The 55,498-nt window shown below is 70.0% G+C and carries 53 protein-coding genes and 2 pseudogenes (1 of these 55 cut by a window edge); 21 read left to right on the top strand and 34 right to left on the bottom strand.

Features of this window, described 5'->3' with window-relative positions:
- The first annotated feature begins 188 nt into the window (after window positions 1-188).
- The gene (locus ACZ4EG_RS42735) at window positions 189-797 is read left to right on the top strand and encodes a TetR/AcrR family transcriptional regulator (protein ID WP_467794473.1); all 609 of its coding nucleotides are present in this window, start codon (window positions 189-191) and stop codon (window positions 795-797) included.
- Between the two features lie 145 nt (window positions 798-942).
- Window positions 943-2,823, top strand: a complete 1,881-nt coding sequence (locus ACZ4EG_RS42740) for a propionyl-CoA synthetase (protein ID WP_467794474.1) — start codon at window positions 943-945, stop codon at window positions 2,821-2,823.
- Window positions 2,824-2,838: 15 nt separating this feature from the next.
- Here ACZ4EG_RS42740 and ACZ4EG_RS42745 read toward each other — a convergent pair whose 3' ends face one another.
- Together ACZ4EG_RS42745 and ACZ4EG_RS42750 are read right to left on the bottom strand one after the other, a co-directional pair.
- Entirely contained in the window at window positions 2,839-3,738 is a 900-nt protein-coding gene (locus ACZ4EG_RS42745; protein ID WP_467794475.1) for an LLM class flavin-dependent oxidoreductase, read from the bottom strand.
- A 37-nt stretch (window positions 3,739-3,775) separates the two neighbouring features.
- A complete protein-coding gene (locus tag ACZ4EG_RS42750; RefSeq protein ID WP_467794476.1) occupies window positions 3,776-4,795 on the bottom strand; it encodes an aldo/keto reductase in 1,020 nt (339 codons plus the stop codon).
- 158 nt (window positions 4,796-4,953) lie between these two features.
- On the opposite strand from ACZ4EG_RS42750, the gene ACZ4EG_RS42755 reads away from it, so the two are divergent.
- Together ACZ4EG_RS42755 and ACZ4EG_RS42760 are read left to right on the top strand one after the other, a co-directional pair.
- Window positions 4,954-5,544, top strand: a complete 591-nt coding sequence (locus ACZ4EG_RS42755; protein WP_453557778.1) for a TetR/AcrR family transcriptional regulator — start codon at window positions 4,954-4,956, stop codon at window positions 5,542-5,544.
- A gap of 148 nt (window positions 5,545-5,692) precedes the next feature.
- Window positions 5,693-6,076, top strand: coding sequence for a hypothetical protein (locus tag ACZ4EG_RS42760; protein WP_467794477.1), 384 nt, complete (start codon window positions 5,693-5,695; stop codon window positions 6,074-6,076).
- Window positions 6,077-6,104: 28 nt separating this feature from the next.
- Here ACZ4EG_RS42760 and ACZ4EG_RS42765 read toward each other — a convergent pair whose 3' ends face one another.
- Both ACZ4EG_RS42765 and ACZ4EG_RS42770 read right to left on the bottom strand, forming a co-directional pair.
- Window positions 6,105-8,228: a SpoIIE family protein phosphatase gene (locus ACZ4EG_RS42765; protein WP_467794478.1), complete on the bottom strand. Its 2,124-nt coding sequence runs from the start codon at window positions 8,226-8,228 to the stop codon at window positions 6,105-6,107.
- 307 nt (window positions 8,229-8,535) lie between these two features.
- Window positions 8,536-8,928, bottom strand: a pseudogene (locus tag ACZ4EG_RS42770) (peptidoglycan-binding domain-containing protein); the annotation flags it as partial.
- A 225-nt stretch (window positions 8,929-9,153) separates the two neighbouring features.
- Here ACZ4EG_RS42770 and ACZ4EG_RS42775 point away from each other — a divergent pair.
- Complete coding sequence (locus tag ACZ4EG_RS42775; protein ID WP_467794479.1) at window positions 9,154-10,329, top strand: WD40 repeat domain-containing protein; 1,176 nt, start codon at window positions 9,154-9,156, stop codon at window positions 10,327-10,329.
- A gap of 32 nt (window positions 10,330-10,361) precedes the next feature.
- On the opposite strand, the gene ACZ4EG_RS42780 is transcribed toward ACZ4EG_RS42775, so the two are convergent.
- Window positions 10,362-10,997 (bottom strand): TetR family transcriptional regulator, encoded by a 636-nt coding sequence (locus ACZ4EG_RS42780; protein WP_467794480.1) that lies wholly within the window; start codon window positions 10,995-10,997, stop codon window positions 10,362-10,364.
- Window positions 10,998-11,141: 144 nt separating this feature from the next.
- Between ACZ4EG_RS42780 and ACZ4EG_RS42785 the strand changes: the two genes are divergently transcribed.
- Both ACZ4EG_RS42785 and ACZ4EG_RS42790 read left to right on the top strand, forming a co-directional pair.
- Window positions 11,142-11,798 carry a class I SAM-dependent methyltransferase gene (locus ACZ4EG_RS42785; protein ID WP_467794481.1) on the top strand — a complete coding sequence of 219 codons (657 nt, stop codon included), beginning with the start codon at window positions 11,142-11,144 and terminating at the stop codon, window positions 11,796-11,798.
- A gap of 175 nt (window positions 11,799-11,973) precedes the next feature.
- Window positions 11,974-12,423 carry an SRPBCC family protein gene (locus ACZ4EG_RS42790; protein WP_467794482.1) on the top strand — a complete coding sequence of 150 codons (450 nt, stop codon included), beginning with the start codon at window positions 11,974-11,976 and terminating at the stop codon, window positions 12,421-12,423.
- A 57-nt stretch (window positions 12,424-12,480) separates the two neighbouring features.
- Here the strand turns inward: ACZ4EG_RS42790 and ACZ4EG_RS42795 are convergent, their stop codons facing one another.
- Both ACZ4EG_RS42795 and ACZ4EG_RS42800 read right to left on the bottom strand, forming a co-directional pair.
- Window positions 12,481-15,186: an NACHT domain-containing protein gene (locus ACZ4EG_RS42795; protein ID WP_467794483.1), complete on the bottom strand. Its 2,706-nt coding sequence runs from the start codon at window positions 15,184-15,186 to the stop codon at window positions 12,481-12,483.
- 164 nt (window positions 15,187-15,350) lie between these two features.
- Window positions 15,351-16,006 (bottom strand): annotated as a pseudogene (locus ACZ4EG_RS42800) (maleylpyruvate isomerase mycothiol-dependent enzyme family protein); the annotation flags it as partial.
- Between the two features lie 123 nt (window positions 16,007-16,129).
- Here ACZ4EG_RS42800 and ACZ4EG_RS42805 point away from each other — a divergent pair.
- Together ACZ4EG_RS42805 and ACZ4EG_RS42810 are read left to right on the top strand one after the other, a co-directional pair.
- The gene (locus tag ACZ4EG_RS42805; protein WP_467794484.1) at window positions 16,130-16,564 is read left to right on the top strand and encodes a VOC family protein; all 435 of its coding nucleotides are present in this window, start codon (window positions 16,130-16,132) and stop codon (window positions 16,562-16,564) included.
- 60 nt (window positions 16,565-16,624) lie between these two features.
- Window positions 16,625-17,317 (top strand): maltokinase N-terminal cap-like domain-containing protein, encoded by a 693-nt coding sequence (locus ACZ4EG_RS42810; protein WP_467794485.1) that lies wholly within the window; start codon window positions 16,625-16,627, stop codon window positions 17,315-17,317.
- Between the two features lie 21 nt (window positions 17,318-17,338).
- Here ACZ4EG_RS42810 and helR read toward each other — a convergent pair whose 3' ends face one another.
- Window positions 17,339-19,516 (bottom strand): RNA polymerase recycling motor ATPase HelR, encoded by a 2,178-nt coding sequence (helR, locus tag ACZ4EG_RS42815; protein WP_467794486.1) that lies wholly within the window; start codon window positions 19,514-19,516, stop codon window positions 17,339-17,341.
- A gap of 113 nt (window positions 19,517-19,629) precedes the next feature.
- A complete protein-coding gene (locus tag ACZ4EG_RS42820) occupies window positions 19,630-20,868 on the bottom strand; it encodes a glycosyltransferase (protein WP_467794487.1) in 1,239 nt (412 codons plus the stop codon).
- 248 nt (window positions 20,869-21,116) lie between these two features.
- Here ACZ4EG_RS42820 and ACZ4EG_RS42825 point away from each other — a divergent pair, with 248 nt between their 5' ends.
- Together ACZ4EG_RS42825 and ACZ4EG_RS42830 are read left to right on the top strand one after the other, a co-directional pair.
- Window positions 21,117-21,737 carry an outer membrane protein assembly factor BamB family protein gene (locus ACZ4EG_RS42825; protein ID WP_467794488.1) on the top strand — a complete coding sequence of 207 codons (621 nt, stop codon included), beginning with the start codon at window positions 21,117-21,119 and terminating at the stop codon, window positions 21,735-21,737.
- Window positions 21,700-22,338, top strand: coding sequence for a PQQ-binding-like beta-propeller repeat protein (locus tag ACZ4EG_RS42830; protein ID WP_467794489.1), 639 nt, complete (start codon window positions 21,700-21,702; stop codon window positions 22,336-22,338). The genes ACZ4EG_RS42825 and ACZ4EG_RS42830 overlap by 38 nt, the downstream gene beginning before the upstream one ends.
- Here the strand turns inward: ACZ4EG_RS42830 and ACZ4EG_RS42835 are convergent.
- Genes ACZ4EG_RS42835 through ACZ4EG_RS42860 form a run of 6 tightly spaced genes read right to left on the bottom strand, consistent with a single transcriptional unit; the run spans window position 22,228 to window position 29,088 of the window.
- Window positions 22,228-23,472 carry a vWA domain-containing protein gene (locus tag ACZ4EG_RS42835; RefSeq protein ID WP_467794490.1) on the bottom strand — a complete coding sequence of 415 codons (1,245 nt, stop codon included), beginning with the start codon at window positions 23,470-23,472 and terminating at the stop codon, window positions 22,228-22,230. The genes ACZ4EG_RS42830 and ACZ4EG_RS42835 overlap by 111 nt on opposite strands.
- A complete protein-coding gene (locus ACZ4EG_RS42840) occupies window positions 23,465-24,373 on the bottom strand; it encodes an AAA family ATPase (protein ID WP_453557751.1) in 909 nt (302 codons plus the stop codon). The genes ACZ4EG_RS42835 and ACZ4EG_RS42840 overlap by 8 nt, the downstream gene beginning before the upstream one ends.
- On the bottom strand, window positions 24,366-25,292 hold the full coding sequence (locus ACZ4EG_RS42845; protein WP_467794491.1) for an XdhC family protein: 927 nt from the start codon (window positions 25,290-25,292) through the stop codon (window positions 24,366-24,368). Before ACZ4EG_RS42845 ends, ACZ4EG_RS42840 begins: the two co-directional genes overlap by 8 nt.
- Before the next feature lie 10 nt (window positions 25,293-25,302).
- Entirely contained in the window at window positions 25,303-27,675 is a 2,373-nt protein-coding gene (locus ACZ4EG_RS42850) for an aerobic carbon-monoxide dehydrogenase large subunit (protein ID WP_467794492.1), read from the bottom strand.
- Window positions 27,672-28,214, bottom strand: a complete 543-nt coding sequence (locus tag ACZ4EG_RS42855) for a (2Fe-2S)-binding protein (protein ID WP_453557745.1) — start codon at window positions 28,212-28,214, stop codon at window positions 27,672-27,674. The genes ACZ4EG_RS42850 and ACZ4EG_RS42855 overlap by 4 nt, the downstream gene beginning before the upstream one ends.
- A 1-nt stretch (window position 28,215) precedes the next feature.
- The gene (locus ACZ4EG_RS42860; RefSeq protein WP_453557743.1) at window positions 28,216-29,088 is read right to left on the bottom strand and encodes an FAD binding domain-containing protein; all 873 of its coding nucleotides are present in this window, start codon (window positions 29,086-29,088) and stop codon (window positions 28,216-28,218) included.
- Between the two features lie 115 nt (window positions 29,089-29,203).
- On the opposite strand from ACZ4EG_RS42860, the gene ACZ4EG_RS42865 reads away from it, so the two are divergent.
- Complete coding sequence (locus ACZ4EG_RS42865) at window positions 29,204-30,160, top strand: LysR family transcriptional regulator (protein WP_467794493.1); 957 nt, start codon at window positions 29,204-29,206, stop codon at window positions 30,158-30,160.
- Window positions 30,161-30,454: 294 nt separating this feature from the next.
- Here ACZ4EG_RS42865 and ACZ4EG_RS42870 read toward each other — a convergent pair whose 3' ends face one another.
- From ACZ4EG_RS42870 to ACZ4EG_RS42900, 7 genes are all read right to left on the bottom strand, one after another.
- Window positions 30,455-30,685, bottom strand: a complete 231-nt coding sequence (locus tag ACZ4EG_RS42870; protein WP_467794494.1) for a hypothetical protein — start codon at window positions 30,683-30,685, stop codon at window positions 30,455-30,457.
- A 44-nt stretch (window positions 30,686-30,729) separates the two neighbouring features.
- Window positions 30,730-31,869, bottom strand: coding sequence for an inorganic phosphate transporter (locus ACZ4EG_RS42875; RefSeq protein WP_453557737.1), 1,140 nt, complete (start codon window positions 31,867-31,869; stop codon window positions 30,730-30,732).
- Window positions 31,870-32,087: 218 nt separating this feature from the next.
- Window positions 32,088-33,329 carry a cytochrome P450 family protein gene (locus tag ACZ4EG_RS42880; RefSeq protein ID WP_453557735.1) on the bottom strand — a complete coding sequence of 414 codons (1,242 nt, stop codon included), beginning with the start codon at window positions 33,327-33,329 and terminating at the stop codon, window positions 32,088-32,090.
- On the bottom strand, window positions 33,326-34,309 hold the full coding sequence (locus ACZ4EG_RS42885; protein ID WP_453557733.1) for an amidohydrolase family protein: 984 nt from the start codon (window positions 34,307-34,309) through the stop codon (window positions 33,326-33,328). The genes ACZ4EG_RS42880 and ACZ4EG_RS42885 overlap by 4 nt, the downstream gene beginning before the upstream one ends.
- The gene (locus tag ACZ4EG_RS42890; RefSeq protein ID WP_467794495.1) at window positions 34,306-35,193 is read right to left on the bottom strand and encodes an NAD(P)-dependent oxidoreductase; all 888 of its coding nucleotides are present in this window, start codon (window positions 35,191-35,193) and stop codon (window positions 34,306-34,308) included. The genes ACZ4EG_RS42885 and ACZ4EG_RS42890 overlap by 4 nt, the downstream gene beginning before the upstream one ends.
- Window positions 35,190-35,528, bottom strand: coding sequence for an antibiotic biosynthesis monooxygenase family protein (locus ACZ4EG_RS42895; RefSeq protein ID WP_453557729.1), 339 nt, complete (start codon window positions 35,526-35,528; stop codon window positions 35,190-35,192). Before ACZ4EG_RS42895 ends, ACZ4EG_RS42890 begins: the two co-directional genes overlap by 4 nt.
- A gap of 255 nt (window positions 35,529-35,783) precedes the next feature.
- On the bottom strand, window positions 35,784-36,389 hold the full coding sequence (locus tag ACZ4EG_RS42900; protein WP_467794496.1) for a TetR/AcrR family transcriptional regulator: 606 nt from the start codon (window positions 36,387-36,389) through the stop codon (window positions 35,784-35,786).
- 88 nt (window positions 36,390-36,477) lie between these two features.
- Between ACZ4EG_RS42900 and ACZ4EG_RS42905 the strand changes: the two genes are divergently transcribed.
- The gene (locus tag ACZ4EG_RS42905) at window positions 36,478-36,906 is read left to right on the top strand and encodes a nuclear transport factor 2 family protein (protein WP_467794497.1); all 429 of its coding nucleotides are present in this window, start codon (window positions 36,478-36,480) and stop codon (window positions 36,904-36,906) included.
- A complete protein-coding gene (locus ACZ4EG_RS42910) occupies window positions 36,903-37,751 on the top strand; it encodes an NmrA family NAD(P)-binding protein (protein WP_467794498.1) in 849 nt (282 codons plus the stop codon). Before ACZ4EG_RS42905 ends, ACZ4EG_RS42910 begins: the two co-directional genes overlap by 4 nt.
- A gap of 16 nt (window positions 37,752-37,767) precedes the next feature.
- On the opposite strand, the gene ACZ4EG_RS42915 is transcribed toward ACZ4EG_RS42910, so the two are convergent.
- Window positions 37,768-38,100, bottom strand: coding sequence for a hypothetical protein (locus ACZ4EG_RS42915; protein WP_467794499.1), 333 nt, complete (start codon window positions 38,098-38,100; stop codon window positions 37,768-37,770).
- Window positions 38,101-38,197: 97 nt separating this feature from the next.
- Here ACZ4EG_RS42915 and ACZ4EG_RS42920 point away from each other — a divergent pair, with 97 nt between their 5' ends.
- Together ACZ4EG_RS42920 and sph are read left to right on the top strand one after the other, a co-directional pair.
- Window positions 38,198-38,944 carry a hypothetical protein gene (locus ACZ4EG_RS42920; RefSeq protein ID WP_467794500.1) on the top strand — a complete coding sequence of 249 codons (747 nt, stop codon included), beginning with the start codon at window positions 38,198-38,200 and terminating at the stop codon, window positions 38,942-38,944.
- A 1,075-nt stretch (window positions 38,945-40,019) separates the two neighbouring features.
- A complete protein-coding gene (sph, locus tag ACZ4EG_RS42925) occupies window positions 40,020-41,003 on the top strand; it encodes a sphingomyelin phosphodiesterase (RefSeq protein WP_467794501.1) in 984 nt (327 codons plus the stop codon).
- A gap of 94 nt (window positions 41,004-41,097) precedes the next feature.
- On the opposite strand, the gene ACZ4EG_RS42930 is transcribed toward sph, so the two are convergent.
- Entirely contained in the window at window positions 41,098-41,550 is a 453-nt protein-coding gene (locus tag ACZ4EG_RS42930) for a YbhB/YbcL family Raf kinase inhibitor-like protein (protein ID WP_467794502.1), read from the bottom strand.
- Window positions 41,551-41,620: 70 nt separating this feature from the next.
- Here ACZ4EG_RS42930 and ACZ4EG_RS42935 point away from each other — a divergent pair, with 70 nt between their 5' ends.
- Both ACZ4EG_RS42935 and ACZ4EG_RS42940 read left to right on the top strand, forming a co-directional pair.
- Window positions 41,621-42,154, top strand: a complete 534-nt coding sequence (locus ACZ4EG_RS42935; RefSeq protein WP_453557716.1) for a nucleoside-triphosphatase — start codon at window positions 41,621-41,623, stop codon at window positions 42,152-42,154.
- Between the two features lie 92 nt (window positions 42,155-42,246).
- Entirely contained in the window at window positions 42,247-42,441 is a 195-nt protein-coding gene (locus ACZ4EG_RS42940) for a hypothetical protein (RefSeq protein WP_453557714.1), read from the top strand.
- Between the two features lie 131 nt (window positions 42,442-42,572).
- Here ACZ4EG_RS42940 and ACZ4EG_RS42945 read toward each other — a convergent pair whose 3' ends face one another.
- Both ACZ4EG_RS42945 and ACZ4EG_RS42950 read right to left on the bottom strand, forming a co-directional pair.
- A complete protein-coding gene (locus ACZ4EG_RS42945; protein WP_453557712.1) occupies window positions 42,573-43,088 on the bottom strand; it encodes a hypothetical protein in 516 nt (171 codons plus the stop codon).
- 76 nt (window positions 43,089-43,164) lie between these two features.
- Window positions 43,165-44,469: a cytochrome P450 family protein gene (locus tag ACZ4EG_RS42950; protein WP_467794503.1), complete on the bottom strand. Its 1,305-nt coding sequence runs from the start codon at window positions 44,467-44,469 to the stop codon at window positions 43,165-43,167.
- A gap of 225 nt (window positions 44,470-44,694) precedes the next feature.
- Between ACZ4EG_RS42950 and ACZ4EG_RS42955 the strand changes: the two genes are divergently transcribed.
- Complete coding sequence (locus ACZ4EG_RS42955) at window positions 44,695-46,425, top strand: Ig-like domain repeat protein (protein WP_467794504.1); 1,731 nt, start codon at window positions 44,695-44,697, stop codon at window positions 46,423-46,425.
- Here ACZ4EG_RS42955 and ACZ4EG_RS42960 read toward each other — a convergent pair.
- The 5 genes from ACZ4EG_RS42960 to ACZ4EG_RS42980 form a co-directional block, all read right to left on the bottom strand.
- Window positions 46,415-47,041: a hypothetical protein gene (locus ACZ4EG_RS42960; protein WP_467794505.1), complete on the bottom strand. Its 627-nt coding sequence runs from the start codon at window positions 47,039-47,041 to the stop codon at window positions 46,415-46,417. The two genes, ACZ4EG_RS42955 and ACZ4EG_RS42960, sit on opposite strands and share 11 nt — an antisense overlap.
- On the bottom strand, window positions 47,028-48,575 hold the full coding sequence (locus ACZ4EG_RS42965) for a vWA domain-containing protein (RefSeq protein WP_467794506.1): 1,548 nt from the start codon (window positions 48,573-48,575) through the stop codon (window positions 47,028-47,030). Before ACZ4EG_RS42965 ends, ACZ4EG_RS42960 begins: the two co-directional genes overlap by 14 nt.
- Window positions 48,572-49,795, bottom strand: a complete 1,224-nt coding sequence (locus ACZ4EG_RS42970) for a toxic anion resistance protein (RefSeq protein ID WP_467794507.1) — start codon at window positions 49,793-49,795, stop codon at window positions 48,572-48,574. The genes ACZ4EG_RS42965 and ACZ4EG_RS42970 overlap by 4 nt, the downstream gene beginning before the upstream one ends.
- The gene (locus ACZ4EG_RS42975; RefSeq protein ID WP_467794508.1) at window positions 49,792-50,877 is read right to left on the bottom strand and encodes a hypothetical protein; all 1,086 of its coding nucleotides are present in this window, start codon (window positions 50,875-50,877) and stop codon (window positions 49,792-49,794) included. The genes ACZ4EG_RS42970 and ACZ4EG_RS42975 overlap by 4 nt, the downstream gene beginning before the upstream one ends.
- Before the next feature lie 164 nt (window positions 50,878-51,041).
- Entirely contained in the window at window positions 51,042-51,767 is a 726-nt protein-coding gene (locus ACZ4EG_RS42980; protein ID WP_453557698.1) for an SDR family NAD(P)-dependent oxidoreductase, read from the bottom strand.
- A gap of 105 nt (window positions 51,768-51,872) precedes the next feature.
- On the opposite strand from ACZ4EG_RS42980, the gene ACZ4EG_RS42985 reads away from it, so the two are divergent.
- Window positions 51,873-52,721 carry a LysR family transcriptional regulator gene (locus tag ACZ4EG_RS42985; protein WP_467794509.1) on the top strand — a complete coding sequence of 283 codons (849 nt, stop codon included), beginning with the start codon at window positions 51,873-51,875 and terminating at the stop codon, window positions 52,719-52,721.
- A 66-nt stretch (window positions 52,722-52,787) separates the two neighbouring features.
- A complete protein-coding gene (locus tag ACZ4EG_RS42990; protein ID WP_467794510.1) occupies window positions 52,788-53,420 on the top strand; it encodes a TetR/AcrR family transcriptional regulator in 633 nt (210 codons plus the stop codon).
- A 19-nt stretch (window positions 53,421-53,439) separates the two neighbouring features.
- Here the strand turns inward: ACZ4EG_RS42990 and ACZ4EG_RS42995 are convergent, their stop codons facing one another.
- The 3 genes from ACZ4EG_RS42995 to rox form a co-directional block, all read right to left on the bottom strand.
- Complete coding sequence (locus ACZ4EG_RS42995) at window positions 53,440-54,177, bottom strand: zinc-binding dehydrogenase (RefSeq protein WP_467794511.1); 738 nt, start codon at window positions 54,175-54,177, stop codon at window positions 53,440-53,442.
- Window positions 54,174-54,686, bottom strand: coding sequence for an alcohol dehydrogenase catalytic domain-containing protein (locus tag ACZ4EG_RS43000; protein ID WP_467794512.1), 513 nt, complete (start codon window positions 54,684-54,686; stop codon window positions 54,174-54,176). The genes ACZ4EG_RS42995 and ACZ4EG_RS43000 overlap by 4 nt, the downstream gene beginning before the upstream one ends.
- A 167-nt stretch (window positions 54,687-54,853) precedes the next feature.
- Window positions 54,854-55,498, bottom strand: the final stretch of a protein-coding gene (rox, locus tag ACZ4EG_RS43005; protein WP_467794513.1) for a rifampin monooxygenase. 783 nt of this gene lie beyond the right edge of the window; only the last 645 of its 1,428 coding nucleotides appear in the window; its start codon lies beyond the right edge, outside the window; it ends in the stop codon at window positions 54,854-54,856.

Consider the following 55,498-nt stretch of genomic DNA (forward strand, 5'->3'; position numbering starts at 1 on the left):
ACTTCGCGGTCGCCATGCCGACGCCGGCCCCCACCCTGAGGCCGCGACGGCGCCTCCGGCACCACCCGCTGGAACAGCTCCCACAACTCGTCCGGCACCAGCCGCTCAACAATCCTCGCCACGACTGGCAGCTTACCCAGCCAAATGAGATGACGTCTTAGTAGACATGTGTCAAGTAAGATGCGGTCGTGCCTCCCCGTCAGCGGCTCAGCCCCGCCGAACGCCGTGCGCAACTCCTCACGGTCGCCGCGGGCCTCTTCGCCGCGCAGCCGTACGACGAGGTGCTGATGGAGGACGTCGCCGAGCGCGCCGGTGTCTCCCGCGCGCTGCTCTACCGGCACTTCCCGAGCAAGCGGGACCTGTTCGCCGCGCTCTACCAGCAGGTCGCCGACGAACTGCTCGCCCAGACCCGGCTCGACCCCACCGCCACCCTGGTCGAACAGCTCACCCAGGGCCTGGACGCGCACATCGAGTACTTCGCGGAGAACCGCAACACCGTCCTGGCGGCCAATCGCGTGCTGGCCGGTGACCGCCTGATCCAGACGATCATGACGAATGAACTCGATGCCCTGCGGGAGCGCCTGCTCGGCGTGCTCCCGCTCGCCGACGACAGCACCCGGGATGCCGTGTCGGGCGTCCTGAAGAGCTGGCTGGTGTTCGTCCAGGTGCTGTGCGTGGACTGGCTCACCGAGGAGACCTGCACCCGTACCGAACTGCGCGACGTGTGCGTCGGCGCCGCGGTGGGCGCCGTCCGGCCCCTCCTGGACGAGGACCCCGCGCCGGACTGGCCCCGCTGACATCGACTTGTCGATGCTCTGCCGGTGCGGGACACCCGCGGAGTGGCATGCTGATCAGGCAGGACGGAAACGTTCCGACGAGGTGACCGTGCGGCCGGACGCGGAGCAGACGTGGTGCCGAGGCGATTCGACGAGGAGCTGCCTGATGGGGAAGTACACGGATGTCCACCGCCGAAGCCTGGCCGACCCGGAGGGGTTCTGGCTGGAGGCGGCCGAGGCCATCGAATGGTCCCGCAAACCGACCAGAGCCCTGGACGCCTCGCGGGCGCCCTTGTACGGCTGGTTCCCCGACGGCGAGCTGAACACGGCCCACAACGCCCTGGACCGGCATGTGACTTCCGGGCGCGGCGGCCAGCCGGCACTCGTCCACGACTCCCCGGTGACCGGCACGAAGACCTCGTACACCTACGCCGAACTGCGCGATGCCGTGGCCGTCTTCGCCGGGGCGCTGTCCGCGCTCGGCGTCACCAAGGGCGACAGGGTGATCATCTATATGCCGATGGTGCCGGAAGCCATCATCGCCATGCTCGCCTGCGCGCGCATCGGCGCCGTTCACTCGGTCGTGTTCGGCGGATTCGCCCCCAAGGAACTCGCCGCCCGCATCGAGGACGCCCAGCCCAAGCTGGTCGTGGCGGCGTCCTGCGGAATCGAACCGACCCGCGTCATCGACTACAAGGCGATCATCGACCAGGCGCTGCAGACCACCCGGCACCAGCCGGAACACATCGTGATACTGCAACGCGACGCCGCACGCGCCGAGTTGAACCACCGGGACCTCGACTGGCACGAGCTGGTCGCCACCGCGAAGCCGGTCGATCCCGTGCCGGTTGCGGCAACCGACCCCCTCTACATCCTCTACACGTCCGGAACCACCGGCAGGCCCAAGGGCGTACTGCGCGACAACGGCGGTCACGCCGTCGCGCTGGCCTGGTCGATGAGCAACATCTACGGCATCGGTCCCGGTGACACCTGGTGGGCGGCCTCGGACGTCGGCTGGGTCGTCGGCCACTCCTACATCGTCTACGCGCCGCTGCTGATCGGTGCCACCACGGTGCTCTACGAAGGCAAACCCATCGGGACACCGGACGCCGGCGCCTTCTGGCGAGTGATCTCCGAGTACGGAGTGAAAGCGCTGTTCACCGCACCGACCGCGCTGCGGGCCATCCGCAAGGCGGACCCGGATGCCACCGAGCTGTCGCGATACGACCTCTCCGCCTTCGACGCCCTCTTCCTCGCCGGAGAGCGCCTCGACCCGGACACCTACCGCTGGGCCCACGACACCCTGGGCGTGCCCGTCATCGACCACTGGTGGCAGACCGAGACGGGCTGGCCCATCGCGGCCAATCTGCGCGGACTGGAACTGATGCCCGCCAAGCCCGGGTCGGCCACCGTGCCCGTACCCGGGTTCGACGTCCAGGTCCTGGACCCGGCCACGAGCGAGCGGATGCCCAGGGGCCAGGAGGGAGCGATCGCCGTCCGGCTTCCCCTGCCACCCGGCTCGCTGCCCACGCTCTGGGGCGACGACCAGCGGTACATCGACGCCTACCTGGCCGAGCACGACGGCTACTACACCACAGGGGACTCCGGTTTCTTCGACGAGGACGGCTATCTCTTCGTGATGGGCCGCACCGACGACGTCATCAATGTCGCCGGGCACCGCTTGTCCACCGGCGCGATCGAAGCCGTACTCGCGGCGCATCCCGCAGTCGCCGAATGCGCGGTGATCGGTGTCCACGACGAGGTGAAGGGGCAACTGCCGCGCGGACTGGTCGTGCTCAAGTCCGGTGTGCATCCGGACGAGGCCACTCTCCGCGAAGAGCTTGTCGCCGCGGTACGCAGAGACATCGGACCGGTGGCGGCCTTCCGTGACGTGACCGTGGTCGACGCCCTGCCCAAGACCCGCTCCGGCAAGATCCTCCGCAAAGCGATGCGCGGTATCGCCGACGGCCGGGACGTGCCGATGCCCTCCACCATCGAGGACCCCGGGGCGCTGGACGACCTCCGGCCGATTCTGCGGCCGCGGTAGGCGCAAGAAGGGTGTTCAGGCCGACGGGCTGATCAGCTCGTCGGCAACCCACCGTGCGACGTCGGCGGGGTAGGGTGCCGGCAGCCCGAGGACGATGTGCCGGAAGCCGACGCCCATCGCCTCGGCGATCGCGTCCCGGGTGACGCCGGGCCGGTCGTAGGAGACGGGCAGGTGGATCGAGCGGGTGACCGAGGCGGGATCGCGGCCGATCTCGGCGCAGTAGCGGTCCAGCAGCGCGCCGCGGCGGACGGCGTCGTCGATGTCGCCGCCCGGGATGTTCCACAGGTCGGCGTGCTCGGCGACCACGCGCAGCGTCGCGGACGAGCGTCCGCCGATCAGGATCGGCGGGTGCGGGCGCTGGACGGGTTTGGGATTGCCGAACGCTCCGGTGAGGCGGTGATGGGTGCCGTGGAAGTCGAACGGCTCCTCCTCGGTCCACAGGCGCCGGATCACCATGCAGGCTTCGGCGAGGCTCCCCACGGCATGCGCGGAATCGTGGAACGGCAGGCCGTGGGCTTCGTACTCACGCCGGGCCAGGGGATGGCCGGGGCGTGAGCCGACGCCGATGCCGAAGTCGAGCCGTCCGCCGGAGACGATGTCGACTGTCGTGGCGATCTTGGCCAGCATCGCGGGCGGCCGGAACCGGTTACTGGTCACCAGCACGCCGAGCCGCAGTCTTCGAGTGTGGGCGGCGAGGGCCGAGAGCAGGGTCCAGCCCTCGTAGGTCGGTCCGTCCGGATCTCCCCCGATCGGCATGAGGTGATCGAACAGCCAGGCGTGCTCGATCTCCGGGATCGTGTCCGCCTCGCGCCAGACGCGCAGGACGTCGTGGTAGTCGACCTGTGAGGGGGCGGTCATGATCCCGAAACGGGTTCGGAGTGAGCTTCGGGATGGGTTTCGGGGTGTGTGAGGCATGGAGTCGCTGGTCGTCCTCTCGAAGCTCATGGGCCGGTCAGCGGCGGCGCAGTGACGGGTCGAGCAGCGCGGGCGGGGTGTCGTGCTTCTCGTGCGGGGCCAGGTCGGTGCCGGGGGCGACGATGGCGTCGATCGCGTCGAGTACGTCGGCGGAGAGCACGGTGTCTGCGGCGGCGAGTTGGGAGTGCAGGTGGTCCGGCGTGCGGGGACCGATGAGCGCGCTGGTCACGGCGGGGTGCGCGGTCACGAATCCGAGCGCGAGCTGGATCATCGTGAGACCGGCCTCGTCGGCGACTTCGGCCAGCCGCTCGACCGCGTCGAGCCTGACCCGGTTGGCGGGGCTGGTGATGTCGAAGCGTTCGGGCATGAACGTCGAGCGGTTGGTGGTGACTGCCTGTCCCGCGCGGATCGCGCCCGACAGCCAGCCCGAGGCCAGCGGGCTCCACACCAGCACACCCAGGCCGTACTCCTCGGTCACGGGCAGCACATGGGTCTCGATGCCGCGCTGCAGGATCGAGTAGCCGGGCTGTTCTGTGACGTAACGGCTCAGGTGATGTTCGCGGGCCGCCCACTGGGCCTGCACGATGCGGTACGCCGGGAAGGTCGAGGAGCCGAAGTAGCGGATCTTTCCCGCGCGTTGCAGGTCGGTCAGGGCCGACAGCGTCTCCTCGTCGCTGGTGCTCGGGTCCCACCGGTGGATCTGGTAGAGGTCGACGTGGTCGACACCGAGACGGCGCAGGCTGTTGTCCAGCTCGGTGATCAGCCAACGGCGCGAGCTGCCCCGGTGGTTGCGCTCGTCGCCCATGGGCATGGAAGCCTTCGTGGCCAGCACGAGGTCGTCGCGGCGGCCTGCGATGGCCTTGCCGACCATCTCTTCGGACTCGCCCTGGCCGTACATGTCGGCGGTGTCGATGACGTTGATGCCGGCTTCCAGGGCGGCATCGACGATCGCGGTGGCCTCGTCCTGCGTGGTGCGTCCGATCCTGCCGAAGTTCATCGCGCCGAGCGCGAGGGAGCTGACCTGCACACCGGTGCGGCCCAAGGTGCGGTACTGCATGACCGTGTTCCTCCATTGCGGGTGAAACGTGGCGACAATGCGTGAAGTGGGTTCCGGGCCCGACGCTCTGGCATCATGAGGAATCGGAACCTTGTTCCGCTTTAACGATACGGAACCCTGTTCCGTTTTTGCAAGCTCGGCTACGGAGGCGCGGCGCGATGAACGACGGCGACGAGGGCGCGGGGCACGCGGCCCCGGCCAAGCGGAAGGACGCTCGGCGCAACAAGGAGACCCTGCTCGACGCGGCGGCCGCGGTCTTCGTCGCGTCAGGCGTGGAAGCGCCGGTACGAGACATCGCGGCCGAGGCGGGCGTCGGGCTGGGCACGATCTACCGGCACTTCCCGACGCGAGCGGATCTCATCATCGCCGTCTACCGGCACCAGGTCGACGCCTGCGCCGAGGCGGGCCCCGCTCTGTTGGCGACCAGCGCAACTCCGTACGCCGCACTGGGGCAATGGATCAACCGCTTCGTCGACTTCCTGGTCACCAAGCACGGACTCGCCGCCGTGCTGCAGTCCGACAACGCCGGCTTCGACGCGCTGCACGCCTACTTCCTAGACCGCCTCCTGCCCGTGTGCACCCGACTGCTCGAAGCAGCGGCCGCCGCCGGTGAGATCCGCTCCGACCTGGAGGCCTATGAACTCATGCGCGGCGTCGGAAACCTCTGCATCGGCGCGGAGAACGACCCCCGCTACGACGCCCGCCGACTGGTCGCCCTCCTCATCGCGGGGCTGCGCCAGTCCCACTGACCCTAGGCAAGGCGGCTGATGCAGGAGCGCAACTGCCGCGCCGGCAAAGCTGGTCGACGCATGGCGGCCAGACTCATAGGCTCCGCCTGTGACTGATCCCAGCGAGTCAGAAGGCGCATTCAGGAATCGGTGCGCGAACACCGCGCGGATGCTCGCGCCGCTCGTCGGCTACTTCATCAGCCGGATCTCGTTCGAGGCATTCAACGAGGACGACTCGCTGGAGATCACGCTCAGGGAAGGGCCGTCGAAGCCCGATGTCGTGATCTCCCTCTCCGGCCTCCATTACGCCGCGGTCTCGGGGCCCCCGGAGATCTCCGGCTGCTTCATCGACGAGATCTCCCTGACGCACCTGCCGAGGACGCCACACCCCTGGCCCGAGGGAGCAGTCGGCCGAGTCGGCCGATTCGACGGAATGAGTGAGTTGGCGTGGCTGCAGATCATCGGCCCGGCCGAGGTGGACGTCATCGCATCGATCGCGACCGTCTACACGGCAATGAGCGATGATGAAGCCTCGGCGGACGAGCGGGTGTGAGAAGAGAAGGCCGGTACCGGACCCCGACTCACCGGCCGGCTTGCCCGGGGTCATCCGGCCCGAGAGGGCGTGCGCAGGCGATGAGGAGCGCTACGTCGTCGGGGGCGCCGGGGTGGCGGAGGCGGTGGAGGAGGCGGTCGCAGGTGTCCTCCAGTGGGCCGAGTTCCTCAAGGAGGTGCAGGAGGGTGTCGAGGCGCTCGTCGATGGGGAAGTCGCGGGTCTCGACCAGTCCATCGGTGTACAGCACCAGTTGATCGTGGGGGGCGAGTTCGATGGCGGTGCTCTCGAACGGGACGCCGCCCACGCCCAGGGGAGCGCCGGTGGGCAGGTCGAGGAGCACGGGGCGTCGACCGCCGCGTACGAGGACGGGGGGCAGATGGCCGGCGCTGGCGATGCGGCACTCGCCGCGGTGGGGGTCGTAGACGGCGTAGAGGCACGTGGCGATGTACTGCTCCAGCCGGCCGGTGATCGCGTCGAGGTGCTGCAGAACCTGGGCGGGTTCGAGGTCCAGGTCGGCGTAGGCCGCGGTGGCGGTGCGCAGGCGGCCCATCGTGGCGGCGGCGTCGATGCCGCTGCCCATGACGTCGCCCACGACGAGCGCCGTCCTGGCATTCTGCAGCGGCAGCACGTCGTACCAGTCACCGCCGATCTCGTAGGCGGCCTGCGCGGGCCGGTAGCGCGCGGCGACCTGCAGACCGGGAAGATCCGTCGGCAGGTCGGGGAGCAGACTGCGCTGCAGGGTCTCGGCGGCGCTGCGCACACTCTGGTGCGTGCGCGCGTTGTCGATGCACATCCCCGTGCGGGAGGCGAGTTCGCAGGCGATGGCGAGGTCGTCCTCGTCGAAGGGACGTGGGTCGCGGGCGCGGGTGAGCCCCAGGAAGCCAAGGGTGCTGCCGCGAGCGGCGAGCGGAACGGCGAGGTACGAGTGCACCCCGGCGCGGGCCAGCAGGGTGGCCGCGTGATCGTCACGGGCCATGCGCCTGAGGTCACTGCCCTCGGCATGACTGACCAGTATGGGGCGGCCCGTGCGCACACACTGCGTGGCCAGCCGGTCGGCACCGTACACCGCGAGCTCGCCGGGTGGGTCGGCGGCCCGCTCGGCATCGGTGGGATAGGCCGCCTTCACCGCCAGGGCACGGAAGACCTCCGGGCCGGTGAAGGACCGGGGGCGGTGCTCGTCCAGGACCGAGTCGAGTACGTCGACGGCCACCAGGTCGGCGAAGTCGGGCACGGTGACGTCAGCCAGCTCTCGGGCTGTCTGGTCGACCTCCAAACTCGTGCCGATACGAATGGAACCGGCGGCGATGAGAGCCAGACGCCGTCGTGTCTCGGTGGCCGCCAGCGCGGACTCGTAGCGCTCGGTGACGTCGACCACCCACTCGGCCACCCCGAGAACCTGGCCCCGGGCGTCCTCCAGCCGGTACACCGAGATCGACCACGCATGCATGCGCCCGGGGTCGGATGGCGCGCGGCCGACGACGGTCGACTCCTCCACCAGGGGGATCCCGGTCTCCAGGACCTGCCGCATCGCCGCCTCGGCCGCCTCGAACTCCGAGGACTTCATGACCTCGCGGTAGCTGCGCCCGAGATGGTACTTCTCGGCAAGTCCGTGCATGCGCTCCAGAGCGGGATTGACGGTCACGTACCGCAGGTCGGTGTCCAGGATCGCCACGCCGATGGGGGACTGGGAGACCAGTCGCGTGGACAGGGCGACGTTCTTTTCGAGCTCGCGCAGCGTGGGGGAGTCGGCCCCCAGGCCAAGGGCGTAGAAGTCGCCGTGGTCGTTGAGCAGGCGCATGTTGCGCAGCTCCACCAGGCGTGTGCTGCCGTCCGCGCAACGGATGGGGAACGTGCCCGCCCAGGGCCGGCCCGTCTCCATGACCTCGGCGAATGTCTTGATCACCCAGTCCCAGTTGTCTTCGTGGACGAGCAGCTGTGCCGCGAACTGGCCGAGCGCTTGCTCGGCGCTATAGCCGTAGAGCGCCTCGGCCTGCGGACTCCACAGGACGATGCGGCCCTCGGCGTCCAGCAGTACGGCCGCGACACCGAGCAGGTCCATCAGCCCCCGCGGCGTCGACGCCCGGTCCTCCGGCCGGCCGCTGTTCTCCAGTCCGAGGTCGGCAGGAGGCTGCCCGGTTGAGCCTGCGCTCATCGCCGGCCCTCCTTCCAGCCGCTGGTGTCGTACGACCCGCTCGCGGGACCGGGCCGAAATCCGGCCGCAACCGCACGTACCCCCGCCTCCAGGTACCCCGCGCCTCCATGGTCTCTCTCGGCAGCGGGCCGGGGCACCTCGGTAGCAGCTCCACGGCTCCTCGACCGGCCATGTGCCGTGGCAGCGGCCGGCAACGGCCCCCGAACGGGCCACCGCCGCCCGCTGCCGCGCCCCTCGGTTCAGCCGCAGTAGGCGGAGCTGTTGCGCAGCTTCTTCCAGGTCTTGCTGCCGACCAGTCGTCGTCCAGACCGTTCTTGCGCTGGTACGCGACGATGGCCGCCTTGGTGTTCCGGCCGTAGAACCCCTCGACCGTGCCCGGGTTGCACCGGTAGCCCTTCAGCAGGCACTGAGCCTCCGCCACCGCGTTGCCGGAGCTGCCGGCGCCGACGATCGCCGTCATGGTCCTGCTGAAACCGGCCGTCCAGCCCATGCTTCCGTGAGCCATCCTCTCCCATGAGTACTGCGACGCCGTACCCGTGCAGGTGTAGGCCGCGGCCGTGGCGTGGCGGCGGTACCGGCCACGGCCGCGGGTGCCGCCAGGAGTCCTGTCCCCAGCGCCGGCGCCGCGGCCGTCAGCGTGATCCTCGTCCTCGGTGTGCTCATGGTGATAGTCCTTCCAGCGTGTTGGTCGGGTGTGCATGCGTCCGTGGGTCGGAGCCGGGCGCGCGGGCCCAAGGCCGGGGCGCCCGGCTCCGAGAGGTCGGCCCCTTCTGCGGCGCCCCCCGTCTGATGCGCCGCAGAAGGAGAGCCGTGCGCAGCCACCACGACGTGCGGCCAACGGCGGCTCACCGGAGGCGGACTCCCGGCAGAGCCGAGGCGCCGCCCGGCACCGACCACGCACCAAGGCTCTGGGCCGGCTGCCTTGTTGCGCACGCCCGTACCGCCACACGCAACAGACTCCGCGGCGGCCGAGCCCAGCGGTATTCGGCCGAAACACGCTGCTCAGAGCTTTGCGACCCGGTCTACGGCGGTGCCAGGGTTGAAATCAGTGGCCACCGGCAGTGATGACGAGACCGCGCGTCTGTGGGACGCGGCCACCGGTAGGAGCCGGGCCGTTTTCACCGGTCACACCGACCGTGTGACGTCATTGTCGTTCAGCCCCGACGGGCGCGTGCTGGCCACCGGCAGCCGTGATCGGACGGTGCGTCTGTGGGATGCCTCCCAGGGAGCGGTGCATGTTGCTCGGGTGGAGGCGGACACCGTGTCCGCCATGGCGTTCACCGCTGACGGGCATGCTGTGCAAGTAGGCGACGTCGGTGGCGCGGTGCGGGTTTGGGACGTGGTGGGCGAACAGGTCCACGATCCACGCATCGTCGGGCCGGGCATGGTGACATCGCTGAGTGTCCGCTCGGACCGCCATGTGATGGCCGCCTTGACCAGCGGTGACGGTTCTGTTGTGCGCGTGTGGGACGTCACCGGCCGTAGGCTGCGAACAGTGGTGGACTGCCGACCACGGTCCGACACTTGCGTGACGGCGGCTCTCAGCCCCGACGGCCGTGTCCTTGCCACGGGTGGCACCGGTACGACCGTGCGGCTCTGGGACGTGGCCACCGGCAGGAGCCGGGCCTTCCTCACCGGTCACACGGACGTCGTCACCGCGCTTGCGTTCAGCCATGACGGGCACACGCTCGTCTCCGCCGACGCCGATGGAACACTGCGGCTGTGGGCTGTGGCCACCGGGCGGAGTCACGCCGTCCTCGACGACATGGCCATATCGATGGCGCTGAGCCCGGACGGCCGTACCCTCGCCGCGGGCCACGACAACGGCACGATCCGACTCTGGGACCTCCACACGCGAACTGTCTGCGCCACCTTGATCGGAAGGCAGGCACCGGTGTACGCACTGGCCTTCAGCCCCGACCGACGCACCCTGACTGCCGGCAGCGAAGACGGTGCGATACAGCCATGGAAGCTGAGCCTGCCCGGGCCGACCGGAGTGATCGACATGATCTGCCGCGCCCTGCACCGGGGGTTCACGCAGCAGGAACGCGTTCAATATCTGCGGGGCCGGCCGCAGGGGCCGGTGTGCGGACTTGTGTAGCCGGAAGTACGGCATCCCTCGCAATCGCCGGGTCAGGGGCTGTCCGGCTCCTGCTGTCTCTCCGGCAGCAATGACCGCAGTGCCATGGCCGTCACCTCGGCCTCCACAGTCTCCCGGTCGGAGACCACTGCCGCGCGGAAGGAACGGCCCGCCAAGAGCGAGATGAGCCACCAGGCTGCGGTGTGCGGGTCGATGTCGTGGCGGATGTCGCCGGCGTCCTGGCCGCGGCGGAGCAGGTCGGCGAGCATGTCGGCGAAGTGCTGGTGGACCTGGCGGAGGGCGTCGCCGAGTTCCGGGTCGTGGGAGAGGGCCGTGGCGTCGGCGAAGAGGAACCCATGGGATCCGGGCTGGTGGAAGCGGTCCATGTGGGCCGGATCGAGGAAGGCCGCCAGCACCTCGGGGACCGGGCGGCCGGCGTCGGCGGCCCGGTTGAGCAGCTCGGACACGGCGGAGGCGGCGTGGTCGAGGGCCGCCCGGTACAGCGCGGCCTTGGACCCGAAGTTCTGGAACACCACCGGCTCGGTGACGCCGACGCGCCTGGCGATGTCGGAGACCTTGCCCCGCTGGTAGCCGGTCTCGGAGAAGACCTCCGTGGCGGCCATGAGGATGGACGCGCGCCGCTGCGCCGCGGGCAGGCGCGTGCGGGTACGGGCTCGGGGCTCGGTCACGCCCGTCATCCTATGCCGCCCCTTGCCGTTTTACTTAGTCGGGACTAAGTTAGGAGCGGTACTTAGTCATGACTAAGTTATGGAGGAGGGTCCATGTCCCTCGGTCACCTCATGCAAGGCAAGCCGCGCCCGGACACACCTGGCGTGACGATCGCAACCCCGCGCGCGTACGAAGTCTTCGGCGCCGTCTGTTTCGCCGGTCGCCGCCACCGTGCCTTCACCCGCCTCGCCGAGCTCAGCGGAGCCGAGCCCGGTGACCGCGTCCTGGACGTGGGCTGCGGCACCGGCTACCTCACCCGGCACATGGCCACGCGTGTCGGCCCCGAGGGCGCGGTGACCGGTGTCGACGCGTCACCGCCGGTCCTCGACTACGCCCGTCGGCGCAAGCCACGGCCGGGCAGCGCCGCCTGCACCTATCGGGAGGGCATCGCCGAGTCCCTCGACCTGCCCGACGCGGCCTTCGACACGGTCGTCACCAGCCTGATGCTGCACCACCTGCCGGAGGAGCTCCGGCCTGCGGCACTTCATGAGATGTACCGGGTTCTGCGGCCCGGCGGGCGTCTGCTGGTCGTCGAGTTCCGCCCGCCGAAGTCCAGGCTCGGCCGCCACCTCGTACATGGCGGGGCGGGCCACGCCATGGCACACCACCGCGTGGACCTGCTGGACGGGCTGATCGCGGACGCGGGCTTCGAGGTGCGTGGCAGCGGTGACATACGGCCGTGGCTGCGCCATGTGCAGGCGGTGCGGCCGACGCGATCCGAGTCCGCGGAGGCAGGCATGGGCTGTGACATGGGGGCGTGACATGAGGGCGTGGCGTGGGGGAGTAACTGCCTCACCCGGCCGGACGACGAACCGCGTTTCGCGGCTGCCCGCGTGGTCGTGGGCGTCTTCCGGGTGCGGGCATCCCCCGGACGGCCGATGGTGGGAGGTGGGGACTGGTCCGTTACCTGTGCGAATGATCACGGAGGTGTCGCACATGTCCACGATCGAGAACCAGATCGACGTTGCTGTACCCGCCGAGGTGGCCTGGGACTGCCTGCACAGCGTGGAGAGCCTTCCGCAGTTCGTGGACGGCGTCCGGGAAGCGCGACCAGAGGGCAAGCGCCGAGCACATCTGGCCCTGGAATCGGCGGCAGGACCGCGAGAACTCGATGCCGAGTTCACCGACCGTGCCAAGGGCGGTGCGCAGGGCAGCGTGATGATGTGGCACACCGCAAAGGGTGAGGGCGCCGACCTCAAGGGCGCGTTCACCGTACGGGCGATCGACGACGAGCACACACAGATACAGCTCCGCGTCGAGTACGACCCGGAGAAGACCCGCGAGACCTTCGGCGGCCCCAAAGGGTTCGCCCAGTCCGACAGGATCCAGCATCTGATCCAGCAGGATCTCGAACAGTTCAAGGACTTTGTCGAAGGCAAACGCTGAGCAGCAGAATTTCGCTGGTGCGCCGGGCTGGGGGCTGCGACTGTCGGCACGTCGAGCTCACACGCTGGGGCCCGTCCCCGGATCCGGTAGGTACGACGCGAGTTGCACCTTGCCCTGGAGCGACTCCTGGCCCGTGACCGGCTGGTGCGACGGAACGCGTAGTTGGCGCAGGCTGGGATGGGCGGCCAGCGAGGAGACGTCCACGGCCTTGGCGGCCGCGTCCAGGGTGAGGGTGTCGAGGCGCGGGAAGGCCGCCAGCCAGTACCAGGTGACGGATTGCTCGGCCGGGAGCCACAGATGGGTGACCCGGTCGGGGTGCAGGGCGTGGATGAGATGGATCGCGTCGAAGCCCTCCGACACACGCACATGCGAGCGGCCCCCCAAGGTGCTGAAGACCGCCAGCTCCTCCGGCGTGGTGACCTCGAAATAGACGTCGTCCTCGGGCAGGTCGGCCAGCACACCCTCGGCGTAGGACGCGGTGTCGAAGCGATGCCAGGCACTGCACAGCAGCTGTCGTACCGGCGGGTCCGGATGGTCCTGATAGCGGCTGAGCAGGGGGATGGCGGCGTCCCCGCCGATGAGGACGGCCGTGTGTGCCGTCAAGAGCGCCTCCTCGTCCGACAGCCGGTCGGGCCCCGGCAGGAGTTCCAGCGCGACGGAGCCGATGCCGGCGAGTTCGTAGGCTTCGGAGGCACTGCGGGGCGGAATGAGGGCGCTCGCGCGATCGCTGATCGCGGCCCGCACACGGGGCTCCAGCTCGGTGGCATGTTCGACGGCCGCGGTGGCGAGCAGGTGCAACTGGGCTCTGCGGTAGCCGGACGTCGAGCCGTCTCCGCGTCTGAGCAGGTCCATCAGGAGCTCCGCGCCCTCCCTGGGACGGGCATGCGCCACGGCCATGCGGATGACGTCCTCCCACTGGGATTCGACCGCGCGCAGGACGAGCAGGGCCATGTCGCCCTCCTCGACCGCGGCTTTCGCACCCAGGTAGTCCTGGAACGTCCGGTGGATGAAGTCGATGGTGCCGACGGCCGGCTCGCGCAGCAGACCGCTGCGGAGCAGAAGGTGTTGGAAGATCGCCGCGGCGTCTCCCTGGGCCGCCGCGACCGGCACGCTGGGCAGAGTGTCCGCGATGATGCGCTCGGCGTGGCTGCGGTCGAGTTCGGACTTGCCGTTGAGGATGAATTTGTAGGCCAGGCGTTGCAGCAGCCGGACCTTCGGCTCCTCGGTGAGTTCGATCCCGTCCGGCGCGTCCATGTCGCGTTCCCGGTCGCGCCGCGCCAGCAGCATCGACAGCGCCGCGTCGTACAACTCCTTGCGGCCGCTGGGCAGATAGCCGCGCCGGTCGCAGTGCAGCGCGCAAATCAGGCCGCACATCAGCGGGTTGGTGGCGAGCCGGGCGAGATCCTGTTTGGTGCGGACCGCGGTGACCAGGGAGGCCTCGTACGCGTCGAGGAGGTTGCGCTCCTCCTGCTCGCTGACGCTGCGGGCGGCGTTGTGCCATCGATGGATGAACGAGGTGACGTCGTGCCGGCTCATCGGGGCGAGCGACAACTCGGTGAACTTCTCCGTCGCGAGCCATCGGTCGCGCACCGCCGAGGGGCGAGAGGTGACGAGCCAGACGTTCCTGTGGTAGGTCGCGAGCAGATCCTGAAGCCAACGGCGAGTGCGCTCGCGAATCTGCTTCGGCACCTCGTCGATTCCGTCGATCAGAAGCAGCCCCCGGCCCGCGGCCAGCACTCGGTCCGCCCATCCGGCCGGCTGCGCCCCGGCCAGTGGAGAACGGGTGCGATGCAGAAACTCGTCCGGGGCCGGGAGGTCGTCATGCTGACGCGTCAGCGTACGCATGGGCAGCACGAACGGCACCCGCCCGATAAGTGCCCCCAACGGGGCCTCGCTGTCCAGGACGGTCAGATCCTGCTGGGCCGTGGTCACCGCCAGCCACTGCACCAGCGTCGTCTTGCCGGAGCCCGCGACTCCACGGAGCAGCACGCGATCACGTCCGTTGAACGCATGCTCCGCCCGGATCATGGCATGGCGGGTGTCCCGGTCGAGGTCCGCCTCCAGACTCAAGTACGCGGTCCCGAGCGGCCATTGTTCGGGCGACCGTGAAAGATCGATCCCGTAGATGGTGAGCATCCCGTGCTTCTGGGCGATGTGTGCGGCGTACCGCTCCTCGAAGAGGGTGTCCTTCGTGACGGGGGAGGGGTTTCGCGCCAGCAGCAGGTCCGTCTTGGCGATCACTTCCGCGAGCCGGCTGCTGTGCTCGACGAGCGTACGTGCGACAAATGTCGAGCGCTGGGTGAAGAAGTGGAGAATGTGCACGCACGCCGTTGCCAGGAGGGCGTCGTGGAGTTGGGCGGCGTCGGTGGACAGGTCGCGCGTGGCGTCAGGTCCCGCGGCCTTCAATGCCTGGAGCAGCGCCTGCGGGCCCATCTGAACGGCCTGTACATCGTCCATCTCCAGCTCGCCGAGATGCGTCAGGGTCCGGGCCAGGGCCAGCGCGACCGCCTCCTCCTCGCCCGGCGCGACGGGCCGCTCACCGACGGGGGCGGACCCTACCGCACTGCGGAGCAGGGCCCGGGTGAGCTTGTGCAGGTCCGCGTCCGTCAGCCGACGCTTCTCACCGGTGAACGACACCAGCGAGGAGATCCGCACAGGCCGGTCGACGAGGCCGGCCCCCGGACCTTCACTGACGAACAGCTTCTTGACCAAGGGGGTGACGACACCAGAGGCGAGGCGAGTCGCGATCGCACCAGCATCCATCGTCCCCCCAGACAGCCGCACATTCCCCGGTGCACTCAGCTGATTCTTGCCCCAACGGGGGCCGTCCATCCGGGACTTCGCTCCAGATGTGCGGTCCCGGATCGGCAGGCTGCCGTCGGCGCAGTTGGTGCCAGGCACGGTGGAGGCCGGTGAGGCCGGCGTCGTCAGTGGATGATGGACACGATCTGGCACGCGGCTTCGGCGAGCCGACGATCTCCCCGCACATGGGCGCGGGCCAGGGCATCCGCAGGATCGATGGTCCGCGTGGACAATCGCCAGAGGGTCTCTGTATCCAGCAGAACAGCCGCGGTTGGTCGACCGGTCGGCGCTTCGGCCAAAGACCATCGTTCCGCAGTGGCAGTCGCCGTCCAGCTGCCGCCGGCGGGGCCCTCGACGATCACCGGACCTGCGCGCCGATGGGTGCTGACGTGCGTCGGAGTGTGTGGGGCAGGGCCCGCATGAAGGTATCGAGGACCATGGCCAGGGCACGCGGCTCCGGGTCGGTGCTGCGGCCGACGGCGTGGCGGATCTGCTGCCGGTGAGTCCAGTGCTCGGTGAACTCCCGGGCGATGTCCAGCCACGCCGGCGCGGGGTCGACGCCTGCCCACGACACGCCCAGAGAGGCCGCGTCGAGGTTGGCCGTGGCGAATCGCTGGGCGAGCCGGCTGCCTGCCGCTGCCAGGGCGTCGATGAGCGAAGCAGGGCTGTCATCGGCGTGCAGCTCGACCCATTCCTGATTCGTGCGGTGGATGAACGCCTCAAGCGTCTCGCCATCGGCGAAGCCGTTCCGGTAGCCGTGGCCGAGGCGGCTGCAGTAGTCGGTTACCCGGCCAAGAAATGCAGGACACGCCGTTGGACTCGGCACTCATGGCCACGGCCTGTCAGCCAGGAGCCGTGGCAGATCGGGGCTTGAGCAACGCAGGCCCCCTGCTATGGTGCGCCGATGTCATCGATCAAGAAGTTCCAAGTCACCTTCGACTGCGCGGAACCTGAGCGCGTCGCTCGCTTTTGGTGCGAGGTGTTGGGGTACGTCGTACCGCCGCCACCGGAGGGGTTTGCTACGTGGGACGATTTCGATCGCTCGCTGCCGCCTGAGCGGCAGGGTTCAGCGTTCGCCTGCAGTGATCCCTCAGGCGTGGGCCCGCGTATGTACTTTCAGCGCGTTCCCGAAGGCAAGGTCGTCAAGAACCGGGTGCATCTTGACGTGCGGGTCGGCACCGGGCTCGTGGGTGAAGAGCGCCTCGCCACGCTTGAGGCCGAGTGCGCACGGCTGATCGCGCTCGGCGCGGTACGCGTGCGACTGCTGCTTGCCGATGACGACAACGAGTCGTGCATCGTGATGCAGGACGTCGAGGGCAACGAGTTCTGTCTCGACTGAGCATCCTCCGACCAGGCCGGTGCCCGCCGTCCGCCATGACTGGGAAAGGCAACCTTCGGCATGGCTGTCATCCACCACACCGAGCTCAAGCCCACCAAGCTGGAGCTGCTCACCTCCTGGCTGCCCTCCCGTCCGTGGTACCGCGGTGGCCCGGCCGAACCGAAGTTGGCCAAGGCCGGCGGCTTCCGGCTGGACGATCCGCAGGGCGAGGTCGGGATCGAGTTCATCGTGGTCGCCGATGTCTCCGGCCCTCACCCGACCACCTACCTGGTGCCGCTCACCTATCGCGGTGCTCCACTGGACGGGGCAGAGCACGCCCTGGTCGGCACCATGGAGCATGGCGTGCTGGGCCGGCGTTGGGCCTATGACGGCTGCCACGACGCAGTGCTGGTGGCCCAGTTGCTGGCTCTCATCGAGGGCAGGGTCCAGGCCCAGGACCAAAACATCAGCGACGTCCCCGACCTTGAGGTGATCAGCTCTTTCACCGGTGAAGGCTCCCTCTCCACAGACTTCACCAGCACCAGCACCAGCACCCGCACCACCGCCACTGACGATCAAGACGGCACCGAACTCAGACTGTCTGCGCCGCAGAGCATGAACCTCCGCCTGCAGCGGGTCCTGCGGCCTGCCCCTGAAAGCCCGTCTCTCCCTCCGCTTCGAGCGACCGGCCACGTCGCCGGCTCCTGGCGCCTGCCGGACGGCACCCGCGCCCGGGGGCTGTTCGCCGTCCTGCACACCGGCCACCAGGCTTAGCCACCACGCCCGCGGCCGGCGTCAGGCCCTCGTGAGGATGACGAGTTGTCGGGTCGCCCGGGTCATCGCGACATAGCGGTCGACCGCTCCTTCGATGCCCTCGCCGAACCCCTGCGGGGCGACGAGGACGACCAAGTCGAACTCGAGTCCCTTCGACAGCTCCGGGGTCAGCGACCGGACACGGGACGTCGCGCGGAATGCGGGATCGCCGATGACGCAGGCGATCCCGTCGGCATGAGAGGCGAGCCAGGTGTCGAGGATCGAGTCCAGGTCCGAAGCGGATCCGTGTACGACGGGGATGCCGTTGCTGCGGATCGAGGTCGGCACGTTGGCGTCCGGGAGTACGGCCCGGATGACCGGCTCCGCTTCCGCCATGATCTCTTCCGGCGTCCGGTAGTTGATGCTCAGCGAGGCCAGGTTGATCCGGTCGAGCCCGATCCGCGCGAGCCGTTCCTGCCACGACTCAGTGAAGCCGTGCCTGGCCTGCGCACGGTCCCCGACGATGGTGAAGCTCCGGGACGGGCAGCGCAGCAGCAGCATCTGCCACTCCGCGTCGGTCAGTTCCTGGGCCTCGTCCACGACGATGTGCGCGAACGGCCCGGCTGGGGGTCCCCCCACGCCATAGGGCAGTGGGGGAAGGTCCGGGTCGGTGCCGGGCAGTGCGGTCTCGTCGACCAGGCTGTCCCGCAGGTCCTGTCCGCGCAGCATCGTCACCACGCCCTCACCGTCGTCGTCGGCGGCGAGTACGTTGTCGATGACGGCCGCCATGCGCTCACGTTCCGCGGCGACGGAGGCCTCGTGCCGACGCTTGCGTCGCGAGGCGTCCGGGTCGCCGAGCCGCTGCCGTGCCGCGTCCAGGAGCGGCAGGTCGGACACCGTCCAGGCCTGGGCCTTTGCGCGCTGCAGCCGCTGAACCTCGTCGCGGCTGAGCCAGGGAGCGCACATCCGCAGGTAGGCCGGTACCGACCACAGGTCGCCGACCAGGTCGGCCGCTTCGAGCAGTGGCCAGGCGCGGTTGAAGGCGGTCAGCAGTTCCCTGTCCCGCAGCAGTGACCTCCGGAGCAGGTCGGGCGAGACGTCGCCGTCGTGCTTGTCGACCAGGATCGTGAGCAGTTCCTCCCAGACCTGGTCGCGCGCCTCGTTGTGCGGAGTGCCGGGTTCCGCCGCTTCGAACGCCACGGCCCAGTCGTCGGCGCTGAGCCGGATGTCGGACCAGTGGGTGGTGACCGTCATCCCCTTGGCAGGCGGCTCCTCGTAGAACCTGACGGCCGTTTCGATCGCCTTCACCATGGTCGCGGACGACTTCAGGAGGGCCACGCTCGGGTCGGCCTCGACCGCCGCTCCGGCTCCCTCGGCGACGAGGTCGCGCAGGGTGCAGGTCTGCACGCCCTCCTCTCCGAGGCTGGGCAGGACGTCGGCGACGTAGCCCAGGTAGGGCTGGTGGGGACCGACGAACAGTACGCCGCCCCGGCGGTGACCGAGGCGCGGGTCGGAGTAGAGGAGGTACGCGGAGCGGTGCAGAGCGACGACGGTCTTTCCCGTACCCGGACCGCCGTCGACGACGAGGGCGCCGCGGGATCCCGCCCGGATGATGGCGTCCTGGTCGGCCTGGATGGTGCCGAGCACGTCTCGCATCCGTGGCGACCGGTCGCTGCCCAGGCTGGCGATGAAGGCGGACTGGTCGTCGAGCGCGGCGTGCCCGGCAATCCCGTCCGGTGTGAATACCTCGTCCCAGTAGTCGCTGATCCGGCCTTGGGCCCAGCGATACCTGCGGCGGCTCGCCAGCCCCATCGGGTTGGCATGGGTGGCTCCGAAGAACGGCTCGGCCGCGGGGGAGCGCCAGTCGAGCAGCAGCCGACGACCCGTACTGTCCGTGAGGCCGAGTCGTCCGACGTACACGGGCTCGGGATGGTCCGCGCCGACCATGTGTCCGAGGCACAGGTCAAGACCGAAGCGACGCAGTACGCGCAGGCGGGCGGTCAGCCGATGGATCTCCGCGTCCCGGTCCATCGCCTGCCGTCCTGCGCCGCCGGGCGCCTTGAGCTCTGCTTCGAGGCGGTCGGACAACTCGGCGATCGACTGCGCGAGGCATTCCGCGATGGCCGCGAAGTGCTGTTCATCGGCGGCGATCAGCGCCGGTTCAGCCTTGGGGGAGAGGCGGTCGGGAAGGTCGAATGCGCTGGTGGTCAGGGGGTTCACGTTATTGGCTCCGTTATGAGGTCGCCGGCGACCATGACGCGCCAAGGCGTCCAGTGCGCGCAGATTCTCGTGCTCTGAGTTCTGGGTTTTGCTGTACGGCGATCCCGCCTGGTTCACGCAGGCACGGGCGGCCTCTCGCGGCTGATCTCATCCAGCAGCAGCTTCGCGGCCACCGTCGCTCCGTCGGTGCGGATCCTGTCGGCCACGGCGCCCGCTCGTGCACGCGTCTCGGGGGTCAGGGCCGCCTTGAGCGTGGCCGACAGGGACTCGAAGGTCGGGGTCGGGCCGTCGTGTGCCGTGCCGATGCCCAAGTCGGCCACTCGGCCGGCCCAGTACGGCTGGTCCGCCAGCTGCGGCACCACCACCTGCGGCGCGCCGGCCCGCGCGGCCGCCGTAGTCGTGCCCGCGCCGCCGTGGTGGATGACGGCGGCCGTCCGGGCGAAGAGTGCCTGCTGGTTGACCTCGCCGATGACGAAGCAGTCGTCCTGGTCGTCGATCAGGGCCAGGTCGGCCCAGCCCCGGGCCAGGACAGCACGGCGGCCGTGCGCACGGATCGCCTCGATGGACACCCGGGCGACATCCGTCGATGCGCGCATGGGCATGCTGCCGAAGCCCACGTACACCGGTTGTGTTCCGGCGTCCAGGAACGCCATCAACTCGGGCCGGAGCGGGCGTTCGTCGGGCAGGATCCACGCGCCGGTGTGCACGACGTCGAGCTGCGCCCCTTCCTGCCAGGGGTCCAGGGCCGGGTCCGTGGCCAGCCACGGCCGGTCGCCGATGACGTAGTCGCGGACGTTGTCCACCGGCGGCAGGCCGATCGACGCCCGTTGGATGTTGAGCGCCTCACCGAACAGCGCGTTGATGTGCTGAGCGTCCAAGTCCCACAGCATCCGGTTGTCGGTGACCTCCGGCGGGAACGGCCGCCCCGGATACGCCAATGGGGCGTGGTGCGGCGACGGCAAGGTGAGTTGCTGGAAGGTCGCGTACACACAGCGGATGCCAAGTTTCTCGGCAACCGACCGCGCGCCGGCCGCCGCAGGCATCACACCGGTCGCCACCAGTACGTCACATCCTTCGGCCGCCGCGGTGACCGCGCCGAGCTGATCGGCGATCAACTCGGAGGCGCGCCGCGGCAGATCCGCCGGTGACGGCGGCGCCCCGGTCGTCAGTGCGCGCGCCGACCGGCCGAACGGCACCATCGGCACGCCGACACCGGCCAGCCGCCGCGCGAAGTCCTCGTCCGGAGGCGCGCAGACCCGTACCTCCGCGCCGAGTTCCCGCAACCGCACCGCGAGTCCCACCAACGGTTCGACGTCTCCGCGCGACCCATACGTCACCAACAACACACGCACTCAGCGACTCCGATTTCCGCAGCTTCTGGCCTCGGCCGGCGATTCTGCGCCACGACCCGGGTCTTGCCGCAAGCCCCCCAGTGCGCTATAAGTTGAACATGGCAAGGAGTGGGCAACCTCCCTTGCCCTTCCTTTTGCCATCCGCAAGGACGGTCCCACGGGCCCACGGATGCAGCCACAAAAGGGATGCAGCCACAAAGGCGAGTTAGGCTCTGGCTTCCCCGTTCCCTCGCCCGAAAGAGCCTGCTGTGGTCTCCGATGACAGAGCGCCGTTGAGGATCAAGACGGATGCGGGGGGAGGCCTGTGGACGCTGAGTGCGCCAACCGGAGTGCTGGGGCGGCCAGTTGTCGTGGACGGCACCGTATACGTACGGGTGTCGGGAGACCGTATCGCTGCCGTCGACGCGGACGCCGGCCGGATCCTCTGGTACAGCGAGGCGCTCGCCGAACCTGAGCCGGCCGGGCTGGCACGTGCGGACGAGGTGGTTGTGGTCCCCGTACGACGGGAGTCCGACCGCAGCGGATTCACCGCCCTGGACGCGGCGACCGGCAAGGTGCGGTGGACCCGCCGCAAGTCCGGGCTGCACCGGGTTGCCGCCGTCGGGGCGACCGTGCTGCTCTGGAACGACACCAGCGACGACCGAGGGAAGATCGCCGGTTTCGACGCGCTCACCGGCGAGCCCCTGTGGGAAGACGAATACGAGCGGATCCGGGGCCTGCTGGTGCGCGGGGACCGGGTGATCCTGGACGCCGGGGGGCCACCGTGCTCTGGACGCCCGCACCGGCGAGGAACTCTGGCACCAGGGGTACGGCACCCTGCTCGGCCAGGGCGTGACGGGCGACGCGGAGTTCTTCCAGAGCTGGAATGACGGCTCCTACCCCGAACTGTCCCTGCGCTCCTCCGACACCGGCAAACAACTGACCACGACCCGCTTCCCGAAGCGGGCGCTGAAGCATTTCTTCGGGTCGCCCGCACCGGCCGACGGTGGCCGGGTGGTGTTCGGCAGGGCTTTCGAGCGTCGCGTCCAGGTCTTCGCCCATGGCGGGCGGGAACGGGCCGAATCACTGGCCGGTCGGCGGCTCGGACGATGGCGCTTCACCTCCTTCAGGGACCGGCCGGTTTGCGTCGGCGACTGGGTGTACGCGGTCACTTGGCGCAACCGGCTCCACGCGGCCGAGATCGGGGGGCGGCGCGGCCTGCGGCGGCTGCCGGTGACCGCCCCGGACGGCCGGGCGGTGCAGAGGCCGACGGAGATCGCCGCCGGACCGGAACACCTGTTCGTTGCCGACGGTGACACCATCGCGGCGGTCCGCGACGGCCGAGTGCTCTGGGCGGCGGCGACGCTCCCGTACGACGGGTCACCGGTGCCGCTCGGCACCGACCGCGTACTGTTCCGCTCCCGAAGCCGGGACCGGAAGGAAGTCCGGCTGCACTGTGCTGACGCGGAGACGGGTCGTCGCCTTCTTTGACGGGGCGGACAGTGCGGCGGCGAAGTCGTCCAGGGCCGCCAGGTTGTGGGCGCTGACGACGGCGTCGCAGTAGGGCAGAGCCGCGGCCATGCCGGCCACGAGCGGACGGTAACGAGGGCTTGCGGTGCGCGGGTTGACCCATACGACGCGGTAGGCGACCCGGGACAGCCGCGCCATGTGGGTGGCGAGGTCGGCGGGTGTGCCGGTGTCCCAGCCGTCGGAGATGATGGCGACCACGGCGCCGTGCGCCATGCCGCGCCGGCCGAACCGTTCGTTGAACTCCGCCAGGCACTCCGCGATCCGGGTGCCCCCGGACCAGTCCGGTGCCGCCCGTCCGGCCCGTGCGAGGGCGTCGTCCGGCCCGGCCCGCCGCAGGACGGGCGTCAGGCGGGTGAGCCGGGTGGCGAAGGTGAAGACCTCGGCGTGGGTGGCGTGGGCGGCACAGTAGAGCAGTTGCAGCATCGCGCGGGCATACGGCTCCATCGATCCGGAGATGTCGCAGAGCACGACGAGGTCGCGGGGGCGGGTGCGGGGCACGAAGCGGCGCAGCCGCAGCGGGTACCCGCCGGTGCGCCGGCTGTCGGACAGGGTGCGGCGCACGTCGATGCGCGCACCGTGGTGTGCGGTCCGGCGTCGGCGGGAGGGCCGGGTCGGGGTGCGGAGCACCATGGTGCGCATCATGTCGGCGAGCCGCGCCAGTTCATCGGCGGACAGGTCCGCGAAGTCGCGGTTGGCGAGACGGTCGAGCGGACTGGCGGCGAGGGGGACAGGAGCCTCCCTCGGCTGTGCGTCGGCCTCCCGGGCGGGTCTGTCCGCGACGGCCCGCCGAGCGCCGGGGACGCGGCCAGGAACGGTGTTCGGAAGCGATCGGGCCGGGTCACCGGGCTGCCCGCGCTGCACTCCGCGGTCGCCCGGCCCGCCGAAGACCTCGCGGAAGACCACGTCGAACGGCTCGATCTGCTCGCGGTCGGACACCAGGGTGGCGAGCGCACAATGCCGCAACTCGCGCGTCGTCGCCGGGGCCAGCACGGTGAGCGCGTGAGCGAAGCTCCGGGTACGGTCGGGGCCCACGGGGATCCCCGCGTCGCGCAGGGCGGCGGTGAACGAGGCGGCCAGTTCCGGCAGGTCAGGCATCGGAGCCTGCCTCCGTGTCGATCAGTTCCGCCAGTCCGGCCCGGCGCACGGCCTCCAGATCCTCGGCGTACTTGAGTACCGCGCCCAGGGTGCGGTCGGCAGCGTCGGCGTCGAGGACGGACAGGCCCAGGGTGTGCAGCGCGCCGGCCCAGTCGATCGCCTCGGCGATGCCGGGCGGCTTGGTGAGCTCCTGCCGGGCGCGCAGCCGGGCCACCCCGCGGGCCACGCGCGGGGCCAGCCACTCGGCCGACTCCGGTACCCGTCTGCGGATGATCGCGGCGACTCGTGCGGTGTCCGGGTAGTCGATCCAGTGGTAGAGGCAGCGGCGTTTGAGCGCGTCGTGCAGATCCCGGGTGCGGTTGGAGGTCAGCACGGCCACCGGTGGTACCGCGGCCGTCCGGGTGCCCAGTTCGGGGATGGTGACCGCGGCATCGGCGAGCAGTTCCAGCAGGAACGCCTCGAACTCGTCGTCGGCGCGGTCCACCTCGTCGATGAGCAGCACCGCGGGCCGCGGTCCCGGGTGGCAGATCGCGGCGAGCAGCGGCCGTGGCAGCAGATAGTCCTCGGTGAACAGGTCGGCGTCCCGCAGGGGCTCCCCGCGGGACTCGGCCAGCCGGATGGCCAGGAGCTGCCGTGGATAGTTCCACTCGTAGAGAGCTTCGGCCGAGGACAGCCCCTCGTAGCACTGGAGCCGGATCAACGGGGTTTCGAGCACGGTGGCGAGCGCGCGGGCCGCCTCGGTCTTGCCGACGCCGGGTTCGCCCTCCAGCAGGATCGGCTGCCGCATGCGCACGGCCAGCAGCAGCGCCGTGGCCAGGGCGTCGTCGGCCAGATAGCCGACGGTGTCCAGCCGGGAGCGCAGGGCGGAGACATCGGGTACGAGGGCGTCGAGGTCAGGCATGCGCGTACCGGGAGGGGTCGTCGGCGAAGGCGTGCTGGCACCCGGGCCCGCAGAAGTACACCGTGGTGCCGGCCCGGTCCAGGGAGAGGGTGGCGGGCGTGATCGGTACGGTCATGCCGCACACGGGGTCCACGTCCTCGGCCACTGCCTGAGGCGCGGCGGTGCCGGTTCCGGGGTGTGCGGCGCGGGCCGTCTGCGGCCGCAGGGCGATGATCTCGGCGTACACCGACAGTGCGATCTCCGCCGGGGTCCGGGCGCCGATGTCCAGGCCGGCCGGGGTGCGGACGCGCACGCGTTGTCCCTCGCTGAGATCCAGCCCGGCGAGCACCGTCGCGCCCCGCTTCGGACTGGCCACCAGACCGATGTACGGGACCCCGGCGCGCGCGGCCTCGATCAGAATGGTCTCCTCGTCGCGGCCGTGCGTGGCGATGACGACGACGTCCAGATCGGGTGGCAGCGGCTCCCCGGGCGAGGCGGGCCGGGCGTCGAGGCCGAGGACGCGACCGACGTCGAGCAGAGCGCGGGCGATGGGGGCGTGTCCGTAGACGTACGCCAACGCCGGGGGAAGGTTGGCTTCGAGGAAGATGTCGAGCGTGCCGCCCGACAGACAGGGATTGGCCACCGTGACCAGGCCCTCGCCGGGCTCCTGTGCGACTTCGGGCCCGCTGTCCGCGGTGGGCGTGATCCTCAGGAGCAGCGACTCGCCGGTCTGCAGCACCCGCAGGCCCTGCAGTTGCACCGTCGTCTCGGCGCATGTGCCGCCCACGAAGCCCTCGACGGTGCCGTCGGGCAGCACCAGCGCGCTGTCCCCGGGCTTGGCGCTCGTGGGCCGTTCCGCGTGGACGACGGTGGCCAGGACGAACGGCGTCCGGCCGTGCCGGAGCACGTCCGCCCGGGTCAGCAGTTCGGTGTTCGTCATCGCGGGCGCCTCAGGTGATCGCCAGGTCCGTGCGCAGCGGCCGGCCCTGCGCGGCCCGCCACACCGCGGCGGGAGTCAGCGGCATGTCGACATGGCGTACGCCGAGCGGCTTCAGCGCGTCGACCACGGCGTTGACCACCGCGGCGGGTGAGCCCACCGTGGCGGACTCGCCGACGCCCTTGGCTCCGATGGGGTGGTGCGGGGAGGGGGTGACGGTCTCGCCGAGTTCCCAGGACGGGCACTCGACCGAGGTGGGCAGGAGATAGTCCATGAACGATCCGCCGAGGCAGTTGCCGTCCTCGTCGAAGGCGATCACCTGCATCAGTGCCATGCCGAGGCCGTCGGCGAGTCCGCCGTGCACCTGACCCTCGACGATCATGGGGTTGATCCGGTTGCCGCAGTCGTCCACGGCGATGAACCGGCGGACCTTCACCTGGCCGGTGTTCGCGTCCACGTCGGCGACACATATGTAGGCGCCGAAGGGGAAGGTGAGGTTCGGCGGGTTGTAGACGCAGGTGGCGTCCAAGTGGCCTTCGACGCCCTCGGGCAGCTCCAGGTTGGAGTGTGCGGCGAGCGCGATCTCGGCCATGGTCCGTCCCTGGTCGGGGTCGCCCGTGACGAACCAGCGGCCCTTCTCCCATTTGAGGTCGTCCGGGCTCACTTCGAGCATCGCGGAGGCGACGATCTTCGCGCGTTCGCGCACCTTGCGGGCGACCATCGCGGCCGCCGCTCCGGACACCGGCGTCGAGCGCGACCCGTAGGTGCCCAGCCCGAACGGAGTCTGGTCGGTGTCGCCGTGCACCACCTCGACGTCCTCGGGCGGGATGCCCAGCTCCTCCGCCACGATCTGCGCGAAGGTCGTCTCATGCCCCTGGCCCTGGGTCTGCGCGGAGATCCGCAGTACGGCCTTGCCGGTCGGGTGGACGCGCAGTTCGGCACCGTCGGCCATGCCCAGTCCCAGGATGTCCATGTGCTTGCGCGGGCCCGCGCCGACCGCCTCGGTGAAGAAGCTGACCCCGATGCCCATCAGCTCCCCGCGCTCCCGCTTCTCGGCCTGCTCCCGGCGCAGGTCCTCGTAGTGCGCGATGTCCATCGCCAGCCGCAGGGCGCGCGGGTAGTCGCCGGAGTCGTACTCCCACCCGGTCTGCGTCCGGTACGGGAACTGCCCGGGCCGCAGCAGATTGCGCATCCGCAACTCGGCCGGGTCCATGCCGAGTTCGGTGGCGAGTACGTCGACCATACGCTCGACCAGGTACACGGCCTCGGTGACGCGGAACGAGCAGGCGTAGGCGACACCGCCAGGAGCCTTGTTGGTGTAGACGCCGGTCACGGCGCAGTGCGCGGCGGCCAGGTCGTACGAGCCGGTGAACACGCCGAAGAAGCCGGCCGGGAACTGCGTCGGCTGTGCGGTGGCGTTGAACGCGCCGTGATCGGCGATCACATGGACGCGCAGGCCCAGGATCTTCCCGTCCTTCGTCGCCGCGATCTCGCCGTGCATGTGGTAGTCGCGGGCGAAGGACGTGCTCATCAGGTTCTCCGAGCGGTCCTCCACCCACTTGACTGGCTTGCCGGTGACGATCGAACCGACGACCGCACACACATAGCCCGGGTAGATGCCGACCTTGTTGCCGAAACCGCCTCCGATGTCCGGGGAGATGATGCGTATCTTGTGCTCCGGGATGCCGGCCACCATCGCGTACAGCGTGCGGTGGGCGTGCGGGGCCTGCGTGGTGGACCACACCGTCAGCTTGCCGGTGATGGCGTCCATGTCCGCGACGGTGCCACAGGTCTCCAGCGGCGCCGGGTGCATCCGCGGATACAGCATGTCCTGCGCCACCACGACCTCGGCGCCCGCGAACACCTCGTCGGTGCGCTCCTCGTCTCCCGCCGACCAGTCGAAGATGTGGTTGTCGCGCTGGCCCTCCTTGTCGTCGCGGATCACCGGTGCGTCCGGCTCCATCGCCCGCAGGGCGTCGACGACCGGTGGCAGCGGCTCGTACTCCACATCGATCAGCTCAAGAGCGTCCCGCGCGGCGTAGCGGTCCTCGGCGACGACGAAGGCGACCTCCTGGCCCTGGAAGCGCACCTTGTCGGTGGCCAGCACCGCCTGGGTGTCGTACGAGATCGTGGGCATCCAGGCCAGCCCGAGACCGGCCAGGGTCTCGCCGGTGATCACGGCCTTGACCTTGGGGTGCGCCTCGGCGGCGCTGGTGTCGATCGACACGATCCGGGCGTGCGCCAGCGGGCTGCGCAGAATGGCGCCGTGCAGCATGCCGGGCAGCCGGACGTCGTCGACGTAGGTTCCGTGGCCGCGGACGAACCGCGCGTCCTCCTTGCGGGTCATCCGTCCGAAGCCGACCGGCCGTTCCTCGGTGGTCGTCATGCCCGCACCTCCTCGCGGCCGGGCGCCGGCTCTTCACGAGCGGGCGCCGGCTCGGTGCCCGTGTCCGCGGTCCGCGCCCCGCCGCCGTGCTCGGCAGCCCAGCGGATGGAGCGCACGATGTTCTCGTAACCGGTGCAGCGGCACATCTGTCCGGAGATCGCCTCGCGGATGTCCTCCTCGGACGGATCCGCGTTGTGGTCGAGCAGCCAGCGGGCGGTCATCATCATCCCCGGCGTGCAGAAGCCGCACTGCAACCCGTGGCAGGCGATGAATCCCTGCTGCACCGGGTCGAGTTCGGCCCCGTGCGCCAGGCCTTCGACGGTGCGCACCTCATGGCCGTCGGCCATGACCGCGAGCACGGTGCACGACTTGACCGGCGTTCCGTCCAGCCATACGGCGCACACGCCGCAGTTGGAGGTGTCGCAGCCCCAGTGGGTGCCGGTGAGCCCGAGTTCGTCACGCAGGAAGTGGACGAGGAGCAGCCTGGGCTCGACGTCCCTCGTGTGCTGCTCGCCGTTCACGGTCACGGTGATCCGCATGTCACGCCTCCTGCCCCTGGGCGCGTGCGGCGGCGGCGCGTAGCGCCCGGGTGGTGAGCTCAGCGGCCAGATGCCGCTTGTAGTCGGCGGGGCCGCGCTGGTCCGCCGTCGGCCGGCACTCCTGCGAGGCGATCCGGCCCGCCTCGGCGAAGGCTTCGTCGTCCGGCCGCCCGCCGCGCAGGAAGTCCTCGGCCTGCTCGGCCACGAACCGCGGCGCACCCACCGCCGTCAGCCCGATACCGGCCTCGGTGATGACCCCCTCGGAGATCTCCAGCACCGCGCCCGCGGCGACGACCGCCCAGTCGCCGACCCGGCGCTCGACCTTGCGGTAGGCACTGGCGTGCGAACGGATGGGCACGCGGACCTCCACCAGAAGGTCCGCCTCGTCCAGCGCGGTCTCGTACGGTCCGAGGAAGAACTCCCTGATCTCGATGGTGCGCCTGCCGCGGGGGCCCTGGGCGACAAGGGTGGCGCGCAGGGCCGAGAACGCCGCGGACAGGTCCTCCGACGGATCGGCCTGGCACAGGGAGCCGCCCACGGTGCCGCGGTTGCGTACGAGCGGATCGGCGATGACCCGTTCCGCGTCCCGCAGGATGGGGAAGTGCTCGCCGACGACCGGCGAGGCGAGCAGCTCGGCGTGGCGGACCATCGCCCCGACCGACAGGTCGTGCCCGTCCACCCGGATCAGCGCCAGCTCGCCGAGGCCGTTGATGTCGATCAGGGCTTCGGGCTGGGCCAGCCGCAGCTTCATCATCGGCAGCAGGCTGTGTCCGCCCGCCACCACCCGGGCCTCGCTGCCGTAGCGTGTGAGCAGCTCGATCGCATGCTCGACGCTGGAGGCCGTCTCGTACTGGAAAGCAGCCGGAACCTGCATCGGGCCCTCCTGGAACGTTGTGCCCTCCGCTGTGCAGTGATGCTGCGCTCTTCCGCACCCGCCATGCAACGGATCGATAAGCATTCACTTATCCCGTCAAACGCGGGAAAATCGGATGGTGACCGTCACCCAGCTCAGCACCTTCGTGCTGGTTGCCCGGCTCGGTTCGGTGAGCGCCGCGGCGCGGACGCTGGACGTGAGCGAGTCCGCGGTGTCGCAGGCGCTCACCGCGCTGCGCACCCACTTCGGTGATCCGCTCATCCAGCGCACCGGCGGCGGTGGAATGCGTCTGACGCCCGCGGGGGCGCGGCTGCTGCCGGTCGCGTCCCGGATGGTTGCGCTGAGCGCGGATGCCGAGACGGCGGTGCGGGCGGCGCGGGGCGCGCCCGACGAGCTACGGGTCGTGGCCACGAGCACGCTCGCGGAATTCGTCCTCCCTTCGCTCGTGGAGGCCTTCGCCGACCGCTCGGGGCGCAGGACCGAGACCTCGTTCGGGGTGGCCGCCGGCAACGAGATCCGTGTGCTGGTGGAGAACCGGCTGGCCGACGTCGCGCTCGGGCCGTATCTCGGCGCCCGCAGGGGCGAACTGGTCAGCGAGCCGCTGTTCCGTACCCAGCTGGTCGTGGTGACCGGCGCCAGGTCGCCACGACCGCCCGGTCCACCGCCGCAGTGGTCGTGGCTGGTCGACTCCTCCGGAACCGATCCGGACGCGGACTCCGGGCGGCTGCTGCGCCGGCTCGGTGTGGCCGAGGGGCATGTGTGGGTGTTCCCCAACCAGGCCGCGACCTGGGCTGCCGCCGCCGAGGGCGCGGGCGTGGCACCCGCGCCGGCCCATCTGGTGTCGCCCCGCATCCGCCGCGACGACCTGCGCATCCTGGAGACCGCGGCCACGCCCTGGGACACCACCTGGCACGCCACCGTCCTGCCGCCCGAGCACCGCTCCCCGGCCACCGACGCGTTCCTGTACTTCCTGCACACCCCCGCGGCAACCCGCATCATGCGCGCACCCGGCGCAGGCGTCCCACCGTCCCGGTTCCGGCCGCCGGTGTACGTCACGCTGTGGGGCGGGTGAGGGGAGATCAGCGGTCACGATCGCCCCGCTTCAGGTGCGATCCCGCCGGCGGTCACAAGCGACTGAAGCGGTGGCGCGGTCCGGCCGTGACGTCGAAGTCGCGTACGAGATGGTGCGTCGCCCAGCTCGCACCGATCGTGCCGGTCCCGACGCTCGCCACGCGGTGGACGGGCCTGTGAGATTCCATGGCTGCGGTGTTCATGAGCCAGCCTCATCCCGTGGAAACACCCGGCGCATCGGGCTGCGAGCCCAGGATTCGGGCGCTGCCCAGGTACCGCGGTCCAGGGCCTTTCGTCACACGCCGATGATCAGGGCGAGCCCGAAGCCCGCGACCGCCAGGCACGCCGCGAAGCACAGCACCGCGGCCGCGGTGGCGGCTGTCCGGATGGCGCGGGCGTGTTCTCCGCCCTCGCCGTCGTCATGGGGCCGGGCGGCGATGCCGAGGGAGAACAGCACGACCGTGAGCAGCGTGATACCGAGACTCACAGCGATCACGCCGCCGAAGGCGCCCCAGTCGATGTTCATTGCCCTGCTTCCTTTCGCTGACGGACCGGACGGCCGCCCGGCTTTCACGCCGCGGTCTGCTCCGCGTGCTCGGACAGTCGGGCGGGCAGTTCGTTGACGTTCTCCGGGGTCACGGCGCGGCGGCGCGACAGGGCCCAGAACCCGGCCGCCGCGGCCGCCGCGGCGGCGGCCACCAGGGCCACGCCCGCCGTGCCGTGGTCGGCGATCCAGGCGGCCACACCACCGATGGCCGCCGCCGAGGGCAGCGTGAGCAGCCAGGACACCGCGATGCGCCCGGCCACGCCCCACCGCACCTGGGCCAGTTTGCGCCCCAGGCCGGCGCCCAGGATGCTGCCGGTGCACACCTGCGTGGTGGACAGGGGGAATCCCATGTGGGACGAGGCCAGAATCACGGTCGTCGCGCTGGTCTCGGCCGCGAAGCCCTGAGGTGCCTCGATGTCGGTGAGCCCCTTGCCCATGGTGCGGATGATCCGCCAGCCGCCCGTGTACGTGCCGAGAGCGATCGCCAGTCCGGAGGTGAGCACCACCCACCAGGGCGGCCCGGAACCGTGGGTGAGCACCCCGGCGGAGATGAGGGCCAGGGTGATGACCCCCATGGTCTTCTGCGCGTCATTGGTGCCGTGGGCCAGCGCGACCAGCGACGCCGAACCGATCTGGCCCCTGCGGAATCCGCTGCGCGCCTGACCGGGAGCCGTGCGCCGGGTGATGACGTAGGCAAGGTAGGTCGCCAGCACTGCCACGACGCAGGCGACGATCGGCGACAGGACGGCAGGGATCACGATCTTCTCGATGATCGCCCCGAATTGCACCGCGGACCCCCCGGCGCCCACCCACACAGCACCGATCAGCCCCCCGAACAGCGCGTGCGACGAACTCGACGGCAGCCCGGCGAGCCAGGTCATCAGGTTCCACAGGACCGCGCCGACGAGTCCGGCGAAGATCATCACCAGGGACACCTTGGCGTCGTCCACGATGCCACCGGAGATGGTCTTGGCGACTTCCGTGGACAGGAACGCGCCCGCCAGATTGAGCACCCCCGCGACGACGACGGCCATACGCGGCCGCAGGGCCCCGGTGGCGATCGACGTCGCCATCGAGTTGGCCGTGTCGTGGAAGCCGTTGGTGAAGTCGAAGGCCAGGGCCGTCAGGATGACTACGACGAGGAGAAACGAGACGGTACCCACTGGGAGACCTCCCGAGGCAGGCTGGACCCGCGCCCGCCTGCCGTCTCAGCTCGGACGCGTCGTGTCTTCCACGCTAAGCGGCGTCCTACCGGCCCGCGACCGTGAGGGTCAGCTCAGGCCTGGGGTCCAGCTCATGGGGTGAAGCCCGGGGTTCAGCTCATGGGGTGAAGAGGGAGGGCAGGGCCGCCCCGGCGGGACGGCCCTGCCTTCGGCGTCGGTCACTCAGCTGGTTCGAGTACGACCGGCAGCTCCGCGAGGCCACGGAAGGCCGGGAAGGGAACCTCCAACCACCGTGCCTCACCGCGGGGTTCGGCCGGCCTCATGCCGGGGAACCGGTCGAACAGGATGGTGAGGGCCAGCTGCGTCTCGAGCCGGGCCAGCGGGGCTCCCAGGCAGTAGTGGCTGCCGTGCCCGAACCCCAGATGGGCGTCCTGCGCGTTTCCCGGCCGCATCACATCCAGCCTGTCCGGGGCGTCGAACTTCAGCGGATCGCGGTTGGCCGAAATGAGGGCGATCTGCACCAGGGCGCCCTTCGGGATGCGCGTCTCGCCGTACTCCACGTCCTCGGTCGCGTACCGGAACGTCGCGGTCTCCACGGAGCCGTCGTAGCGCACCAGTTCCTCGACCGCCGCCCGGATCAGATCCGGGTTCTCCCGCACGGCCCGGAGCTGGTCGGGGTGGGACAGAAGGTGGTGGACCGAGTTGCCGATCAGGTACGCGGTCGTCTTGTGACCCGCGAACATCAGCAGGAACGCCGTGGAGACCAGCTCGCTCTCGGTGAGCCCGCCGTCGTCGTCCCGGGCGGCGATGAGCGCACTCAGCAGGTCGTCACCCGGGCGGCTCCGCTTGGCGGCGATGAGTTCCGTGAAGTACGCGTGCAGATCCTCCTCGGCCTTCTGCTGGGCCCGCTTGGCCTCCTCGTCGAACCCGCTCTGCGCCACCGTGGAGGACAGATTCTGCATCCGTGACCGCTCCTGCGGCGGCACGCCGAGCAAATCGCAGATCACGATGATCGGAAGCGGGAACGCGAACGCCGGCAGCAGGTCGAAGGGCTTCTTGGCCGGGCAGTCGTCGAGCAGACTTCCGACGATCTCCTGGATCTTCGGCCGAAGAGCCTCCACGCGCCGTGGGGTAAACGCGGAGTTGACCAGTCGGCGCAGCCGCGTGTGCTTGGGCGCGTCGGAGTTGAGCATGTTGTCGTCCAGCGCGACGGACGAGTCCCCGAAGATCCTCCGATAGGCGTCCATGGCCCCGTACATGTCCTTGCTCAACCGCGGATCCGACAGGGCGGCCCGCGCGTCCTCGTACCGGGTGATCAGGTACGTCTCGTTGCCGTGCGGCGGTCTCATGGGGCAGACCGGCGCCGTGTCGCGCAGATGGGCGTACACCGAATGAGGATCGCGCCGGAACTCCGGAGTGCAGCGTTCGGCCGCGGTGACGGCCTCTTGCGTGGTGGTCACGGACGGCTCCTGAGGTCGAAGAGAGCCTCGGCGTTGCCACCGAGGATGAGCTGCTGGGACGCCTTGTCGACCGGCAGCTTCTCGATCATGCGGATGAGTTCCTCCAGCGGCGCGGCCAACGGCGGTGAGTCGGTGCCGAACAGCATCCGCTCGGGCCCCAGCACCTCCGCGTTCAGGCTCAGATGCGCGGAACTGAACGGGCTCGTGTCGACGTACATGCGGTGCAGCGCCCCGGCCGGGTCGGCCGCCGGGTCCTTGGCCGCCGGCGATGCGGTGGCGGCCTCGGGTCGGCCGGAGGGCGGCGCACCTCCGGCCCAGTGCCGGGGGCGCGCCGCCGTTTGCAGGCGCTCCGGCAGCAGGGCCATCGCGCCGCCGCCGGTCGCGCCGATCAGCCGTAGGTCCGGGTACTTGTCCAGCCATCCCGCGAACGCGATCATGGCCATGCCGACGGTGACATCGCCGAACCGGCCGATCTGCTCGACGAAGCCGATCTCGTCGACCCGTTCCGTGCCGACCGGTTCGGCCGGGGCATGGACCAGGACCGGCACTCCCGCCTCCGCGGCCAGCGCGAAGAAGGAGTCGGCACGCGGGGAGCCGAGCAGCTCCCCGCGGACGCTGGACGTGGTGATCAGGCCGACGAAGGCCGGATCCGCGAGCGTCTCCCGCACCCCTTCGAGGTGATCGTCGTCACCGAACGGGTTGGCGTACACGTAGCCGCGCAACTGGTCCGGGAACCTGGCGATCAGCCCCGACATCCAGGCGTGGAAACTGCGCAGCCGGTCTCGTGGTTGCGCGTAGTTGTCCACGCCCGGTACCCGCGCCATCGCTCCGGCGCCGACGGGGCTGCCGATGATGGTGAGGTCGATCCCGGCCTCGGCACGAGCGGCGAGCATGCCGTCGACGTCGGTCAGGCTCGGGGGCATGGGGAAGCGTTTGGCCGCCTCCGGTGGGGAGAGATGCCCGTGGATGTCAATGATCACGTTTCGTGTCCCGGTTTCGGTGTGAGTGCGCGGGTGACCGCGGCACAGTCCTGGTCGCCCAGTCCTTGCTCGGCGGCGCGGACGTGGGTCTCTGCCGCGGCGGTCACCAGCGGCAGGCTCAGGCCGGCTGCTGCTGCCTGCTTGGAAGCGAGCATGAGGTCTTTCGCCATCAGCCGCAGCCGGAAGTCCGGCTCCTCGAAGCGACCGGAGACCAGGCGCCGGGACTTGAACGCCATGACCGGCGAGGCGAAACCGCTGCCCGCGATCGTCTTGAGGACCAGCTGCCGGTCGAGCCCGGAGGCCGCCGCCAGTTCGGTGGCCTCGGCCAGGGCCTGCACCTCAATGCCCATGAGCAGGTTGAGGCACAGTTTCATCCGCATGCCGGACCCGAGTTCGCCCAGATGGACGACCTCCTTGCCCAGCATCTTCAGCAGCGGGCGGCAGGCGTCGTACGTGCTCTCCTCGCCGCCGACGAACAGCCGCAGCTCTCCGTCGCGGGCGTGGTCGGCGTTGCCGAGCATGCCGACGTCCAGAACCGAGGGGATGTCCCCGGCGATTTGGACGATCTCTTCGGGCGCGACGGTGCTGGTGCAGATCAGGACACCGGGGTAGGGCCCCTCGGCCAGCACGCCGTCCGGACCGTGCAACACGGTGCCGAGGGCTTCGCCGTCGGCGACGGCGCAGATGGCCGCGGTCGTACCCTCGATGGCGTCGGCGGGGTGGTCGGCGACGTGGGCGCCCGCCTTGGCGAGCGGTCCGGCCCGCTCGGCGGTACGGTTCCAGACCCGGACCTGTATGCCCTGTTCGAGGAGGCGGGTGGCGAGGCCGGAACCCATCGTGCCGAGACCGAGGACGGCGATGGGGCCGTTGGCGATCCGCGTCATGACATCGCTCCCTTGGTCTCCTTGACGACCCGGAACCGCAGCGACTGCGTCGAATCGACCCACTGGCGCAGCGGGGCCACCAACTCGCGGTGCTCCTCGCTCTGCTGCCACTTGAAGAAGTCCTCGGCGGTCTTCCACTCACTGGTGATGACCCACTGACGGGAGTCGTCGACGGGTGCTCCCAGCCTCTCGACGATGTGGCCGGGAGTGCTGGCCACGGACTTGCGGAGCCGGTCGTACAGATCCAGGAAGCCCTGCTCGCCGCCCTCGATCACACGGACCGTGAAAACGACGCACAGCTTGTCGGCCGAGTGGCCCTTCTGCTTGGTGTCCATGTCTCCTCCTGACGGTGAGAACCGGTGGGACACGACACCCACGGACTCATGTCCCCCGTGCGGACGCAACTCCGAATGGGGGACATGCCAGTTGGGACAAGGGGTTCACGCTCCGCAGTAGGGCCGTTCGGGTGAGTGACAAGGGATGCCGAACTTCCCGTTCGCCAGACACGGATGGCCGCGTACGAATGGGTACCTGTACCCCCCGTCCGAATTACTCGGGCTGCACCGGATCGGCGGGGTCGGCTACCTCCGTCAGGTGACGTCTCCGGCATCCGTGCCGAGGACCGAAGCGGTGAAGTCCGCCAACTGCTCTCGCAGTTCCTCGCGGGACACGCCCTTCTCGCCGGCCAGGTGCGCGACGAGGTCGGCCCGGGTGGCGGCGAGCAGTGCGTGGGCGGTGAAGTCGGCGAAGCCGGTGCCGCCCCGCTCCGGGGTCTGCTCCAGCAGGTCCCGGAGCAGGGTGTGCCAGCGCTCGTAGTGCTCGGTGCGGTAGGGGCTGTCCGCGCCGGTTTGCTCCAGGGCCAGTGCGAGGTGGCGGTTGTCGAGCTTGAAGCACAGGACGGCGTCGAGCAGGGCCGGTACGCGAACAGGAGGCGGAGTGGCGGGCCCCAGGGGCGGCGGGCCCTCTTCGACGGCGTTCCGGATCGGTTCGAGCCGTGCCTCGTACAGCGCGCGGATCAGCCCGGTGCGATCGCCGAAGGCACGGAAGAGCGTTCCCTTGCCGACGCCCGCCGCTGCCGCGATGTCGGCCATGGTGACTTCCTCGGGACTCCGGCACTGGGTGAAGAGGGTGTCGGCGGCCTCGAAGACGGCTGCCCGGTTACGGGCCGCGTCCTTGCGTGGCTTGCGGTCGGGCATGCGGACCTCCGATTGCAATCCGGACCGCCGGTCCGTATCTTTCATTGAAACGGACCGACGGTCCGTATCGTACGGGATGGAGAACCTCATGCCCGAAAGCACCTCACCAGCAGATCTCTACCGGCACAGCCTGCGCCTGCTCCTGGACAAGGACATTCCCGCCTGGGTCGGCCTGTGGGCCGAGCGCGGCGTCATGGAATTCCCCTTCGGCCCCCCGGGCCGGCCCCAGCGGTTGGAGGGCCGAGAGGCCATCGGCGCCTACATGCGCGACTACCCCGACCACATCGACCTGCACGACTTCCCCGACCTGCGGATCCACCAGACCACCACCCCCGGGACCATCGTGGTGGAAATGCGTGGCGTGGGCCGCTTGGTCGCGACAGGCGGGCCCTTCGACATGACCTACATCGCTGTCGTGACCGTCCAGGACGGACACTTCACCTCCTACCGCGACTACTGGAACCCCCTCGCCGTCCAGCAATCCGGCACGGACTTCACCAGGAGCAGTGCCCGATGACGGCCACCCGCACCACCCTGGTCATCGGAGCGACCGGCACCACCGGCAGCCGGACCGCCACTCAGCTGATCGCCGCGGGCCACCGCGTCAAGGCCGCCAGTCGTCGCGCCACCCCGCTCCCGGGCGCGGAACCGGTCCGCTTCGACTGGTACGACCCCACCACCTACGCCGACGCCCTCACCGGAGCCGACCGCCTCTACCTCGTCCCGCCGGTCGGTGACACAAACCCGGCCGCGGTCATGCTCCCCTTCCTTCAACAGGCCCGCGCCGTCGGCGCGCACCGCGCCGTACTCCTCAGCTCCTCGGCCGTCCCCGAAGGGGGCCCGGGAGTCGGAGTGGTGCACCAGGCCCTGCGCGGTCTGTTCACCCGGTGGGCGGTGCTACGGCCCTCCTGGTTCATGCAGAACTTCACCGGCACCCACGTCCACGCCCGCAGCATCCGCGAACACGGCACCATCCTGACCGCGGCCAGGTCCGGCAGAGTCGGATTCGTCGACGCCGATGACATCGCCGCCGTCGCCGTACGTGCCCTTGACGACGACCCGGCACCCAACACCGACCTGGTGCTGACCGGGCCGGAGGCGCTCAGCTACGACGACATCGCGGCCGTCGTCACAGAGGTCACCGGCTGCCCCGTGGCCCACCACACCCTGCCATACGAACAGCTGCGTGACCGCCTGGCCGCATCCATACCGCTGGAGTTCGCCGCCATGCTGGCCGACATGGACCGCGCCATCTCCCGCGGAGCCGAGGACAGAACGACCGACACTGTCCGGCGCCTGACCGGCCGCCCGCCACACAGCTTCCGGGCGGTTGCGGAACGGGAGTTGACACGGGGCGGGTGAGTGCGCCGACGCCCGGTCAGGGTGACAGATCCACCCGCACTTCGCCGTTTCCGCCCCTGAGGATGACGTGTGCCGGCCTGAACGGCAGACCGCGCAGAGTTGGCTCCATGACCTTGAAGAGGGCGTCGGCATCGGGACCGTAGGCGTACACCACGGCTTCACCGCCTCCGAACTCGTTGCCGTCAACCTCCCCGACGCCGGCCTCTTCGGCCGCTGTCGCCATCGCCTCCTCGGCTTCGTAGACCAACTCGCGCTGGTCGGCGTCGCCGAAGCCGTCATCGACAAGCCGGAAGCGGGCGATGACGGCGTGCTCCTCATCCCCGTTGTCGGGTGCTGCGGGTGTCTCCATGCCGGACAGACTCTCATCGGGGTCTGACATCACCCCTGCCGCACGCATCTGCGGCTATGCGCGTGACAACGGTGGCCGGCCTCGCGATCATCGGTCGATGGCCACAGAACTGGACGCCCTCAGCCTGCGCATCGTCTGTCCACCGCCGGGCCAGGGTGCTGTGCAGGTCCGCCCGATCGTCAGCGGCCGGGATCTGCTGGGCGACGTGTTCCCCCGTGGCATCGGAGTGGGCCCCCGGTACCTGTTGGACACGGACGGGCCACTGCATGCGACCGCTACGCCCCACGAGGTTCGACTGGCCCGGGCCGGCTGCGGCGAGGAGGGCTGCTGCGGTGCTCTCTACGTGACCGTCAAACGAGTCGGGGAGCATGTGGTCTGGGAGGGCTGGCGCGACCCGGCGGACCAGGATGTCGACCTGCCGGAGCTCCGGTTCGACGTCGGTCAGTACGAGGCGGAGGTCACGCGAGCCGGAGAAGACCGTAGTGGGGAGTGGCCGGCCGGAACGGTCGCGAGGCTGCTTGAAGCGCGACTGAGGACACGTGGGGACTGGCTGGCCAGGTGGGAGTGCGAGCTGGAAGGCGTCTGGGCCTCCCGCGAGGAACCCGATCGGATCCACGTCGTCCTGATGCATCCCCGTATCAAGACCGAGGCGGACCGACCCTGGCTCCAGTTCGGGATGACCCTCCCGGTCTCCGCGGACGACCCGGCCGAACAGTCCGAGCGCCTTGAGGCACACCTGATCGCCTGCGACCCCCGTGCCACCGCCGAGGTCTGGGGAGGATCGGAGAAGCACGCCGAACAACTCGGCTACCCCTGGCCTCCGGTCTTCCCGCCGCACACGTGAGGTGGCCCACCCTCTCCGAACGCCGAACCACCTCGCCGGCCCAATGCACGCCTTCCTCGTCGACTCCCGTGGCCACGATGTCCACCTGGCACGATCCCGATCATTGGCGCTGTTTCTCAAACGATCGGTGAGAAGCACCCCACTGCGTCACGCGATGGGGCAGGATGAACCTGCTCCCATCGACGGGGGATGGGGCATCGCGCATGGTGACTATGGACTCGCCATCCTGGTGCGTGCGATCACCGATGTCTCATGAATGACGGTCAGTCATGTATGGCCGTAAAACGCGTGGGTGTCGGGCCGGGGCCCGAAGCTCCGTGGACAGGAAGGAACTTGTGCGCATGGCGAGCGCCACCGACCCGTGAGGGCCGGGCCGCTGCTCGGCCTGGTGTCAGGCGGTGTCCTGATACCTGTCACAGTGGCCTATCCATGGATCGGCGTGATTGCGATCCTGAGCCCGCTTGCCCTGTTGTGCTGCGTTGTCTTACCCGGTGTGTGGTCGGCAAGCCCATCACGTCGCCGCGACGCTCGCGTCATGGCCGAGTTGCTGCTCGGCTCTCATAGGCGGGAGCGTCGATGAACGACTCGCACCGGTCTCGTGGGCCCCCTTGTATGCAGCCCCGGGCACGTTCCTGAAGCTGACCTCGCCACCATGGCACGTCCCGGCTTTTGGCCGGGATGACCTTCGATCCCGTCAGAATCTTCTCGTCGAGGGCCCATACGAGCGCGCGCAGCTCACGCGCGCTCTTCCTGGGCAATGCTTGAATTACGGCTTCGAGATGATCCCGGAAGTTGACGCCGTAACACCCGCACTCAGGGACGCCGCAGTCAGCACCGGCGAGCGGATCTATGAGGTGATTGAGAGGTAGCCGGGCAAGGGTCTTCCAGTGCCAGAACGCTTCTTCCGTGGCTTCGGGCCAGAAGCGGGTTCGTTCCAGAGGCAGGCCCCCGCAACCGGACTCTCTGCCTCCTCGGCTGTGAGTCATCTGTTGCCTGCGCGACTGTTACCTGTGGGTAATCCCAGATGGTTTGATGTGCGGCGCCACTCAACCCCCTTCATCCACAGGGAGATCCAGTGACGCGATTCGTACCCCGCCGTGCCCTCGGGGCAGCCGTGCTCGCCCTTGCGCTGCCCGCGGCGGCACTTGCGGGTTCCGCACCGGCGGCGGCAGCCGGACCGGCGCCGGCGCTGAAGGTCCTGACGTACAACGTCTTCCTCATGAGCAAGAACCTGTACCCGAACTGGGGACAGGACCACCGGGCCGCCGAGATCCCGAAGACGTCCTTCTTCCACGGCAACGACGTGGTCGTCCTCCAGGAGGCCTTCGACAACTCCTCGTCCGACGCGCTGAAGAGCGCCGCCGCGACGGAATACCCGTACCAGACACCGGTGGTGGGCCGCAGCAAGAGTGGCTGGGACGCGACCGGCGGGGCGTACTCGGCCGTCACACCCGAGGACGGCGGAGTCACCATGCTGAGCAAGTGGCCGATCCTGCACAAGGAGCAGTACGTCTACAAGGACGCCTGCGGTGCGGACTGGTGGTCCAACAAGGGCTTCGCATATGTCGTCCTGAATGTGAACGGCACCAAGGTACACGTGGTCGGCACGCACGCGCAGTCCACGGATCCCGGATGCGGCGCCGGCGAAGCGGCGACGATGCGCAGCCGCCAGTTCAAGGCCATCGACGCCTTCCTGGACGCGAAGAACATCCCCGCCGACGAAGAGGTGCTGGTCGCCGGCGACCTCAACGTCGACTCGCACAGCGCCGAGTACACGTCACTGCTCAACGACGCCGGCCTCGTCGGTGCCGACGCGCGCACCGGGCACCCGTACTCCTTCGACACGCAGGACAACTCCATCGCCCGCTACCGCTACCCGGACGACCCGCGTGAGGACCTCGACTACGTGCTCAACCGCGCCGGTCATGCCCGCCCGGCGGCCTGGCACAACGAGGTCGTCAAGGAGCAGTCGGCGCCCTGGACGGTCACGAGCTGGGGGACGTCGTACACGTACACGAACCTCTCGGACCACTACCCGCTGCGGGCGTACGCCGGATAAGAGTCCGTAGCAGCGCTGCCGCCGGCGGGCTCGTGGCCCCGCGCACGGTCGAGCCGAGTACCGAGTGCCGAGACCAGGGCCATGCCGGCGGCGGTCAGCGTTGGTACGTGCCCATCAGCGTGCCGCTCGCCAGCTCTCTGCCCTTCACGGCGCGATGTACCGCGTCGGCTGTCGGCCGGCCGCGCAGGGGGAGTGCCTCCGACAGGGCCCACAGGCGGAAGAAGTAGCGGTGCGCTCCGTGCCCGGGTGGAGGCATGGGACCGCCCCAGCCCATCCGGCCGAAACCGTTGGGCCACTCCTGGCCGCCGGGAGGCGGCTCCCCCTCCGTCGTACCCGTACTACCCGGATCGATACCGGTGACCAGCCAGTGCAGGAACGTGCCGCTCGGGGCATCAGGGTCCTCGCAGAGCAGAACCAACTCCGTTGTTCCCTCTGGTACCCCCGACCAGGTCAATGGTGGCGACACGTCGTCGCCTTCCCCGCTGTGGTGGCGAGGGATTGCCGTACGGTCGCCGAATGCCGCGCTCGTGAGCTCAATTCCAGTCATGCGCGCGGCCCTACCCGCAACAGCTTGTCCGGCAACAGCCCGGGCAGGCCAAACACCCCATTGGCCGAGTATGCCGACGAGAATCCTGCTCGAGGGACGCCCGGGCACGGGCAAGACGACCGTTGTCCGTCGACTGGTCGCGCTACTGCGCACCCGTAGGGCCGTCGGCTTCACCACGGAGGAGATCCGGCACGGCGGTACCAGGAGCGGCTTCGCGCTGGAAACGCTGGAGGGCGGTCTGCGAGCCGTGTTCGCCCACGTCGACTTCCCAGGACCACCGCGGGTGGGACGGTACGGCGTCGATCTGGGCGTCCTGGAGCGGCTCGCGCTGCCGCCGCTCAGGTCAGCGGCCTCGGATCCTGCTCCTGGAGATCTTGTGCTGATCGACGAGCTCGGGCGAATGGAGCTGGCATGCGACGCGTTCCGGGACACGGTCGGGGTCCTGTTCGAGTCCGACATCGACGTCGTCGCCACGGTGCACGCGCACAGCGACCCATTCACCGACGCCCTCAAACGGCGCCCTGACATCGCACTCGTCCACGTGACCACGTCCAGTCGGGACTCCCTCCCCGGGGAACTGGCAGCACGGCTTGAAGGGCCATGACGCGGGCCCACCCCGGCGGCCGGGATTTCCCTATCTGCCATGTCTGCCATGTCAGCCCGTAACCCCTGCTCGGATGGCCGGTTGAGTGGGGTATGGATGATCTACTGGCTGATGTCTCCGACCTGCCGGATCGCATCGAGCCCCGTCTGCCCTTGCTGACTGAGTCCGAGGCATACCAACTGGTCGAGGTGCTGCAGCATTTCGGCACGATGGACCATGACTGGGGCGCGCAGGCCCGGCACTTCGCGGCGGAGCTCGCCGCCCGTGTTCCGTCGCATGACCTGTAGTCCCGCTCCGCGCCGAGGGCCAGCCGCCCCATCGGGCTGCGGTGTTCGTGACGCCACCGCCGTGACGGCGGCCCCCGCCATGGCAGGGGCGACCGTCACGGAAGGGACGACCGGCAGTGGGCACGGGCCGGTCAGCAGCCGCCGCAGTTGTAGTAGAGGACGTCCCAGTGGTTGCCCTCGTCGGCGTAGATGTTGCCGGAACCGGAGCGCCACTGCGGCGCGCCGTCACCGCGCAGGCCGATGTAGGTGAAGTTGTTCTTGATGTAGTTCCCGACGCAGGCGTACTTGCTGTAGTCGAGCTTGTAGCCGTTCCAGTGGGAGTACGTGCCGGAGGCGTGACCGGTTTCGGTGCCGCCGGTGATGTTGAGGGCGCAGCCGCTGGCGCGCTTGAGGGTCTGGGCGCCCTGGGCAGTGGCGAGGTTGAGCTGCTCGAAGGACGTACACGTCGGGTTGTTGCGGTCGGAGCAGTTGCCGGAGGACGACCATGTGATGCCGACCTGACGGAACATCTGGGTGGCGGTGGCGTGGCTGATCTTGGTGACGGCGAAGGCATCGGTGGCGGTGCCGAGGACGGCGACGCCGGGCGCTACGACGAGGGTGAGTGCGGTCAGGGCGGCGCGGGTTTTCGTGATCCGGGTGGCCTTCATGGGAACCCTTCCTGCGGTTGGCCGTGCTTCCTCTGGAGCGGCTGTGCAGGCGGTGCAGGGAGATGGTGCCCGAGGTCTACGCGTGTCCGCCAGAGGGTGGCACGGGTTGTGGGGTGGTGGTGTCGACGGTCGTTCCCGTAGGGGTCGTGGAGGCCGGAGCCGGGCCGCCGGGGGTGAAGGTGACGGGCAGGTGCTCGGGGCCGCGCAGGCCGCCCGGCCGCCAGCGGAGTTCGCCGGGTGGCACGGCCAACTCCAGATGGGGGAGACGGCGTAGGACGGTGGCGATGGCGACCTGTCCCTCAAGCCGGGCCAGCGGTGCCCCCAGGCAGTAGTGGATGCCGTGCCCGAACGCGAGGTGCGCGTTGTCCCGGCGGCCGATGTCCAGGCGATCGGGATCGGGGAACCGCTCCGGATCGCGGTCGGCGATGGCGGAGGCGATCAGTACGGTCGCTCCGCGCGGGATCGTCACGCCCGCGATCTCGATGTCCTCGCGCGCGAACCGGGCGATGCCGGGGTTGACCGGCCCGTCGTAGCGGAGGAACTCCTCGATCGCGTCCGGCAGCAGCGCCGGGTCGTCCCGCAGCATCCGCAGCTGGTCGGGGTGGGCGAGCAGTGCGGCGATGCCGCCGCCGATCAGGTTGACCGTGGTGATGTATCCCGCCACCAGCAGCAGGAACGCCATGGCGATGAGCTCGTCCTCGTCCAGCCGCTGCTCCTCGTCACGGGCGACGATCAACGCGCTGAGCAGGTCGTCGCCCGGCCGGGCTCGTTTGGCCTCCAGGAGCCTGGTGAGGTACGAGCGCATGTGCCGCCACGCTTCGTCCACCACGGCCGGGTCCGGCGGTTCCACGGCGCGCCTGGTCATGTCGTCGGTCCAGCGCTGGAAGTCGCGCCGGTCCGCCGCGGGCACCCCGAGGAGCTCACTGATCACCGTGACCGGAAGCGGCAGTGCGAAGTCCTCGACGAGGTCCGCGTGGCCGGCCCGGACGACCGTGTCGAGCAGGCCGTCGGCGATCGCCTGAACGCGGGGCCGCAGCTCGGCCACCCTGCGCGCGGTGAACGCCTTCGAGACCAGGCGGCGCAGCCGGGTGTGATCGGGTGGGTCGGCGCGGAGCATGTTGCGCAGGAAGGATTCGCGCTCAGCCGTGGGCAGCTGCTGCACGAGACGTGGGTCCGACGCGTCGCGGACGTCGCTGCTCAGCCGTGGGTCCGACAGCGCGGCGAGGCCGTCTTCGTAGCGCGTGACCAGCCAGGCCTCCAGGCCGCCGGCGAGGACGGCGCACCGCACCGGGCCCGCCTCGCGCAGCTGTCGGTAGAACGGGAAGGGGTCCGCGACGAAGGCCGGGTCGGTGTAGGGGAGAGGAACCGGCTGCTGACTCATGATGCCTCCCGAGCTGCGCGGTGATCTGCCGGCAACATTTGCGTCGTCTTGATGCTATATGCACGAGTGTGATCGGATTGGTAACGCTTCGCCGAGGCGCGAGCCGTTGCGGGGCCCGGTGTCGCGCGCCCCCTTGCCCGCTGGATCTTCACCCCTGTTCCATGGTCTTCACGGGCGTCTCACCGACACCAGTGAGCTGCCCAACCAAGCCTGTGGGGGGCACAGTTGAATACAGCACACCGATCCAGACGGCTCGCGGCCACGCTGCTCACCGCCGTACTCGCCGGGACCGGCCTGAGCGTCGCGGCGGCGCCCGCGGCACACGCGGCTGCCGAGGACGCCGTGGCCAAGCTGCCGATCTCGTCGTACTCGGGACTGGCCGTCGACTCCGTGCACCAGCGCATCTACATCGCCGACCAGCACGAAGGCCAGTACGTCGGCACCGTGCTGGTCTACAACTTCCAGGGCCAGAAGGTCACCTCGTTCCAGCACGAGAACACAGTCTCGGGCCTGGCCCTCAGCGAGGACTCCACGACGTTGTACGTCGGCGAGCGCGGCCGCGTCGTCAACTACGACACCGACACGCTCCAGCAGAACGGGGCGTACAGCGCCGCCTACGACACGTGCGGTCGCCAACTCGCCTTCGCCGGTGGCACGGTGTGGAGCACGGACGCATACGTCTTCCAGCCCTACCAGTGCGCCACGGCCTCGACAGGCCTCGACATGCTCACGAACGGCACGGTCTCCCGGACCGGCTGGAACGACGTCGGCCGGCTCCAGCTGGCCCCCGGCGCCCGTGGGCAGAACCGTCTCCTCATGGGCCAGCCCAAGGAGAGCGGCGCCGCGGACCCGTTCCTCGCCTCGTTCGATGTCAGCGGCACCACCCCGGTACGGAACGGCTCCCGCCGGTTCGCGGACACCGACGGCAAGGGCGCCCTCGACCTGAAGGACATGGCGGCGAACGCCGACGGCAGCAAGGTCGCCGTGGCCGACGCCACCGCCGGTACCCGGCTGCTGAACGCCGGAGACCTGTCGAACGCGCCGGACCAGTACCAGGCGCTGCCCGACGGCGCCAACGCCACCGCGGTCGCCTTCAGCGGTGACGGGAAGTACCTCGCCCGCGGCGCCCAGGCCACCGGCAGCACCCCCGACCTGCTGGTGCAGAGCGCCGACCCGACCGACGCCACGCCGCCGCTGGAGTTCGCCTTCGAGGGCAGCCTCGACGGCGGCTCGGTCACCCCGCGGGGCCTGGCCTGGTCCCAGGACGGCGCGCGGCTCTTCGCGATCACCCAGAGCGCAGGCGGCACCGAGTACTGGCTGCATGTCATCCAGCCCCCGGCCGCCCAGTACGACACCCGCTTCACCGGCGACCTCACCCACAGCCCCGCCCAGGCGGTCGCGGGCGAGCCGCTGGCCGTGCGCGGCCGACTGGAGTGGGACGGGCCCGCGCCCGCCGAGCCGCTGAAGGTGACCGCCGTACGCAAGGACGCGACCGGCACCCACCGGCTCGGCACCGCCATCGTCAAGGACGACTGCACCTTCACCGTCCTCGACGAGCCCGACCGGGTCGGGGAGGCCACGTACACTGTCTCCTTCCTCGGTGACCTGACCCACCGTCCCGCCACCGACCTCACCCACACCGTGACGGTCGGCAAGGCAGCCAGCTCGATCGCCCTGACCGCTCCCGCGGAGGCCACGATGAGCGGCGGCGTCCACATCACCGGCACGTTCACCGCCCAGGGCAAGGCACTCCCCGAGCGGGCCACGCTGACCGTCCAGCGCACGGACCGGCTCGGCACGGGCACCCTGTCGTCGGTGACCGCCGCCGCCGACGGCACGTTCACCATCGACGACCTGCCGCGCACCCGGCGTTCGGTGACCTACACCGTCAGCTGGCCGGGTGACGACCTGCACACCGGCTCGACGGCGTCGGCGACCGTCAACGTCACGCGCTGAGTTCGCCGTTCCGGTTCCCGCCCCGGTCCTCCAGGTACCGGGTGTGGGACTCCTGGCGGCGGGCCTCGGTCTCCCCGAGCTCCGCCGCCAGCCGCTCGGCCTCCTGCCGCAGCAGATCCAGCTGCCGCTCCAGCTGCCGCTCGGGCGGTTCGGTGCCCGGGGCCAGCCGGGTCCACCACCGGGTGCGTACGAAGGTGTCGACGGCCTCGGGGACGTCCTGCCGTACGGCCCGGGACAGGGCGTGCACGGCCTCGGGGTCCTGGGCGAGCACCTCGGCGACCCAGCCCGGCTCCAGCAGCGCGCCCAGCACATCGGTCAGTTCGGTGAGCCGGGTGCGCGGTGCCGGCGGCAGGTCGACATCGGTGAGATAGCCGCCGAGCTTGGCGAAGTCCTCGCGCACCGCGTCCAGTTGCGCCGACGGGCTCGGGAAGTCGGGCAGGGCCGGCCGCTCCGGCGGGGCGATCAGCGCGCCCGCGCCGTAGAGCCCGGCCACCACGACGGGCCAGTACGGGCCCGCGACCCCGGTGAAGGTCAGCACCAGGCCGAGCAGGCCACAGGCGCCGCCCGCGAGGTTCTTGCGGGATTCGAGATAGCCGAGGACCTTACTGGTAGCCACGGATCTCCTCGAAGGCGCCGTCCAGCGAGCCCTTTTGGGCGTCGAAGAGGCGGCCGCCGGTCAGGTCGGCGATATGGGCCAGCTCGGAGCGGTCGGAGTCGCCGAAGACGATCGGGAAGACGGGGATGTCCCGCCGGGTGCCGGTGAGCCGGCGGTAGAAGCCGTCGAAGTCCCCGGCCTTGGCGCCGGTGGTGTTCTCGCCGTCGGTCATCAGCACGATCGAGGTGAATGTGTCGCGGTCGGCGCCGAGATGGTCGTAGGCCTTCTCCAGCGAGGTGTAGATCGCGGTGTCGCCGTCGGCGTCGAGAGCGTCGGTGTCCCGCCGGATGGCGTCGAGGCCGGCCTTCGGGTCCTTGGGGTCCACGACATGCGTCCGTACGCTCTTCACGTCCGAGCCGAACGGCATCAGCGTGACCTCCTCGCGGTCGTGGAAGTCGCCGGTGAGGTCGGTCAGTGCCTTCTTCAGCGCCGCGAGCCGGTCGCCCTCCATCGAGCCGGAGGTGTCGAGGACATACACCGTGCGCGAGGGACGACGCAGCTCGTTCTCGTAGGAGTCGAGAAGTCCGTCGGCGACGGAACGGCTGCCGGGGAAGGGCAGTTCGCGCCGTCGGCCGGTGTCCAGGCCGGACGCGGGAGCCACCGAGGCGACGACCGGGCGGCGGTGGGTGGTGTCGGTGATGAGCTTCTGCACGGCGGCGGTGCGCAGGTCGTCCGCCACCTTGCGGACGTCCTCGCGAGTACCGGCGTCGCTCGCGGTGAGCGAGGACAGCGGGTAGTCGGCGGTCACGACGCCGTCCTTGGGGCGGATCACCGTCAGGCCCGGAATGCCCTTGAGGACGGACTCGTAGTTGAGCAGGGCGTCGACGTTGCCGCGCCGCTTGTACGCCGTGGCCAGCCAGCCCGACGAACCCGACGTCAGCTTCTGGCCCCGGAAGAACTTCTTCAGCCTCGGCGTGGCCTTGGCGACGTCCGCGTCCGTCAGCGCGGACTGGGCGCCGGACAGGGCCGATGCGACCGAGACGAGGGTGGAGAAGCCGGAGTTGGAGCGGGCCGGGTCGGTCATGCCGTAGGTCAGCTTCCCGTCCTGTACGGCCTGCTCGATCTGCGACCAGGTGACCTGTTCGGGCTTCCAGCCGAGGGCCCGGACGGTGGCGTTCCTGACGCCGATGGCGACCGGGCTGGACATGACCGGCGTCTCGGAGACCACCTTCTTCGCCGCGTCGGGGCGCAGCCGCAGATAGTCGTCCGAGGACAGCCACAGCGCGTCGTACGCCCCGTCGGCCTTGCCCTTGGCGACCAGGTCGACGGCGTCCAGGGTGCCCATGTAGGTGGGCCGGATGGTGACGCCGGTGTCCTTGCGGACACGGTCGAAGACGGCGGTCATGTCGCTGAGTTCGCTGGAGGCGAGGATCCGCAGCGTGCCGGGCCTGGGTGCGGTGGAGTCGTCCTGGCTGTGCTCCTGGGCCGTGCAGGCGGTCAGGAGAGCGGCCGTCGTGGCGAGCAGCGCGAGTGCGCGGGTGGTTCGTCTCGTCATGCGAGTCCGCCCTCCAGGGCGCCCTGCGACCGGCTGCGCTCCAGGTACGCGCTCGCGTTCTGCAGCTCGTCCGTCAGCGACTGGACCGTCGAGGCCATCGCCTCCGTCGCCTGCACCTTGTAGGTGTCGATGGCGTCGAGGGTGCGGTAGATCTGCTGGAACGCCGAGCGCAGCGTCTCCGCGCCCACGGCCGGATCGGCGGCGATGCGCTGGATCTCGCCGCTCTGTGTGGCGAGCATCTCCGCGTTGCCGCGGATGAGGTCCTCGGTGGTGCCGCGCAGGGCGTTGACCTGCTCGACGACCTTCTTCTGGTGGTCGAGCGCGGAGGCCAGCATCACGGAGATGCGCAGGGCCGAGACGGTGGTTGTGGCGGCCCGCTCGACGCCCTTGATCAGCTCGTCGTTGTTGCGGCGTACGACATCCATCGCGAGGTAGCCCTGTGCGCACACCGCGAGCTGGGTGAGCAGGTCCTGGTGCTTCTGCCGGACCGGGAAGAGCACGTCGGCGCGGAGCGTGTCGGCGGCCTCGGGGTCGCCCGTCCCGACACCGGAGATGTGCTGTTCGACGGCGGTGTCGAGGGCCTGGGTGAGGACCACGTACTCCTGGAGCTTGCCCATGGTCTCCCACAGCCGGACCCGCTCGGCCTGCAACGCGGCGTTGTCCCGGCGCAGTTCGTCCTGCCCGCCGCGCAGCGAGCCCACGATCTTGTTGAGGGTGCCCTGCGCGGAGGCGTACTTGGCGACATGGTCGCGCAGCTTGTTGCCGCCGGGCAGCTTGGAGAGGAACTTGCGGCCCTTGCTCGCGGGCAGGTCACGCGGGTCCAGGTCCTCGACGACCCGGCGCAGTTCCACCAGCGAGCCGGCGACCTTCGACTGGGCGTCCCCGCCCTTGTCGGGCAGGCTGCGCACGGCCCGCTCCAGCATGCGGTTGGACTGGGCGGTGGCGGTGCGCATCTCACCGGAGCCAAGAGCGGTGATCTCCCCGACCTTGCCCGCGAACTCGGGGGAGCGGGCGTCGAGTTGGGCGAGTCCCTCGACATAGGCGGTGGCCTTGCGTGCCATGTCCGTACGGACGCTGTCCTCGACGGGCACGAGTCCGCCGGCCCTGTCCCGCGGCACGGGCGTGACGGCCTCGGGCGGGGTGAGGGTGAACTCGCTGTCGCTGGGCGGTGTGAGCGTGAACTCGTTGTCCCTGCCGGTCACTTGCAGATCCCCCGTCATCCGCGCGCCCGGCGGGCCATCTCGTGCAGCACCGCGGAGGTGGGCACGGGCGCCTGCCGGACGCCGGTCAGCTTCTGGTTGAGGTAGGCGGTGCGGCTTGCGGTGGCCGCGACGAACTCGGCGGCGTCGCCCTGCGGCCGGAATCCATGCCGGACGGCGAGCTTGCGCAGGGCCGGGTCGGTGCTGAGCAGCTCCCCGAGCGCCCGGCCGTTCGCGTCGAGCGGTACGACGGTGTGGTCGCTGTTGACAGTGGTGTCCGGGTAGAGCACCACGAGGTCGTCTGCGTCCGAGCTGGGCTGCTGTTCGGCGAGCAGCGAGGCGACCTGTGACTCGTACACGAGCACCAGTGGGTTTCCGGCGCCGCTGATGAAGTCCCGGAAGACCGCGTCCGAGCTGGACTGCTGGGCGCCCTGAACGCTGACCAGTTGGTGCAGCAGGGGTGCGGTGCGGTCCACGTCCGCCTTGCCCGCGGCCACCTTGCCGCCGTTCGCCACATAGGACGCGGCGGCGAGGTACAGCGCGCCCGAGTTGGAGGACTCCGGGTCGGTGCTCGCGATGTACAGCGTGCCGGTCAACTCGCCGTGGGCGGAGGCCCCCTTGAGCTGCTGCCAGGTGCGGTTGTGCCGGGCGGCATCGAGATACGCGCCCATCTTGAGGGTGCCCCGGCTCTTCCCGTCGAGCACGGCCAGGCCGTTGGCCGCGAGCACGTCGGCCGCGCTGCGATGGGCCACGACCACGAGGGGCGAGTAGAACGGCCGGGGCAGCGGCTCCTGCACGTGGTACTTGGCGGCCAGCTGGTCGGCGGGCGCCTTGCTGGAGGGGAACGCGAAGTCGTACCCCTTGAGGTTCAGGCCCTCCATGGCCCAGGACCCGGACGCCTCCGTCTTCACGGTGAAGCCCTTGGCGGCAAGGGCCTTCACCACGTCGGGATCGGCGAAGAACTCGGCCTTCTCCGATCCGATCACTCCACGCACGGTCTTCGTTGCCGTGCCCTTGTCCTCACCATGCCGCCCCGCGACGACGGCGGCCACCACGCCACCGATCAGCAGGACCGCGAGGACTATTCCCGCGATTCGTCTCACGCCGGGGAGCGTGCTCCCGGAATTCCACGTTCCCCGGTTCCTCGGGTGAACAGAAGGTGACCGACCGTTCCCGGTATGCAACCGGAGGGGGTGCCTCCGGAGGTTGGGCGACGGAGCAGCGGCCGCCGCTGCCGCGCACCGTCAGTGGGAGGCGCGTCGAGCGGTCACCAAGGCACCTCCCCCGCATCGTCGAAGAAGCGGCCGGTCGGGCCGTCGTCGGGCAGCGTTGCGAGTCGGATCGCGATCGCCGCGCCCTGTTCCGGGGTGCGGACGCCGCGAAAGTTGTTGAGGTCGGTCGCCGTGAAGCCGGGACAGGCGGAGTTGATGAGGATGTTCGTGTCGTGCAGTTCCTTGGCGTACTGGACCGTGACGGCGTTGAGGAAGGTCTTCGACGGCGCGTAGGCGACGGCGATCGGGCCCGTCTCGGCGCCGGGAGTGCTCTGCAGGGTGAGCGAGCCGACGCTGCTGGACATGTTCACGATTCGCGGCGACGCCGAGCGGCGCAGCAACGGCAGCATCGCGTTGGTGACGCGGATGACGCCGACCACGTTGGTCTCCACGGCCGCCCGCACCCTCGCGAGGTCGACCGTGGTGGGCATCTGCGGTGCGCCGCCGGTGATGGCGGCGTTGTTGACGAGCACGTCGAGGCGTCCGGCCCGGTCCTCGATCAGCGCGGCCGCGGCGGTCGCACTCGCGTCGTCGGTCACGTCGAGCGGGACGCCGAACGCGTCGACGCCGGCCGCACGCAGCTTGGCCACAGCGGCCTCGCGACGCTCCTCGTTCCGGGCGCCGACCCCGACGGCCCAGCCGAGAGCGCCCAGACCGGCCGCGATCTCGTACCCGATGCCTTTGTTCGCGCCGGTCACCAGCGCGATCGTCTGTTCAGTCATACGTCCCATCGTTTCCGGGCCCCGCCCAAGCGTCCAACACCCATTGGGTGGGCGGCGATACCGCACGGGTATCAATCCCGGTCGGCGGCCGGATAGCATTGCGGCGTGGAGACGCGGGAATTGCGGTACTTCGTCGCCGTCGCTGAGGAGCTGCACTTCGGCAGGGCCGCGCAGCGGCTCGGGATCGCGCAGCCCCCGCTGTCGCGGGCGATCCGCCAGCTGGAACGGCGCCTCGGGGCGACGCTGCTGGAACGCACCAGCCGCGCGGTCACCCTGACCGAGGCCGGGCTGGTGCTCCTTCGGGAGGCCCGGGCGGCGCTGGACGCGGTCGAGGCCGCCGAGCGTCGCACCCGCCGTGCTGCCCTGGCCGCGACCGGCCACGCCGAAGTGGTCCTTGCCATGAAGGCCGGCGCGTCCAGCGAACTACTGGCGAAGCTGCTCGACGCCTACGCCGCCGAACCCGATGCCGTCACCGTCGATGTGCTCCTGTGCGGGCCCGGCCAGCAGGAACGGCTGCTGCGCGACGGCCGGGCGGACGTGGCTGTGCTGCACCGGCCGTTCGACTCGACGACCGGGTTCGACACCGAAGAGCTGTGCACGGAAGGGCAGGTCGTGGTCCTGCCGGCCGGGCATCCCCTCACCGGCCGGCCCCACCTGCGCATGGCCGACGTCGCCGAGCTGCCTGGCCTGCCCCTGCCGCGCTGGCCCCGCCCCGACGGGACGTACCCGGACGGCCCCGGTCCCCAGGTCCGCGACCACACGCAGTTGCTCCAGCTGGTCGCGCTCGGCCGTGCCTGCGCGATCGCGCCGGAGTCGTCCCGGGCCCACCTGCGGGGCGACGTCGCCGCCGTGCCGGTACTGGACGCGCCGACGGTCACGACGGTGATCGCGTGGCCACCGCACAGCCGGTCGAGAGCGGTCGCCGGCCTCGTCCGAACCGCATCACGTCTTTGACGGGGCAACACCGGCAGCGCTCCGTCGTCGCCGCGCGATGTCTTGTACGCGGCGTACAGTTTTTCCATGGCCCGGCCTCGACAGTTCGACGAAGAAGAGGTTGTGCGGGCTGCCCGCGACCAGTTCTGGGCGGTGGGCTACAACGGCACCTCCGTCGATGACCTGAGCGCCGTAACGGGCTTGGGCCGCGGAAGTCTGTACGGAGCCTTCGGCGACAAGCACGCGCTGTTCCTACGCGCTCTGGACAGCTACAACGGCGACGCGCTCGGCATCTGGCGCGCAGCTCTGGGCGGCCCGGGCCCAGCCCTGCCTCAGCTGGAGCGGCATGTACTCCACGTCGCCGAAGGCATCGGCGGGGACGTGGAGCGGCGCGGCTGCATGATGGCCAGGAGCGCCGCGGAACTGTCGTCCGTCGACGAGAGTGTCACCGAGCGGACCGCGGCCACTGTCCGGGGGCTGCACAGCGCGCTGCGGGACTGCATCGCACGGGCCCAGGCGGAGGGTTCGCTGGACGCCGACGCGAACGCGGACAGCCTCGCAAGCCTTCTCCTCGCCGTGCTACGGGGGCTTGAGGCCCTGGGCAAGGCGGGAGCCGCTCCGGAGGTCGTCAACGGGGCCGCAGAGCAGGCTCTGGCGCTTCTGCCTCGCGTGTCGACGGACGTGCGTGCGTTCCGTTCCCCGTCCTCGGCCGGTGCCTGATCGAGCCCAGCGGGAACCATCAGGGGCGGACGAGGACCGTACCGACCTTGCCAGGCCGGACCACGTGCTCCACGGCGTCGGCCAGATCGTCGAGGCCGTACGTCGCGGCCACGTCGAACTGGTCACTGAGCGCCGGCGCGGTCTGCTTCGCCGCGGCGACATCGGCTGCCCGCCTCTCGGCGGAGACCTCGGACAGCCAGCGGCCGATGTTCTTGCCTCGCAGTGTCAGTGACTTGTGCAGCAGCGTCGACACGTGTACCGAGATCGGCTCCTCGGCGATCTGCCCGTAGGTGACCAGCTTCCCGCCTAGCGCCAGCAGGTCCAGAAGACTCTCTGTCAGCTTCCCGCCGATCGGGTCGAAGGCCACGACCACCGGACGCCCGGCGGCTGCCCTGCGAACCTCATCGGCCCAGCCGGGATGCTCTGTCGCCACGACGGGAACATCCGGGAACCGCTTACGCAGCTCCGCGGCACCACGGTCGCTGCGCACCACGTTGACGAGCGCCAGGTGACGCATGGCGCACGCGCCGGTCACCAGCCGCCCGACCGACGAGCCCGCTGCGGTCTGCACCAGCACACCGTCGTATCCGAACGCCTGATGCTCCTCGGCCTCACGCCGCAGCATCACGGTGGTGAGCGGATTGACGAGCATCTGCGCGGCGACCTCGTCCGACAGCTTGTCCGGTACGGCGACGACCACATCGGCGTCCGCCACGATCCACTGGGACCACGCCCCGGGCTGAGGGAAGACCGTCACGCGACTGCCGACCTCGACACCGGGCGCCATCTGCGTATGCGGGCCGATCGCCGCCGCCACGCCGGTGGCCTCGACACCGGCCGGTATCGGCCGCGCAGCCTTCCCTGGGTGGGCCACGACGGCCTGCTGGTGGGATTGATGGTGAGCATCGCGGCCTGGTCGAGGCCGATGGACTTGTCCACGACCGTCAACTTCGCGGCTACCGCCAGGACCTGTTCGGACCAGGCGAAGGTGCCGAAGGGAAGCAGAACCGTGTCACCGGGCCGGACGTGCGTGACGTCCGGCCCGACGGCCAGCACTGTGCCGACTCCCTCGTTGCCGATGGCGCTGGGCAGTTCGGGGCGGACCGGATAGACGCCCTGCGCCAGGAGCAGGTCGTGGTGGTCCAGCGGGGCGTATTCGACCTGGACCAGCGCCTGGCCGGTGGCGGGAGCCCCTGGCTCGGGAACGTCCACCACCTTCAGGCTCTGTTCAGGCTCCCCGAACCGGGTGAGGTGAATCGCGAGCATGTGGCTCGCCTCCTTGCGGCGACGCGGAAGTGAAGGGGGCGGGCCGCTGCCACGGCCTGTATGCCCCGCCACCCTGCCGTCGGGAGTTCCATTTTGTACCTACCAGTAAATAACTCGAATCCGAAAGCTTGCAACTGGGCAGTCGCCCGTGAGTGAAATGCACGCGCTCAGCGGACGGCGGCGCCGAACCACTTGGGCAGCCGGCGGAGCAGATCCTGCTGATCCTCGCCGACCCACGCCACGTGGCCGTCCGGCCGGAGCAGTACCGCCGGCACGTCCAGGTCCTCGCTGACGTCGACGACGTGGTCGACGCGATCCGCCCAGCCCGCCACCGAGAGCCGCCCGGTCTGGTCCAGCAGCAGTCCGCGGCCGCCGTGCATCAGCGCGTACAGGTGCCCTCGCTTCAGCTCCACGTCCCGCATTCGCCGACCGAGCAGGTCATGGCCCTCGCCGAAGTCGTAGCGGACCCCGATCGCAGTGATCTTCTCGATCAGGTACCGGTTCACCTCCTTGAAGTCCATCAGTTCCGACACCAGTCGGCGCACTGCCCGGGGACCCGGCTCGGGTGACAGCAACTCCATCTGCGCGCGGGTGTTGGCCAGCACGTCGGCGGCCACCGGGTGCCGTTCGGCGTGGTAGCTGTCCAGCAGCCCCTCCGGTGCCCAGCCGCTCACCTCGGCGGCCAGTTTCCAGCCGAGGTTGAACGCGTCCTGGATGCCGAGGTTGAGCCCCTGCCCGCCGGTCGGCGGGTGGATGTGCGCCGCGTCGCCGGCCAGCAGCACCCGGCCGACCCGGTAGCGCTCGGCCAGCCG

The organism is Streptomyces sp. NPDC025638 (assembly GCF_055558775.1).

Coding starts and splice junctions, on each gene's coding strand:
- ACZ4EG_RS42965 (WP_467794506.1), bottom strand. CDS start 48,575: ATGACGAGACGAACCACCCGCGCACTCGCGCTGCTCGCCACGACGGCC.
- ACZ4EG_RS42745 (WP_467794475.1), bottom strand. CDS start 3,738: ATGCCTCACACACCCCGAAACCCATCCCGAAGCTCACTCCGAACCCGT.
- ACZ4EG_RS42920 (WP_467794500.1), top strand. CDS start 38,198: ATGGCCACAGAACTGGACGCCCTCAGCCTGCGCATCGTCTGTCCACCG.
- ACZ4EG_RS42750 (WP_467794476.1), bottom strand. CDS start 4,795: ATGCAGTACCGCACCTTGGGCCGCACCGGTGTGCAGGTCAGCTCCCTC.
- ACZ4EG_RS42890 (WP_467794495.1), bottom strand. CDS start 35,193: ATGACGCGGATCGCCAACGGCCCCATCGCCGTCCTCGGTCTCGGCACG.
- ACZ4EG_RS42910 (WP_467794498.1), top strand. CDS start 36,903: ATGACGGCCACCCGCACCACCCTGGTCATCGGAGCGACCGGCACCACC.
- ACZ4EG_RS42900 (WP_467794496.1), bottom strand. CDS start 36,389: ATGCCCGACCGCAAGCCACGCAAGGACGCGGCCCGTAACCGGGCAGCC.
- ACZ4EG_RS42795 (WP_467794483.1), bottom strand. CDS start 15,186: ATGGATGCTGGTGCGATCGCGACTCGCCTCGCCTCTGGTGTCGTCACC.
- ACZ4EG_RS42755 (WP_453557778.1), top strand. CDS start 4,954: ATGAACGACGGCGACGAGGGCGCGGGGCACGCGGCCCCGGCCAAGCGG.
- ACZ4EG_RS42870 (WP_467794494.1), bottom strand. CDS start 30,685: ATGAACATCGACTGGGGCGCCTTCGGCGGCGTGATCGCTGTGAGTCTC.
- ACZ4EG_RS42790 (WP_467794482.1), top strand. CDS start 11,974: ATGTCCACGATCGAGAACCAGATCGACGTTGCTGTACCCGCCGAGGTG.
- ACZ4EG_RS42935 (WP_453557716.1), top strand. CDS start 41,621: ATGCCGACGAGAATCCTGCTCGAGGGACGCCCGGGCACGGGCAAGACG.
- ACZ4EG_RS42740 (WP_467794474.1), top strand. CDS start 943: ATGGGGAAGTACACGGATGTCCACCGCCGAAGCCTGGCCGACCCGGAG.
- ACZ4EG_RS42805 (WP_467794484.1), top strand. CDS start 16,130: ATGTCATCGATCAAGAAGTTCCAAGTCACCTTCGACTGCGCGGAACCT.
- ACZ4EG_RS42950 (WP_467794503.1), bottom strand. CDS start 44,469: ATGAGTCAGCAGCCGGTTCCTCTCCCCTACACCGACCCGGCCTTCGTC.
- ACZ4EG_RS42840 (WP_453557751.1), bottom strand. CDS start 24,373: ATGCCTGACCTCGACGCCCTCGTACCCGATGTCTCCGCCCTGCGCTCC.
- ACZ4EG_RS42945 (WP_453557712.1), bottom strand. CDS start 43,088: ATGAAGGCCACCCGGATCACGAAAACCCGCGCCGCCCTGACCGCACTC.
- ACZ4EG_RS42845 (WP_467794491.1), bottom strand. CDS start 25,292: ATGACGAACACCGAACTGCTGACCCGGGCGGACGTGCTCCGGCACGGC.
- ACZ4EG_RS42970 (WP_467794507.1), bottom strand. CDS start 49,795: ATGACGGGGGATCTGCAAGTGACCGGCAGGGACAACGAGTTCACGCTC.
- ACZ4EG_RS42930 (WP_467794502.1), bottom strand. CDS start 41,550: ATGACTGGAATTGAGCTCACGAGCGCGGCATTCGGCGACCGTACGGCA.
- ACZ4EG_RS42810 (WP_467794485.1), top strand. CDS start 16,625: ATGGCTGTCATCCACCACACCGAGCTCAAGCCCACCAAGCTGGAGCTG.
- ACZ4EG_RS42760 (WP_467794477.1), top strand. CDS start 5,693: ATGCTCGCGCCGCTCGTCGGCTACTTCATCAGCCGGATCTCGTTCGAG.
- ACZ4EG_RS42865 (WP_467794493.1), top strand. CDS start 29,204: ATGGTGACCGTCACCCAGCTCAGCACCTTCGTGCTGGTTGCCCGGCTC.
- ACZ4EG_RS42990 (WP_467794510.1), top strand. CDS start 52,788: ATGGCCCGGCCTCGACAGTTCGACGAAGAAGAGGTTGTGCGGGCTGCC.
- ACZ4EG_RS42905 (WP_467794497.1), top strand. CDS start 36,478: ATGCCCGAAAGCACCTCACCAGCAGATCTCTACCGGCACAGCCTGCGC.
- ACZ4EG_RS42895 (WP_453557729.1), bottom strand. CDS start 35,528: ATGGACACCAAGCAGAAGGGCCACTCGGCCGACAAGCTGTGCGTCGTT.
- ACZ4EG_RS42850 (WP_467794492.1), bottom strand. CDS start 27,675: ATGACGACCACCGAGGAACGGCCGGTCGGCTTCGGACGGATGACCCGC.
- ACZ4EG_RS42915 (WP_467794499.1), bottom strand. CDS start 38,100: ATGGAGACACCCGCAGCACCCGACAACGGGGATGAGGAGCACGCCGTC.
- ACZ4EG_RS42835 (WP_467794490.1), bottom strand. CDS start 23,472: ATGCCTGACCTGCCGGAACTGGCCGCCTCGTTCACCGCCGCCCTGCGC.
- ACZ4EG_RS42860 (WP_453557743.1), bottom strand. CDS start 29,088: ATGCAGGTTCCGGCTGCTTTCCAGTACGAGACGGCCTCCAGCGTCGAG.
- ACZ4EG_RS42980 (WP_453557698.1), bottom strand. CDS start 51,767: ATGACTGAACAGACGATCGCGCTGGTGACCGGCGCGAACAAAGGCATC.
- ACZ4EG_RS42765 (WP_467794478.1), bottom strand. CDS start 8,228: ATGAGCGCAGGCTCAACCGGGCAGCCTCCTGCCGACCTCGGACTGGAG.
- ACZ4EG_RS43000 (WP_467794512.1), bottom strand. CDS start 54,686: ATGCTCGCGATTCACCTCACCCGGTTCGGGGAGCCTGAACAGAGCCTG.
- ACZ4EG_RS42940 (WP_453557714.1), top strand. CDS start 42,247: ATGGATGATCTACTGGCTGATGTCTCCGACCTGCCGGATCGCATCGAG.
- ACZ4EG_RS42855 (WP_453557745.1), bottom strand. CDS start 28,214: ATGCGGATCACCGTGACCGTGAACGGCGAGCAGCACACGAGGGACGTC.